The sequence below is a fragment of the Gellertiella hungarica genome (assembly GCF_014197145.1).
Classification (GTDB): Bacteria; Pseudomonadota; Alphaproteobacteria; order Rhizobiales; family Rhizobiaceae; genus Gellertiella; species Gellertiella hungarica.
In genome coordinates this window covers 57,672-110,435 of record NZ_JACIEZ010000012.1, presented here as the reverse complement: position 1 = coordinate 110,435, position 52,764 = coordinate 57,672, and the positions used below count along the sequence as shown (strand labels likewise).

Here is a 52,764-nt window from a genome sequence, read left to right as displayed (position 1 = left end):
TCCCAAAACAGTCAACACCATTTCGCAAAAAAACTATCACAAAATCATAAGTCGCTGTAATCACAAAGAAATTTGAAACACCGCAGTGGGAGGGGGCCTTTCGGTTCTTTTTACCGGACCTTAACCATGGCCCGGTGGCCGGGCTTCTACAAAGGAAGGTACCGGACCCCTCGCGCATTCAGCTGTGCCGGGTTAGATAGGGGCAACAGCCATCTTGTCAGGAGCCATCATGCTTATCCTCGATACCGATCAGACCCGCGCCGCCCTTCCCTGGGGCGACCTCATCCGAGCCGTCGAAGCGATGTTTGCGGGAGAGTGCGAGATGCCGGTCAGGCATCATCACGATGTCGACGTGCCCGGCGAGGCTCCGGCGACGCTGCTTCTGATGCCGGCATGGGTTCCCGGGCGCTATATCGGCGTCAAACTGGTTTCCGTGTTTCCCGACAATCACACCCGCGGACTTCCCGCCATCTTCGGCAGCTACCTCCTCTCCTCGGGCCAAACCGGCCAGATGCTGGCAGTCATGGATGGAGGCGAACTGACCGCGCGCCGGACAGCGGCGGCCTCTGCCGTTGCCTCTCGCCACCTTTCCGACGAGAACGCCGAGACAATGCTGATGGTGGGGACCGGCCGACTTTCGCTCAACCTCATGGAGGCACATGCCAGCGTCCGGCCGCTGCGCCACTTCCATATTTGGGGGCGCAACGCTGCCAATGCGGAAAAAACCGCAGAAGAGGCACGAGCGCTCGGGCTCAATGCCGTCGCCGTTGCCGATCTCGAGCGAGCCGCGCGCCAGGCGGACATCATTTCCTGCGCGACGCTCTCCTCCACGCCCCTCATCCGTGGGGAGTGGCTGAAGCCGGGCGCTCATCTCGACCTAGTCGGGGCGTTTAAACCCAGCATGCGTGAAAGCGACGACGAGGCCGTCCGCCGCGCCCGGGTCTTTGTGGACACCCGTGAGGGCGTTCTGAGCGAGGGAGGCGACATCGTACAGCCGATCCGGAGCGGCATCATCGGAGCGGACGCCATACAGGGCGAACTTTCGGAGCTGGCGCGCGGGACAGTCAGGGGGCGACAGGGTCCGAACGAGATCACGCTCTTCAAATCCGTCGGAGCCGCACTCGAAGATCTGGCGGGCGCGATCCTTGCCTATGAGAAACACCGCGGCTGAGCATCGTCAGGCCGGTCGGCTTCAACAGCACTGTTGACATTGCATAAGGGGAAAAAGAGAAAGATGGCGAGTCTGCCGACGCTGCCTGTAAGCGAGGTCCTGCAACCTTTGGGGAACGCATTGCGGGACAAGGGCATCGCCGTTCTGACGGCTCCGCCCGGCGCAGGCAAGACCACCCTGGTTCCGCTCTTCCTGCTGGACCAGCAATGGCTCGGCAACGACCGCATCATCCTGCTGGAACCGCGCCGGCTGGCGGCGCGGGCGGCAGCGGCACGCATGGCCTCCCTTCTGGGGGAATCGGTCGGCCAGACGGTCGGCCTCAGAATGCGCATGGAAACGAAGGTCTCCGGCCGCACGCGGATCGAGGTCGTCACGGAGGGTGTGTTTGCACGCATGGTCCTGGATGATCCAGCGCTCGAAGGAGTTGGTGCTGTTCTGTTCGACGAATTTCACGAACGCTCCCTGGATGCGGATTTTGGTCTCGCGCTGGCTCTGGACGTGAGGAACGGACTGCGGGAAGACCTGCGCATCCTCGTCATGTCCGCCACCCTGGACGTGGACAGGGTGCTCGCGATCCTGCCGGAAGCGCCGGTGATCAAAAGCGAAGGCAGGACCTTTCCGATCGCCTTGAGACATGAAGACCGCCCGCCGGGAGAGCGCATAGAAGACGCCATGGTGCGGGTGGTGCGGATGCTCCACGACACTGAGCCGGGATCGATGCTCGCATTTCTTCCGGGACAGGCGGAGATCGGGCGCGTGGCAGAGCGTCTGGAAACGGTTCTGCCGGCCACGACCCGCATCATGCCGCTTTACGGGAATCTCTCGCAGGCGGAGCAGAAGGCAGCCATCGAGCCCGTCAGGGATGGGGCACGGAAGGTTGTCCTTGCCACCTCGATCGCGGAGACCTCGATCACCATCGATGGCGTGCGTATCGTCATCGACAGCGGGCTGCAACGGATTCCGGTCTACGAGCCTTCAACCGGCATCACGCGGCTGGAGACGGTCCGGGTCTCCCGGGCATCGGCCGACCAGCGGGCCGGTCGTGCAGGGCGAACGGAACCCGGCATTGCAGTTCGGCTCTGGCATGCGGGGCAAACGGCCGCCCTGCCCGCCCATTCGCCACCACAGATCCTGTCCAGCGATCTATCCGGGCTGGCGCTGGATCTCGCCCATTGGGGAGTTCAGGACACCGGCCAGCTATCCTTCATCGATCATCCCCCCGGGCCGGCGCTGGCCGAGGCACGGGCGCTGCTGCGGCAGCTGGGAGCTCTCGACGGCGAGGGGCGGCTCACCCGCGCCGGGCAGACGATCCGCAACATGGCATTGCCTCCCCGGCTTGCGGCCATGGTCCTTGCCGCAGGCGAAACGGGTCATGCGGCGGATGCAGCAGCCCTCGCGGTCATCCTGACCGAACCGGGACTGGGGGGCAGCGATGTCGACCTCAACGAACGTCTGCGCCGTTTCCGGCAGGATCGGGGCGAGCGCGCAAGCCAGGCGCGAAAGCTGGCCGACAGACTGGCGGCGAGCGCAGGTGGCTCTTCTCAGGCAGTCGGCGCCGCGCTGGCGGGTGATCTTCTCGTCCATGCCTTTGCGGACAGGATTGCGCTGCGGCGGGGCGGACGGGGCCGGTTCGTGATGGCCAACGGACGGGGTGCGGAGCTGCCGGAAACGGAGCGGCTCGCCAATGCCTCGATGCTTGTCATTGCCGATCTCAGCGGAAAGGCGGCACAGGCACGCGTGCTGGCAGCAGCAGAAACCACGCGCCCTCGGGTGGAAGCAGCCCTGCCAGATGCGATCATCCGCGAGGAACAAAGCTACTTCGACCGCGACAGCCGGCAGCTCAGGGCGCGTCGGGTGACGCGCATCGGCGCGATCCTGCTGGAAGAGACCCCGCTTGCGCGCCCGACGGGAGACCTGGCAGCACGGGCGCTCGCCGAGGGGGTACGCGAGCTGGGGATCGAGGCCCTCCCCTTCAGCCGGGAAAGCGTGCATCTGCGCGAGCGGCTGGGCTTTCTGCATCGCGCTCTTGGTGCCCCCTGGCCGGATGTTTCCGACGATGCCCTTCTGGCACGGCTCGACGAGTGGTTCGTGCCGTACCAGGGCGATGTCCGGGGGCTCGCCGACATCAGCGCGTCGAGCCTCTCCGACGGGCTTCGGGGACTTGTGCCGCACGACCTGCGACGGGAACTGGATCGTCTTGCTCCGACGCATTTCGAGGCACCTACGGGGCAGCGCCATCCGATCCGCTACGAGGGAGAGGAACCGGTTCTCGCAATCCGGGTCCAGGAGCTTTTCGGCCTGAAGACCCATCCCTCGATCGGGGGCGGCAAATGGCCGCTTCTACTGGAATTGACCTCTCCGGCGCAGCGCCCCATTCAGACAACCCGGGATCTGCCTGGTTTCTGGGCCGGATCCTGGAAGGATGTCCGTTCGGAAATGCGGGGCCGGTATCCGAAACACCCCTGGCCCGACGATCCCGCGAACGCCGCGCCGACACATCGTGCAAAGCCGCGCGGTACCTGACCGCGCGGTTTTGCGGCGACAGGGGGCTCGGCCTATGACACTCTGCTTCAGGCGCGAAGCAGGACGGGTGCGCAAGGAGTAACTCGATGGATCTTGGTTCGCTCAGAGCAGACCCCCACTACAGCCGACGGCTGAGGCTCGAAACGCTTGTCCGGCTGCGCTGGCTTGCGGTTGGCGGTCAGGCGGTGACGGTCGCGGTGGTGAGACTTGTCTTCGGCTTCCCCATGATGCTTGGCCCGTGCCTCGTGCTGGTCGGGGTCCTTGCACTGGCGAACATCCTGCTGTCCGTCTTCTTCCGTCCGACGCTGCGTCTGCACCCGGCGGCCACATCCGCGCTGCTGGCGCTGGACCTGATCCAGCTCTCCGCGCTGCTTTTCATCACCGGTGGCCTTGCCAATCCCTTTTCGGTGCTGATCTGCGTGCCGGTCACCATCTCCTTCGCCTCGCAGCCGATCCGGCAAAGCCTGTTCCTGATCACGATCGCGCTCGTCAGCGTCACCGTTCTTGCCTTCTCGCCGTTTGCGCTTCCCTGGTATCCGGACCATCCGTTCATCATGGACAAGATCATGCGCCTCGGAATCTGGTGCGCAATCGTTTCGACCATGGGCTTTGCCGCATTCTACGCCTACCGCGTCTCGCTGGAGGCAACCCAGCTTGCAGATGCGCTTGCGGCGACCGAACTTGTTCTCCAGCGGCAGAAACACCTCAGCCAGCTGGACGGCCTGGCGGCCGCGGCCGCGCACGAGCTGGGCACTCCCCTGGCCACCATCAGCGTTGTGGCGAAGGAAATGGAGCGGGAACTCGGCAATGACCCCCATTTCGGCGAAGACGTGCTGTTGCTGCGCAGCCAGAGCGAGCGGTGCCGCGACATCCTGCGGCGGCTGACCACACTTTCGGCAGAAGAAGAAGCCCACATGCGGCGCCTTCCCCTGTCGTCGCTCATCGAGGAGGTGCTGGCACCCCACAGGCACCCCGGCATCACCATTCGCGTGGTTGACAAGTCCGGGCGCACCGGAGAACCGGTAGGCGTCAGAAATGCCGGTATCATCTACGGTCTCGGCAACCTCATCGAGAACGCGGTGGACTATGCGCGAAGCGAAGTAACCATCACGGTGGAACATACCTCCGACACCGTAAAGCTGGTGATCGAAGACGATGGCCCGGGCTATGCGCCGGATATTCTCAGCCGGATCGGCGAACCCTATGTCACGCACCGCCAGCGGGAAGACAGCGCCGGAGGCCTCGGCCTCGGCCTTTTCATTGCCAAGACACTGCTTGAACGTTCCGGCGCGAAAATTACCTTTAGCAACAGGAACAACCGTCAAAGCGGCGCTCAGATCGCCGTGACCTGGCGCCGGGACGTGATGGATGCGCTGAACTGACGCCTTTACCGGAGCGAACAGCGCCGTCATAGATAACAAAAGCCAGGTTTTCCTGGGGAGAAAAGCCGCCGATGATGACCAAGACCACAAGCACCGACGCCCATGGCACCCATGCGGGGATCGACCCTGCCGATCCTTCGCTTCTCATCGTGGATGACGACGGACCCTTTCTGCGCCGGCTGGCCCGGGCAATGGAGACCCGCGGCTTCCGGGTGGACATTGCCGAATCCGTTGCCGAGGGTGTCGCGAAAGCGAAGGCAAGCCCGCCAAAATACGCGGTGGTGGATCTGCGGCTTGGCGATGGCAACGGTCTGGATGTGATCGAGTCCATTCGCCAGAAGCGGGAAGACACCCACATCATCGTGCTGACCGGTTACGGAAACATCGCCACTGCCGTGACGGCGGTCAAGCTCGGCGCTATCGACTATCTGGCAAAGCCGGCCGATGCCGATGATGTCTATGCGGCACTCATCCGGCAGCCGGGCGAGCGCGCCGAGGTGCCGGAAAATCCGATGTCGGCGGATCGCGTCCGGTGGGAGCACATTCAGCGGGTGTATGAAATGTGCGAGCGGAATGTCTCGGAAACGGCTCGCCGCCTGAACATGCATCGGCGGACCCTGCAGCGCATCCTTGCCAAGCGGGCGCCAAAGTAGGGTTCCCGCGCGTCAACCCTCTTCAGGGCCGCCGCCGGGCAAGGGCCCCAGCATGCGCTCCGCATGGGTCAAGCGAGCCGCGGCAAGCCGGGCGACCCCGAGGGTGAGGGCCTTGCGCGTGGCCGGCGGCAGCTTGTGCTCCGGAGCGTCGCGCAGCAGATGGGCCCCATACCCGTCGCTGATGAAAAGCCCGGCTTCCTCCGGGAAGATATCCGCCGGAACGTCCGGATGGGTGGCAAAGAACAGGCGGTCACAATGAGCCCTGTAGTCCGGCCACTTGCGGTCGACACGAAAGTCCTCCACGGACGACTTGATCTCGATGATCCATATCTCGCCCTTTTCCGACAGGGAAAGCATGTCGGCGCGGCGACCGCTGGACAAAGGCACTTCGGGAAGGGCGACATGGCGCAGATCGGCCAGCAAGGCCTGCATTCCACGACGCACGAGAAGAGCTTTCTCCGACTGGCGACCATCGACCAGCGGATTGGTCGCATGAAGCGACAAAATAGTCATGGATATCCTGTTTTCCCGGCTGTGCCCTTGTTGCAAAAAAGCAATGGGGCAGTAATTTGCGCGCCCTGAAGAGATTGTTGCTCCGCAACAACTTGCGCACCCCGAATTAATAGAAAATAAACCATGTTCGAGGATGGTGCAAACCATCGCCGAATCTCCTCTGAAAATCAAGAGTCCCCCCATGCGCTTCCGCATCGCAATCACCACACTCGGCATGATGAGCCTTCTGGCCACCGCCGGGTGCTCGACAGTTTCTTCCTCGGCACCCGAGGCAACCAAGATTTCCAAGGCGGAAATCTTCGACAAGGCCTATGAGCCCGTTACCGATGCGGGCTTCGCCCTGCCGGCGATTCCGATCAATCGCGTGAAGCCGGAGTTTCGTCGCCAGATCGTTGCCTATAACGGTGACGAACGGCCGGGCACGATCGTGGTGAAGACGCGCGAGCGCCACCTTTATTACGTCCTGCCGGGCGGCAAGGCGGTGCGGTACGGCATCGGCGTCGGGAAGCAGGGGTTTGCGTGGGAAGGTGAAGCCTATATTGCCTGGAAGCAGGCATGGCCGACCTGGCACCCGCCGAAGGAAATGGCAGAGCGCAAGCCGGAAGTTGCGAAATACGTCGAGAAAGGCATGGAACCGGGCATTACCAATCCGCTCGGTGCACGCGCCATGTATCTCTTCAACGACAAGGGTCAGGACACCCTGTTCCGCCTTCACGGTACGCCGGAATGGTCGTCCATCGGTACTGCGGCCTCGTCCGGCTGCATTCGTCTGATGAACCAGGACATCATCGACCTGTACAATCGCGTGCGGCCCGGCAAGACGGCACGCGTGGTCGTCATTCAGTAACGGCAGCTTCTTCTTCGGACAGCATCAAAGGCCGCCTTCCCCCGGAAGGCGGCCTTGTTCATGTCGGCGCCCGCGGTCAGGCGCCAAAACGCGCCTTGGCTTCCAGGCGCCTGCGATGCAGTACGGGCTCCGTATAGCCGTTCGGCTGCTCTCGTCCCTTGAGGACCAGTTCCACCGCGGCCTGGAAGGCGACAGAGCCTTCGTAATCAGCCGCCATGGGTCGATAGAGCGGGTCGCCCTCGTTCTGGGCATCGACGATCTTGGCCATCCGCTTCATGGTTTCCAGAACCTGCGCCTCGGTGACCACGCCGTGATGCAGCCAGTTGGCCATATGCTGCGAGGAGATGCGCAGCGTTGCGCGATCTTCCATGAGGCCCACATTGTTGATGTCGGGAACCTTGGAGCAGCCCACGCCCTGGTCCACCCACCGCACGACGTATCCCAGTATCCCCTGGGCATTGTTGTCGAGTTCGCGCTGGATTTCTTCTGCGCTCCAGTTCGGACGGCTTGCCACCGGAATGGTCAGGATGTCGCGAAGCGGTGCCCGCGGACGGCTTCTCAGGCCGGCCTGAACTGCTGCGACATCCACCTTGTGGTAATGAACCGCATGGAGGGTTGCGCCGGTCGGCGACGGAACCCAGGCGGTATTCGCACCGGCCTTCGGGTGCGCGATCTTCTGCTCCAGCATGGCGGCCATCATGTCGGGCATGGCCCACATGCCCTTGCCGATCTGGGCGCGGCCCGAAAGTCCGCACAGCAGCCCGACGTCGACATTCGCGTTCTCGTAGGCATTGATCCAGGTGCTCTGCTTCATGTCGCCCTTGCGGATCATAGGGCCCGCTTCCATCGAAGTGTGGATCTCGTCGCCCGTGCGGTCGAGGAAGCCGGTATTGATGAAGACCACCCGGGAGGAAGCCGCGCGGATGCACTCCTTGAGGTTGACCGTCGTCCGGCGCTCCTCGTCCATGATCCCCATCTTGATGGTGTTGCGGGCAAGGCCGATAAGATCCTCCACGCGGGCGAATATCTCGGAAGCGAAGGCGACCTCTTCCGGTCCATGCATCTTGGGCTTCACCACGTAGAGGGAACCAGAACGGGAATTGGCACGGCGGCCCCCGGGGCCGATATCGTAGAGCGCGATGAGCCCGGTAACCACGCCATCCATGATCCCTTCCGGGATCTCGCGGCCTTCGGCATCCAGGATGGCCGGATTTGTCATCAGATGTCCGACGTTCCGCACCAGCATCAGGGCACGGCCCGGCAGGGTCAGCGCCGCGCCATCGGGCGCAGTGAAGACGAGATCCGGGTGAAGCCTGCGGGTGGTCGAGCGGCCATTCTTGGTGATTTCTTCCGCAAGGTCCCCCTTCATCAGGCCGAGCCAGTTGCGATAGACGAGCACCTTGTCCTCGGTATCCACGGCCGCGACGGAATCCTCGCAATCCATGATGGCCGTCAGGGCTGATTCGAGTATGACGTCGGATATGCCCGCCGGATCGAGAGCGCCTACCTGCGTGGCAGGATCGATGATCACCTGGATGTGAAGTCCGTGATTGCGGAAGAGGACGGTGAGAGGCTTGCCCGCATCTTTGCGATAGCCCGCGAACTGCGAGGCCGTCTTGAGGGATGCCGCACCGGAGGCTGTGCCGAGCAGGAGCTTTCCTGCTTCAACGCGAACAGACGTGATGTCGCGCCAGGATCCCGCCTCAAGCGGAAGGACATCGTCAAAGAAAGCCTTGACCCAGACCTCTGCCGCCTTGCAGCGAACGGGATTGAAGCCACCCCCTCGCTGGGCCCCGTCGGTGTCTGGAAGGGCATCCGTCCCATAGAGGGAGTCATAGAGAGATCCCCAGCGGGCATTGGCTGCATTCAGCGCATAGCGCGCATTCATGATGGGAACCACGAGCTGGGGACCTGCAAGCGTCGCGATCTCCGGATCGACATTCTCCGTCGTGACGGAAAAATCCGGACCCTCCGGGACGATGTAGCCGATGCGCCGCAGAAAGGCCTCGTAAGCCTCTGCGTCGCCCACCGTGCCATTTTGCCGATGCCAGGCGTCGATCTCGGCCTGCAGGGCGTCGCGCCGTGCCAGAAGAGCCCTATTTTTCGGAGCCAGTTCGTTGACGATGGCGCCGAAGCCCTTGAAGAAGGCATCTGCCGCCAGTCCCGTCCCCGGGAGAACCTCTTCCACCAGAAAATCGTACAGGGGCTTGTCGATCGACAGCCCATCGCGATCTATGCGCGTCATTATTCCACTCCACTCTGCGAACCGCTCGTGGAGGGATGGTGGCAGAGGCGGGAGGACCGGGCAATGCGGCTAAAGTGCTAAAGATTTGTTCTTCTCAGGAACAAATCACTCGGCAGCTATCCTGGGTCGGCCCGATGCGGTGGCAATGAAGCGGGCCTCGATGAGCTTGCGGCTTCCTTCGATCTCCGGGGCATCCACTTCTGCTCTCAGGTCGACCACCGGTTCATCCGCACCATTCAGCCGGGCCTGTTCGAGCGCCGCCTTTTCCGCGCGCGCCCGGGCAAGAGCAAAGCTCTCTTCCTGACTGGTCAGGCGAACGCTGACCCCGGCGCCGTTGACCACGAATATTCCCTCGTCGGGTGAGGTGACGAAGACCGTGACGGAAGCGCGCACCTGGCCGACGACGGCGCCGATGGCGTTGGCGACATCCGCATCGTCGGGGATGGCCGATGGAGCGGACAGCATGTCCGCAATGGCGGGATAGTAGACCGGGGCCGACGCGCCGAGACCCACCAGCGGGCGGTCGAGCGTTACGCCGAAGCGGACGATGCCGGCGGCACGCCGGAGCGCGCGATCGATCTCGGTTGATTCCCTTGCATCTACCCCGCTTACCCCGTCATCCATAAGGCAGGCACCGAGGATCACCTCACAAGACTGCCGCGTGAGCTGTGCCACGATCTTTTCGGCGAGTTCCTCGGGGCTTTGGGCAAGGACGCGACCGGCGCCGTCCTTTGCCCTGGCTGCAAGGGCAAGTCCCATGCGGGCCGCTTCCGCATCCCACTGCCCCTGCCGCCCAAGCACATGCATCGCATCCGACGGCGTGATGCCGGCGATATGGACGAGGCCGCGAGCCACCAACCGGTCGAGCGTGGCCTTCTGGGGTGTGGTGGAAAGCAGCTGGTCGAGCGGCACGGGTTCGTTGCCGATCCGGTCGAACAGCGCCTGTTCCTGAGGCTGCAGCCCGCTCGCCAGACGATCCGGCACACCCGTTCGAACCGCGAAACGCCCGTCGTGGCGCCCGACATGCGCCGTCCGGAGCTGACGCTCGAGCGCGGCGGTCACCACGTCGCCATGGGCCTTCGACAGCAGGCTGAGGGGCAGGAAGCGGCGGGGGCCCAGAGTGAACCTGGCTTCCAGTCCCCGGTCATTGATGCGCACCTCAGAGTCTCCGCCGAGGCCGAAAGTCCGCATCGCCACGGCCTCGACCATCGTCCGATAGCCGCCGACAACGGCTCCATCCGCATCAAGTCTTGGCCGCCCGTCCTCCAGAACGGCGACGTCCGTGGTCGTGCCGCCGATATCGGAGACGACCGCATTGTCGAGCCCGGTGAGATAGCGGGCACCGACCAGGCTTGCCGCCGGTCCCGACAATATGGTCTCGATCGGCCTTACCTTAGCCTCGGAAGCGGATATCAGCGCGCCATCGCCGCGCACTACCATCATCGGCGCGTGGATCCCACGGGTTTCGAGGAACCGTTCGCAGGATCCGACGAGCCGGTCGATCATGGAGACGAGACGAGAGTTGAGGAGCGTGGTCAGGGCGCGGCGCGGGCCACCGAGCTTCGAGGACAGCTCGTGGCTGCAGGTCACCGGCAGATGGGTATGCTGGCGGAGGAAATCTCTTACGCGGATCTCGTGCTCGGGGTTGCGAACGGCAAAATATCCCGCCACGGCGAAGGAAGAGACGGAAGTGCCTAGTTCCGGCAGGGCGGTGCGCAGGGGCTCCAGATCAAGCGGGTTTTCATGTCCATGGACATTGTGTCCCCCGGGCAGAAAGACGACCGGATCGGTTCCAAGGGCCGTTTCAAGTCCGTCCCGCTTCAGATCTTCCGGACCGAAGCCGATCATCACCAGGCCGGAGCGTCCACCCTGTCCCTCGACCAGGGCATTCGTGGCGAGAGTGGTCGAAAGGGAAACCAGGCTTATTGCGGAAACGGGAATGCCCGCCTTTTCGATCACCGCATCCACGGCGCCGGATATGCCGACGGCAAGGTCGTGCCGGGTTGTCAGCGCCTTGGCCTTTGCCACGACACCCTTGCCCTCATCGAAAAGCGCAGCGTCCGTGTAGGTCCCACCCGTATCAATGCCCAGTAGATAATGCGTCGCCACGATTTGATCGCTCCAGAAAAGATTGCACGGGACCATGCCAGAAACACATCCCGGAAGCTTGCTGACAAACGGCAAGTTTCGGGCGCGAAAAGACCGTTTCATGTGGGTGGTGTCAAGCCGCTCGCGGCGCGGGATGTCGGGGAACGACCCGCATCGGCAAGCCGCCGAGAGGCTGCGTCGTCAGCTTCTGGACCGGCCACACGGGCACGCCCTCTACCTTCTCGAAGCGGAAATCCCGCATCAGCACCGCCAGTGCGATGACGGCCTCCTGGAGCGCAAAGGTCGCTCCGATGCAGATGCGGGGACCGGCACCGAAGGGCAGGTACTGGAATCGTCCGATTTTCTCCCGCTCACCCGGCATGAAGCGTGACGGCATGAAATGGCGCGGATGTTCCCAATGCAGCTGGTGCCGGTGAAGCGTCCAGGGCATCACCAGAATCGTTGTGTCCGGCCTGATTTCCACCGTCTTTCCGTCCGCATCGGTCCAGCGATCGGGCTCGATGGCGGCACGATTGATCGATGGAGCGGGAGGGTAGAGGCGAAGCGCCTCCTCGAAGGCAGCGCGGACGTGAGGCATCCGGTCCAGCCATTCCACGGGAGGTGCGTCCTCGGCCAGGACCCGATCGATTTCCTGCTCCATCGCGTTTCGCCATTGGGGCAGATGAGCGACGCAATAGAGGGTCCAGGCAAGCGCGCGAGCCGTGGTTTCGTGCCCCGCACCGATGAAGGTAAGGATATTGTCTTCGATCTCGGCCATGGAAAGCCCACCGTCGGGGCCGCCGGCTTCAAGAAGCAGGGTCAGAAAATCGTCCGGTGCCGAGGCCCGGTCCGTCTCCAGCCTCTTTTGTCGCATGCGGATCGTGTCGGAGACGACCGCCCGGAACTTGCTAAGCACTCTCTGCCCCCCGATCCGCGTCAGCCGTGGCACCCAGGCCGGCGCACGCAGCAAGTCCATCGGATCGACCCGTCCCATCCGGTGCAGGAGCGATTCCACATCTCCGGCAAAATCATCCGTGGCGGTCGCGATATCGCCGGAGAAAAGGGTTTCGGAAAGAATTTCGAACGTCAGCTCGGTCATATGCACGGCCATGTCGCGAATTTCGCCATCCGATCCTATGGATCGGTAGCGGTCGACGAAGGCCTCGGAACTGGCCAGCATCTGACGGGCAAATCCTCTCGCATGCCGCGGCGTGAAGACGGGGGCCATGGCCTTGCGCGACCGTTTCCAGACATCGCCCTCGGCGGTCAGAAGCCCATCGCGCAGGATCGGGCGCAGGATGAGCTGACGGATCGTCGCCATCCGGTAGTTGGAGGCATTATCCACGAGCACGTGCCGGATCAGGCCCGGGTCATTCGCTATGAGGGTGCGCTCGCCAAAAAACGAGACGTCGATCCAGGGCAGCGTGTAGGAAGGTTCACCCCAAAGTTCCAGCGGGTTGTTGAGAACGGTACGGATGATCGTCAGCCGCGAAGGCGGCACCGTGCGCGGGATGGGGGCAGGCGCTTCGAAGGATTCGGCGGATTGGGTCATGTTTGTCCTGGCAGAACAGGTCCGCAGTTCGCAGACCTCCTGCCCGGATAAACTAGAACAGCGCCTTCAATTCTTCCAGCTTGTCGTTGATAAGCCAGCCGTAATAATTCTCCTCGGGGAGAGCGTTGCCGCCGCTCCGATTGCGTGCAGCGAGCGCCTGGGCACGCTGGAGCGTGTTTCCCAGATTGTAGAGCGTGGCCGTGATGCCGGGGTTGGACGAAATGTCCATGCCGGCAATCGACTTGTAGTCGTCGATGGACTGGCGAATGGCTGCCCCGACGAAGGCAAGCGACTTGTCCGGATCCATGATGGCATCATAGACGGCGGCCGCGTCATTGACGTCGAGCGGTTCGATACCGGAACGCTGGTGAACGAGGTCGGAGAGTTTCAGGGCTGTCAGGGGATTGACCTGACCGAGGCCGAAGGTCTGACCCGCAAAGAATGGCTGGAAGAAAACGGCGCTGAAGCGGTTGTTCGGATACTGCTTCCCGCCGACCGATTTTCCGCGGAACTCCGTATCCCAGACGGTTTCCCGGCACGTCCAGAGCCGGTAGGAATCGTGCAGGGACGCACAGCTCGAAAACTCGGGACGGGACACGAAGTCGTCCACCTTCTCGCCATCATACGCGAACTGGAAGCTGTTGCCCGCATAGGCCGCAGCCTTCACGTAGTAGGACTGAAGGCGGTCATAGGCGTCCACATTGTAGGTGTGCTCGCCGACAAGGGCGCCCGCGATATGGATGGGATCGATGCCATAGGCGCGGGCTGTTTCCCGGATCTTGGAGCGCAGCTGCTCGTCCGTTGCCAGAAGATCGCGGATCTTCTCGTACTTGTCGTCGAATGTCGTCTTGCCGGCACGCGTGCGCCGAACCGAAGCACCGGGGATGGGCGGCTGCTCGACGTGACGATTGCCCGGGGGCACTCGTGTCATGGCCGCTGCCGGCTCGAGGGAGCTGCAGAGGGTGGCCGTTGCTATGCTCAGGATGGCAAGAAAATACCGCACGGATGAGAACCTGTTCGCCAGAAGATATCGCCTCGCCTTCTGCGGCCGGAATTTGACCAGAAAACGTTACTGGCGACTATTTTTCGCACTCATGCATCCCTTTAGAAGGCGTCACGGCATCTGTCGAGTTGTGTGCAGCCGCCCCGGGGGACGGCTGCCGGGAATCGTTCGGGGCGATGCAAGCCGGTCACAGAATGAATCGGGAAAGATCCGTGTTGCCGGCAAGTTCTCCCACATGCTCCCTTACATAGGCGGAATCGATTGTCACCGAAGAGCCGCCCCTGTCTGGCGCGTTGAAGGATATTTCGTCCAGCACCCGCTCCATGACCGTCTGCAGACGGCGGGCTCCGATATTCTCGACGGACGAATTCAGCTGAACTGCAACATCGGCCAGGGCGTCGATCGCGTCCTCGGTGAAGTCGAGGTCAAGCTCTTCCGTTTCCATCAAGGCCTTGTACTGCCGGATAAGCGAGGCCTCGGGCTCGGTCAGGATGCGGCGGAAATCTTCCTTGGACAGCGGTTTCAATTCGACGCGGATCGGCAGGCGGCCCTGCAACTCCGGCAGAAGATCGGAAGGCTTCGACACGTGAAACGCGCCCGAGGCAATGAACAGCACGTGATCCGTCTTCACCGGCCCGTATTTGGTCGAAACCGTGGTGCCTTCCACCAGCGGCAGGAGATCGCGCTGCACGCCTTCGCGGGATACACCTGCACCCATGCCGCCGTCGCGCGCCGCAATCTTGTCGATCTCGTCCAGAAAGACGATGCCGTTGTTTTCTACCGCATGCACCGCTTCGCGCTGGATCTGCTCGTTGTCGATCAGCTTGTCGGATTCGTCCCGGATCAGTTCGGCATAGGACTGGCTGACGGTGGTCTTAATCTTCTTCGTCCGCTGGCCCATTGCCTTGCCGAACATGTCGGAGAGATTGAGCACGCCGATATTCGCCCCCGGCATGCCAGGGATCTCGAAACCGGGCATGCCGGAGCCGGTATCGGCCACGTCGATCTCGATCTCCTTGTCGTCGAGCTCGTTGTTGCGGAGCTTCTTGCGGAAGGATTCGCGGGTGGCGGGCGACGCGGTGGAGCCGACCAGCGCATCGAGCACCCTTTCCTCCGCGTTGAGGTGTGCGGCGGCCTGCACGTCGGCGCGCTTCTTCTCGCGGACGAGACCGATGCCGATCTCCACGAGATCGCGGATGATCTGCTCCACGTCGCGCCCGACATAGCCGACTTCGGTGAACTTGGTGGCCTCGACCTTGATGAAGGGCGCGCCCGCAAGTTTCGCCAGACGGCGGGAGATTTCCGTCTTCCCGACGCCGGTCGGTCCGATCATCAGGATGTTCTTGGGCATGACCTCATCCCGGAGATTGTCCGGGAGCTGCTGCCGACGCCAGCGATTGCGGAGCGCAATTGCCACCGCCCGCTTGGCCTCCTGCTGCCCGACGATGTGCCGGTCGAGCTCGGATACGATTTCACGGGGAGAAAAATTGGTCATCTTCTTTCTTCTCTTCAGAACTGGAATTGCATGATCAGCACATCCTCGCCGCTGCCCGGCACTCCGGGAACGGGACGGAAGCCGGCTTTTTCATAGGCGCGGACGGCGCGGGCATTCTCCGGGTCGGGGTCGATGACGATCGTGGTGTAGCCGGAATCGTACAATCGTCGTGCAAAGAGACGAAGGGCGCTCGAGCCGATGCCGCGGGCGAGAAGCCCCGGCTCTCCGATGGAGAGGTCGACCCCCACCGCATCGGCCGGAAAGGCCTGGAGCCAGGGGTGGTCCTCGAGCCACTCGGGGGTCTGGATCTCTCCGAGGAACCAGTACTGGATGTAGCCGACCGGCTGCCCGTCCAGCTGGATGAGAAATGGCCGGGTGCTGTCACGCCCTTCCACCATGTCCCGCACCATGGCCAGCTCCTCGTCGGGCTCGCCCCACCATTCCTGCATGTGCGGCTCCTTGAACCACTCGAGGAGCAGCGGCAGGTCGCCCCGTGTGACGGGCTTGAATTCGATCCGCTCGTCAATCGGTCTCAAGTTTTTCCACCACGATGTTGTGATTGGTATAGACGCAGATATCTGCAGCAATCTGCATCGCGCGACGCGCTATTTCTTCCGCCGACTTGTCGCTGTCCATCAGCGCGCGGGCAGCGGCATAGGCATAATGTCCACCCGAGCCGATGGCCATCGTGCCATGCTCAGGTTCCAGCACGTCGCCGTTGCCGGTTATGGCAAGCGTGACGGTCTTGTCGGCCACCAGCATCATCGCCTCGAGATTGCGCAGGTATTTGTCGGTGCGCCAGTCCTTGGCCAGTTCGACTGCGGCGCGCATCAGCTGGCCGGGATATTGGTCCAGCTTCTTTTCCAGCCGCTCCAGGAGGGTGAAGGCATCGGCGGTTGCACCGGCGAAGCCGGCTATTACCTCGCCTCCCTTGCCGATCCGGCGGACCTTGCGCGCATTTCCCTTCATGACCGTCTGACCCAGGCTGACCTGTCCGTCACCGGCAATCACGATCTGGCCGTCCTTGCGTACGGTAATGATCGTCGTGGCGTGCATGGTGCCGAATGGATTGTGTTCACTCATGCGTCTCGTCTTTCCGAATTCTGCGGCCCGGCCGGGCCGGATGAGGATTGTTGCTGAGGCTTATGTAAGCGTGCCGACGTCGATTGCAAACCGCGCCGGCTTCCGCCTTGAAACTTCCGGCATCTCAGACGAATTAAGGTCATGGAGCTTCTGGATATTTTGTGTTGCGCCTGTTAAGGAGCGCGCAGGATCCCCTGCAGCCGACAGGAAAGTGACATGGCAGAGCCCGCAGGCCGCACCGCCCAGGTGTCCCGCAGCACGAACGAGACGTCCATTTCCGTCTCCATCAACATCGATGGTAGCGGCAAGGCGAAGATCGCAACGGGCGTCGGCTTTTTCGATCACATGCTGGACCAGCTATGCCGGCATTCCCTGATCGACATGGAAATCACCGCGAACGGGGATCTCCACGTGGACGACCACCATACGGTCGAGGATACCGGCATCGCGCTCGGGCAGGCGCTCGCCAAGGCGCTGGGCGACCGCAAGGGCATCACCCGCTACGCCTCGCTCGATCTCGTGATGGACGAGACCATGACCAAGGCGGGCGTCGACCTTTCCGGTCGGCCGTTCCTCGTCTGGAACGTGAATTTCAGCGCGCCGAAGATCGGCACCTTCGATACGGAACTCGTCCGCGAGTTCTTTCAGGCGCTGTCGCAGCACGCCGGCATGACGCTGCATGTGATGAACCATTACGGTGCCAACAACCATCATATCGCGGAAACCTGCTTCAAGGCCGTGGCGCGGGTGCTGCGCACGGCAACGGAAATCGATCCGCGCCAGGCGGGCCGCGTGCCTTCCACCAAGGGCACCCTCGTCTGACACGGCACCGGGGCACCGAAAAGGTTTCCCGGCCCGGACTGCGTGAAACCTGAACGCGCCCAAGGCGCGGCCCGGAAATATCGGGAGCGAAAGATGGCAAGCTATCTCGTGATGATGCCGCCGGAAGGGGAAACCAATCCGGATTCCGCCCGCTTCATCCGGGACGGGTTTTCCCTGGCGGCCTTCGTGTTCCCGCTCCTCTGGCTGCTGTGGAACCGGCTTTGGCTCTACACGCTGGTTTATGTTCTGGTCGTGATCGGGCTCGGCGTGGCCGCGGAAGAATGGGCATCGTCTGACGCGCTGGTGGTGGCACAGTTGGCGCTTTCCCTGCTGATTGGCCTGGAAGGCGGGACGATCAGGGCCGGTCACCTGGTCTCGAAGGGATGGAAGATGGTTGCCGTCATTCCCGCCTCCAGCCTCGACGAGGCCGAAGAGATCTATTTTGCATCTGCCGACATGCCGAGCCCTGCAGGCCCGCAGTCCATGCCCCTCCCCTCGGGGCTGGCCAGGTCTCACGGAGCGCCGGTTCTTGGCCTTCTGGATTATGGTAAGGGGTACTGACCCATGCGTGTGGCAATCATCGATTACGGCTCGGGCAACCTGCGCTCGGCAGTCAAGGCTTTCGAACGGGCTGCAACCGACCATGGGATCCACGCAGAAATCCTGCTGACCGACAAGGCGGATGTGGTTGCGGAAGCCGATCGCGTCGTGCTTCCGGGTGTTGGTGCCTATGCCGATTGCAGGGCCGGTCTCAAGGCCGTGGACGGCATGGAGGAGGCACTTCGCGAGGTTGTCGAGAGAAAGGCCCTCCCCTTCATGGGCATCTGTGTGGGCATGCAGCTCATGTCTTCCCGTGGCCTCGAGAAGACCGTGACAGCAGGCTTCGGCTGGATACCGGGCGATGTTGTGGAGATGACTCCGTCGGACCCGCAGCTGAAAATCCCGCAGATCGGCTGGAACACCCTGACGCTCCAGAGGCCCCACCCACTTTTCGAGGGGATTCCGACTGGCCCGGACGGGCTGCATGCCTATTTCGTGCATTCCTATCATCTGGCGGCGGAAAACCCCGAGGACGTGATCGCGACGACCGACTATGGCGGGCCGGTCACGGCCTTTGTCGGCCGCGAGAACCGTGTGGGAGCGCAGTTCCATCCGGAAAAGAGCCAGACCCTCGGCCTCGCCCTCATCGCCAATTTCCTGCGCTGGAAGCCGTAAGGCTCGCGCCCCTGTTGAAGAATGGACAGAAGATGATCCTTTTTCCCGCAATCGATCTGAAGGACGGGCAGTGTGTGCGCCTCAAGCTGGGCGACATGGAACAGGCCACCGTCTACAATCCCGACCCCGCCGCTCAGGCACGCGCCTTCGAGGAGCAGGGTTTCGAATGGCTGCATGTGGTGGACCTGAACGGGGCCTTTGCCGGTGCAAGCGTCAACGGCGCTGCGGTCGAGGCCATCCTGAAGGCCACACGGAACCCGGTGCAGCTGGGAGGGGGCATCCGCAGCCTTGCCCATATCGAAGCCTGGCTGGACAAGGGCCTCTCGCGGGTCATTCTGGGGACGGTCGCGGTGCGTGATCCCGACCTCGTGAAGGAAGCCTGCCGGCTCTTTCCCGGCAAGGTGGCCGTGGGCATCGACGCCAAGGGCGGCAAGGTGGCCGTCGAGGGCTGGGCGGAAGCCTCCGAACTCGGCGTCATCGAGCTTGCGCAGCAGTTCGAAGGGGCCGGTGTTGCTGCCATCATCTACACCGATATCGACCGTGACGGCATTCTGACGGGCATCAACTGGGAATCGACTCTGGCCCTTGCCGATGCGGTGAGCATCCCCGTGATCGCCTCGGGCGGGCTGGCATCGATTGACGATGTGAAGCGGATGCTTGCCCCGGACGCCGGAAAGCTCGAAGGCGCGATTTCCGGCCGTGCACTATACGATGGACGGATCGATCCCTCGGAAGCACTTTCCCTCATCAAAGCCGCCCGAAAGGAGCGCGCATGACCCTCAAGGCCCGTGTCATTCCCTGCCTGGACGTCAAGGACGGCCGTGTGGTCAAGGGTGTCAATTTCGTCGACCTCATCGATGCAGGCGACCCCGTGGAGGCCGCCAAGGCCTATGATGCCGCCGGTGCGGACGAACTCTGCTTTCTCGACATCACCGCCTCTTCCGACAACCGCGAGACGATCTTCGACGTCGTCGCCCGCACCGTCGATCACTGCTTCATGCCGGTAACGGTCGGGGGCGGCGTGCGCAGCGTCGCAGACATCCGGAAGCTTCTGCTTTGCGGGGCCGACAAGGTTTCCATCAATTCGGCAGCCGTCAGCAATCCCGATTTCGTGACGGAGGCGGCAGACAAGTTCGGCAACCAGTGCATCGTCGTCTCCATCGATGCCAAGCGGGTATCGGGCGAAGGCGAAACGCCGCGCTGGGAGATCTTTACCCATGGCGGCCGCAAGCCGACAGGCATCGATGCGGTCGATTTTGCCGTTCGCATGGCGGAGCGCGGTGCAGGTGAACTGCTGGTGACGTCGATGGACCGGGACGGCACGAAGAGCGGCTACGACATCGGGCTGACCCGCACGATCGCGGATGCGGTGCGGGTACCGGTGATTGCCTCCGGCGGCGTCGGCACGCTCGACGATCTGGTTGCGGGCATCCGCGATGCACATGCCACTGCCGTACTGGCCGCCTCCATCTTTCACTTCGGCACCTACTCGATCGGCCAGGCCAAGCGCTACATGGCCGATCACGGCATCGCCATGCGGCTCGACTGAGGAGAGAGGGGAATGGGCGGATTTAGCCTTTCGGATCTGGAGACGATCGTGGCTCGGCGTGCCGCGGCAGCGCCTGACGAATCCTGGACGGCACGGCTGGTGGCCGCCGGTCAGGGGAAGGCGGCCAAGAAGCTGGGCGAGGAAGCCGTCGAGGCCGTCATGGCGGCGGTAACCCACGACCGGGAGAACCTGATCTATGAAAGTGCGGATCTGCTCTTTCACCTTCTCGTGGTGCTGAAGATCGCGGATATTCCCCTGGAAGAGGTCATGGCGGAACTTGAGCGCCGGACCAGACAAAGCGGGCTTGCCGAAAAGGCGAGCCGGAAAGATCCGTGATGCCGCACACGAAGGAGCTTTCCCGAAAGAACACCCGTGCGACGGAAGCCTCGATCGAGGGTCTGGGTCCATTCCAGCCGGATCTCTATTCTCCGTACCACGTCTTTACCTCCGAGGAATGGGCGCATTTCCGGGCAGATACGCCGCTGACCCTTTCCGCCGACGAGGTGAAGCGCCTTCGCTCCCTCGACGACCCCATCGATCTGGAGGAAGTCAGGCGCATCTATCTGTCGCTGTCCCGTCTACTCTCTGCCCACGTGGAATCCTCGCAGCTGCTCTTCAAGCAGCGCGACCGCTTTCTCAGCCTGACCGGCAGCAGCAAGACCCCCTTCGTGATCGGCATCGCGGGATCCGTGGCGGTGGGCAAATCCACCACTGCCCGTATCCTGAAGGAGCTCCTCGCCCGCTGGCCCTCCAGCCCGAAGGTCGACCTCGTGACGACGGATGGCTTTCTTTATCCCAACGCCATTCTTCAGCGGGAAAACCTCATGCAGCGCAAGGGTTTCCCGGAAAGCTACGATATCGGAGCGCTCCTGCGTTTTCTTTCCGAGATCAAGGCCGGCAGGCCCAATGTTCAGGCCCCGTGCTATTCCCACCTGACCTATGACGTGATCCCCGACCGCTTCACGACGATCGACCGGCCGGACATCCTGATTTTCGAGGGCATCAACGTGCTTCAGTCGCGGGATCTGCCCGCGGATGGCAAGGTGGTCCCCATGGTGTCGGATTTCTTCGATTTCTCGATCTACATCGATGCCGACGAAAAGCTGATCCACAAATGGTATGTGGACCGTTTCATGAAGCTCAGGGAAACCGCGTTCCGCGATCCCAGCTCCTATTTCAATCGATACGCCCAGGTAAGCACCGAAGATGCGCTGCAGATCGCCGAAGGACTGTGGGCGAACATCAACCTGAAGAATTTGCGGCAGAACATCCTGCCCACGCGGCCTCGCGCGGATCTGATCCTCCAGAAGGGGAACAACCACTTCATCGAGAAGGTGGCGCTGCGCAAGCTCTGATCAGGCCCGAACCCACGCCTGCCGGGTGTCCTGCCAGACGAGCCTGAAGTGCCATGCCGTGTAGGCCAGCGGCACCATGACGCTTGCTCCGATCCCCTGAAGATTGATGACGTGGACGAAAAGCGGGAAGAGCCAGACGATGGCGTGGACGATGAGGGGTATCCGCCTTTCGTGAAGAAAGCCCCAGGCGACGGCAGGAGCCAGGGCTACCGCATCGTAGGAATAGCCATAGGGTGTCGCGAAGATCACCAGCATCGCCGTCAGGACGATCCGCCGTGCGGGATCGATCTGCATTGCGGGACGCCAGAGCCAGAAGGCCGCACCCGCAGCCACGAGGCCGGCAATGATCTGGATCGCCTGTGCCACGCCGACGGATGCATCGAGCCACCGCGCCATGATGAAGACGGTCATGGCATTGGCGTGATAGGGTTGCGGATAGGGCGCCTCCATGATCCCGGCCATCAGGGGCAGCGTGACCGTGCGGAAATCGAACCAGACCTGCCATCCGAACAAGAGACCCGTGACGGCAACGAGGACGAGCGTCGTCAGCACTGCAGCGGCGATCGCGCGCCAGTGGCCGCCCGCGAGGAGCACGACGGGGATCAGAAAGCCGAGATGCGGCTTGATGGTCAGGATGCCGAAAAAAAGACCCGCGATCCACGGTTTCTTCCCCAGCGCCCAGAGCCCCCCGAGAAGCAGCGCCGCCGTCAGGGCGCCGTTCTGCCCGAGGAGAACATTGATCATGGCAGCCGGCGACAGGATGACGGCAAGCGTAACCGGCAGGGGGAAGCGAAAGGGCCGCAGGGCAAGGTAGAGGAGAAGGAGCGTACCCGCCGTCCAGAGGACATAGGCCGGAAGAACCGGGAGCCATCCAAGGGGAACGCCGAGCAGGAGGAGCGAGGGCGGATAACTCCACTCCTGATCCTGAAGAACCGGCGTGAACAACTGGCGAAGCGCCGCGCGATAGGCTTCGACGTCGAAGAGGGTGTGGACGCGGCCCTCGCCCGCGAGATGGCCGCCCGCCCAGAGATTGGAAAAGTCCCAATAGGGCAGTTTCTGGTTCAGCATGGAAATGCCGTCGGCATCCAGCGTCCAGAGGCTTCGGAAATAGGTGGCTGCGAGGATCAGCCCGAAGAGGAAAACGCAAGCTCCTGATATCCCGTGGATACCGCGCAAGCTCTTTTCCACGGTTGCCCCCTTCCGCTCTGCCCAAGCCCTCATGGCGTGGCTGGCGTCACCCGCCTCAGCGTCAGATTGATACGCCCGCCTTTCTTAAGAAGATCTGAGGTTTCCGGATAGATGCGATCGACACCGTGAAAATTCAGCCGGGACGGCCCTCCGAGGAGAACGATGTCCCCGCTGTCGAGACGGAAGGACTGGGTCCTGTCCTTGCGTTGCGGACCGCCGATGCGAAAGAGACAGCTGTTGCCGAGCGATATGGAAAGGACCGGAGCGGCGAGTTCCGCCTCGTCGCGGTCCTGATGGAGGCCCATCTTGGCTTCGTCGCTGTAGAAATTGACCAGGCAGGCTTCCGGGTCGTAGGCCAGTCTGGTCAGATGGCGCCAGAGCTCCAGAAGGCGGTGCGGCATCGGCGGCCAAGCAACCCCGGTTTCCGGATGGGTCGCCTGGTATCGATAGCCCTTTTCCTTGTCCGTTACCCAGCCCAGCGGCCCGCAATTGGTCATCCGGACGGACATCGGCTGACCGGTCCGCGGCATTTGCGGTATGAAGAGCGGTGCCGCGGCGACCACGTTCCGGATCTCGCCGACGAGGTCTTCCTGCTCGGCACGGCTGAGAAAGTGCGGCAGGTGCCTGATCCCATCCGGCAGTTGCAGCATTGCCCCCTCCCCTCAGTCCTGCGCCGGCTTGCCGCGCATTTTCTTGACGTCCGAACGGCCCGCCTTTTCCTTCAGGCGCCGCTCGATGGCACCCTTGCTCGGTTTTGTCTTCCGGCGCGGCGGTGGCGGGGGTGCTGCTGCCTCGAGGAGGAGCTCCTTCAACCGCTCGCGCGCATCTTCCCGGTTGCGCTCCTGGCTCCTGAAGCGGCTCGATTCGATCATCAGCACGCCTTCCTTCGACGCGCGACGGCCCGCGAGCTTCAGGGCGTTTTCCTTCACGCGGTCCGAGAGAGAAGGCGAATTGCGGATATCGAAGAACAGCTGGACAGCGGTCGAGACCTTGTTGACGTTCTGACCGCCCGGTCCCCCGGCCAGCACGAACTGCTCCGCGAGTTCCCAGCCGGCAATCGTGATCCTGCTGTTGATCTGAAGCGCTTCGCTCGCCATGACACGGTCCTTTCAGATGGCTCTATTCCATATCGGGCTCGTGTCGCCAAGGGCAAACGCAAAAACCCGGCCGGAGCCGGGTTTCACGTGAATCAGTGCTCAGCCGGATTACTCGGCAGCGGCCTTGAGCCCGGGAGCAGCATCGCGCACCTTGCCATCCACATGGTCCTCGAACTTCGCGAAATTCGCGATGAACATCGAGACCAGCTTCTCGGCCTGGCTGTCGTAAGCCTTGCCGTCGGCCCAGGTGGAGCGGGGATCGAGGATGCGGGTTTCCACACCCTCGACTGCGACGGGCACCTGGAAGCCGAAGTTCTGGTCACGCCGGAACTCGGCCTTCTTGAGGCTGCCGTTCAGGGCTGCCGTGAGGAGCGCGCGGGTCGCCTTGATCGGCATGCGGTTGCCGGTGCCGTAGGCACCACCGGTCCAGCCCGTGTTGACCAGCCAGCAATCGACGCCGTGACGGGCGATCAGATCGCGCAGCAGGTTGCCGTATTCCGCCGGGTGACGCGGCATGAAGGGAGCGCCGAAGCAGGTGGAGAAGGTGGCTTCCGGCTCGGTCACGCCCTTTTCAGTGCCGGCAACCTTGGCGGTATAGCCGGAGAGGAAGTGGTACATGGCCTGCTCGGGCGTCAGCTTCGCGATCGGCGGAAGCACGCCGAAGGCATCGGCCGTCAGCATGATGATCGTCTTCGGGTGGCCTGCCCGACCGGTTTCCGACGCATTCGGAATGAAATGCAGCGGATAGGCGCAGCGGGTGTTTTCCGTCAGCGAACCATCGTTGAAATCGGGACGACGGTTTTCGTCGAGAACGACGTTCTCGAGCACCGTCCCGAAGCGCCTGGTGGTTGCATAGATCTCCGGTTCGGCCTCGGCGGAAAGCCGGATGGTCTTGGCGTAGCAGCCGCCTTCGAAGTTGAAGATGCCATGCTCGCCCCAACCATGCTCGTCGTCGCCGATCAGCGTGCGGGTCGGATCGGCCGATAGGGTGGTCTTTCCCGTGCCCGAAAGACCGAAGAAGACGGCAGCGTCACCGTCCGGCCCGATATTGGCCGAGCAATGCATCGGCATGACGCCCTTTTCCGGCAGCAGGTAGTTGAGAACCGTGAAGACGGACTTCTTCATTTCGCCCGCATAGGAGGTACCGCCAATCAGGACGATTCCGTTGACCAGATCGCAGGCAATCACCGTTTCCGTGCGGCAGCCGTGGCGGGCCGGATCGGCGCGGAAGCTCGGCAGATCGATGATCGTCAGTTTCGGCTGGAAGCCGGCCAGTTTCGCACGCTCCGGGCGGATCAGCAGATTGCGGATGAAGAGCGAGTGCCAGGCAAATTCGCTGACGACGCGCGAAGGGAGCGCATTGTCCTCGTCGGCACCGCCGACAAGATCCTGCACGAAGAGGTCCCGGCCCTTCGCATGAGCCAGCATGTCGGCCTTCAGGACGGCGAAGTGCTCGGGGGTCATCGGCTTGTTGTTGTCCCACCAGATCTGGTTCTCGGTGGTGGCGTCGCGAACCACGAACTTGTCCTTGGCGGAACGGCCGGTGTGCTGCCCCGTGAGCGCGCGGAGCGCTCCGTCGGCGGTCAGCTGCGCCTCGCCGCGGCGGATCGCCTCTTCGTAAAGTTCCGCTTCCGAGAGATTGTAGTGGATGCGCCCTGCACCCGTCAGTCCGATGAGGTCCAGGCCAACAGCCGGATTGCGCATCCCGATTTCAACCATGATCCCGCTTTCCTCCGCTTAAGATCAAATTTTTCAAATCTGGCATTATAGTAATGAGGGTTTTTTAAAATGACAAGGAGGGGAATTTAAAATTACTTAGCAATATCAATATATTAATCGATTTAAAGGAATATTGTCCGTTTTAAATCGTTTAAATCCCGGTTGGAAAAAGGTCGTTAACGCTAAATTCTCCATCCTCTGCGCGACGCCAGGATCCCACCCCTTTGCCTTTGCCACATTTTGTTCCACCTTTACCCTCATAAGCGCGGCGAAGCTGAACCTGGGCTGGGAAATCCAGGAGAGCGCCGATGATCATGGAGACAAGCAACATGCAAACCATCGCACTGGTGGATGACGACCGGAATATCCTGACATCCGTGTCGATCGCGCTCGAGGCAGAAGGCTATAAGGTCGAGACCTATACGGACGGCGCTTCCGCACTCGACGGCCTTCTGGCCCGCCCTCCGCACCTTGCCATCTTCGACATCAAGATGCCCCGCATGGACGGGATGGAACTGCTGCGCCGCCTGCGCCAGAAATCCGACCTGCCGGTGATTTTCCTGACGTCCAAGGACGAAGAAATCGACGAACTCTTCGGCCTGAAGATGGGCGCTGACGATTTCATCACGAAACCGTTCTCGCAGCGCCTTCTCGTGGAACGCGTGAAGGCGATCCTGCGCCGTGCGGCCAGCCGCGAGGCAGGTCAGGCTGCACCCGCAAAGCCCGGAGCCGCGGCCCCGCAGGCCCGCTCGCTCGAACGGGGCCAGCTTGTCATGGACCAGGAGCGGCACACCTGCACCTGGAAGGGCGAACCGGTGACGCTGACGGTTACGGAATTCCTCATCCTGCATTCGCTTGCGCAGCGGCCGGGCGTGGTGAAGAGCCGCGATGCCCTCATGGACGCAGCCTATGACGAGCAGGTTTACGTGGACGATCGCACCATTGACAGCCACATCAAGCGGCTGCGAAAGAAGTTCAAGATGGTCGACGACGAGTTCGACATGATCGAAACGCTTTACGGCGTCGGCTACCGCTTCCGGGAAGCGGCCTGACGCGGACTTGAATGAGGCGGGGGTAAAGGCCCCCGCTCCCCGGAAAGAGGCCGTAATCGGGTGGCGACAGTACCCCTGGACAAAGATATGGAAGAGGCGGAAGGCACGGCTGCACGCCGCAAGCCGCGCCCTCTGCTGTCGCGTGTCTTTGTCCTGATCCGCCGGGTCTTCGGCAATGCCGTCTTCTCCAGCCTCACGCGGCGCATCCTGTTCTTCAACCTCGCCGCCCTGATCGTCCTCGTCGGCGGCATCATGTATCTGAACCAGTTTCGCGAGGGACTGATCGATGCACGGGTCGAAAGCCTGCTGACGCAGGGCGAGATCATCGCGGGTGCGATTGCCGCCTCGGCATCGGTGGACACCAATTCCATCACCATCGATCCGCAAAAGCTTCTGGAACTGCAGGCCGGGCAGAGCATCACGCCCCTGCCCTCGGACGAGGATCTCGAGTTCCCAATCGATCCGGAAAAGGTTGCGCCGGTGCTTCGGCGTCTGATTTCGCCAACCCGCACCCGCGCCCGCATCTTCGACGCAGATGCCAACCTTCTTCTGGACTCGCGTCATCTCTACGCGGGCGGCCAGGTATTGCGCTTCGATCTGCCTCCCGTGCAGAGCGAAAGCGACAGTCTCTGGGATCGCATGGGCATCTGGATCAACAAGATGCTGCAGCAGGGTGACTTGCCGCTTTACAAGGAAGTTCCCGGCGGGGACGGCTCGATCTATCCGGAGGTGATGAACGCCCTCACGGGTGTGCGCGGTGCGGTCGTGCGGGTGACGGACAAGGGCGAGATGATCGTGTCGGTCGCCGTTCCCGTACAGCGGTTCCGCGCCGTGCTCGGCGTGCTGCTTCTTTCCACCCAGGCAGGCGACATCGACAAGATCGTGCACGCGGAGCGCCTGGCGATCCTGCGCGTGTTCGGCGTTGCAACCCTCGTCAACGTGGTGCTCTCGATGCTCCTTTCCTCGACCATCGCCACGCCGCTCCGCCGTTTGTCGGCAGCGGCGATCCGGGTGCGGCGCGGCGCGAAGGAACGCGAGGAGATCCCCGACTTTTCTGCCCGTCAGGACGAGATCGGCAACCTCTCCGTTGCGCTGAGGGAAATGACAACGGCCCTCTACGACCGGATCGATGCCATCGAGCGTTTTGCCGCCGATGTCAGCCACGAACTGAAGAACCCCCTTACCTCCCTGCGCAGCGCGGTGGAGACGCTTCCGCTGGCCCGGACGGACGAATCCAAGGGCCGCCTTCTGGACATCATCCAGCACGACGTACGCCGTCTCGACCGCCTGATCAGCGACATTTCCGATGCATCCCGCCTGGATGCAGAACTCGCCCGTACGGATGCGAAGCCCGTGGATCTCGAGATCCTTCTGCGCGACCTCGTTCATGTGTCCCAGCAGGTGAGGGCCAGCAAAAAGGCCGTACGCATCGACTTCCGGGTTGAGAAGAAGCCCGGCACCAAGCCCGGTTTCACGATCAACGGTCACGACCTCCGGATCGGCCAGATCGTCACCAATCTGATCGAGAACGCCCGTTCCTTCGTCCCGCAGGAGGGCGGTGAAATCGTGGTGACCCTGACACGGACCCGCAGCCGCTGCGTCGTGCATGTGAACGACAACGGCCCCGGTATTCAGGCGGAGAATATCGACCGCATTTTCGAACGCTTCTATACCGACCGCCCCGAAAGCGAGGGTTTCGGGCAGAATTCCGGCCTTGGCCTTTCCATCAGCCGGCAGATTGCCGAAGCCCATGGCGGTACACTGAGAGCCGAGAATCTGACCGACCCGGACACCGGAGCCATTCGGGGCGCGTCCTTCATTCTCTCCCTCCCCGCAGCACAGCCTGCATGACGAAGCCGCCCGTGAACATTCACGGCACGGCGATCGTCATCGGGACGACGGGACTGCTTTTCACCGGAAGCTCCGGCAGCGGCAAGAGCAGCACGGCCCATGCCTGCCTGACGGCCGCAGACGGGCGGGGGCTGTTCGCGAGGCTCGTTGCCGACGATCAGGTCTTTGTCGAGATGCATCACAGACGGATCGTGGTATCGCGTCCGCCCGCGATCGCCGGGCTCATGGAGATTCGCGGAACGGGGCTTGCTGTCCTGCCAACCCTTCGACGCACCGTCCTGCATTACGAGATTGCCGTCGGCCTGTCTTCGGAGATGGAAAGGCTGCCTGAACCGGAAGAGCGACGGGACTTCTTCGGCGGCATCGGATTGCCGCTGATACGTCTCGCCCGCGAAACACCCGATCCGCTCGGCGTTCTCGCGCGTTTTATTCCTTTTTCGCCGTCACGGCGCTGAATTTGCGCCATTTGGAGGCTTCGGGGGCGGGTTTTTCGCCGAACCGGCCGCTTTTCGGCACATGAGGCATTCGTCGCGGTGGACGAATGTGCTGCGTTGCGATATTTGCCTAGCTGATCGCTGAGGCTTTAGGAGCATTTTTAAATGATCGGAGTTGTGCTTGTCACCCATGGCAAGCTGGCTGAAGAGTTTCGACATGCCGTTGAGCACGTTGTGGGCCCGCAGAAACTGATCGAGACCATTTCGATCGGGCCCGAGGACGATATGGACCAGCGGCGTCAGGATATCCTGGAAGCCGTCATGCGCGCCAACGAAGGCCATGGCGTGATCATCCTCACAGACATGTTCGGCGGCACACCGTCCAACATGGCGATTTCCGTCATGCAGGCCGGCCATGTGGAAGTGATCGCAGGCATGAATCTCCCCATGCTCATCAAGCTCGCAGGCGTGCGCGGCGAGAACAACATGGAAAAGGCGCTCGCCGAGGCCTCCGAGGCAGGGCGCAAGTATATCAACGTCGCCAGCCGCGTTCTCAGCGGCAAGTAGCATCCGATGGAACCGACCATGGCCGAAACGCTTTCCCGTGAATTGCTGATCATCAACAAGCGGGGACTGCACGCGCGGGCATCGGCCAAGTTCGTGCAGGTCGTGGACGGCTTTCAGGCCTCGATTACCGTCAGCCGCGACGGCATGACGGTGGGCGGAACCTCCATCATGGGTCTGATGATGCTTGCCGCAAGCCCGGGCTGCACCATCGTCGTCACGGCAGAAGGCCCGCAGGCCCAGGAAGCGCTGGACGCCCTCGAGGCTCTGATTGCCGACAAGTTCGGCGAAGAGATCTAGCGCGAAAGAAGATATAAAGACTTCTTTATATCGTTATTGCCACGAATTCCAAATGCTGATACATCGGCTGCAGCGATGGCATGCGCATCCTGCGATGCCTCACTGCGCGCCATTAGCTGCCCGGATTGCAGCATGAACGCTCCCGGGCCCTTCGCCAGCTTGGAGAGATTCATGAGCAACGGAAAAGACTACATCGTCGCGGATATCGGCCTTGCCGATTTCGGACGCAAGGAAATCAGCATTGCCGAAACCGAAATGCCGGGCCTGATGGCCTGCCGTTCCGAATTCGGTGACAGGAAGCCTCTGAAGGGTGCGCGCATCTCCGGTTCGCTGCACATGACGATTCAGACCGCCGTGCTCATCGAGACGCTGGTCGCGCTCGGCGCCGATGTCCGCTGGGCCTCGTGCAACATCTTTTCGACGCAGGATCACGCCGCCGCTGCGATTGCCGCTTCGGGCGTTCCGGTCTTTGCGGTCAAGGGCGAGAGCCTCGAGGAATACTGGGAATATACCGACAAGATCTTCCAGTGGGCCGATGGTGGCTTTTCCAACATGATCCTCGACGATGGTGGCGATGCCACCATGTACATCCTGCTCGGTGCCCGCGCCGAAGCCGGTGAAGACGTGCTGAGCGCCCCGGGCTCCGAAGAGGAGGAAATCCTGTTCGCGCAGATCAAGAAGCGGCTGAAGGCCTCCCCCGGCTGGTTCACCAAGCAGCGCGACGCCATCAAGGGCGTGACGGAAGAAACCACGACCGGTGTCCATCGCCTGTATCAGCTGGCGGAGAAGAAGCTCCTGCCCTTCCCCGCCATCAACGTCAACGACTCGGTCACCAAGTCGAAGTTCGACAACAAGTACGGCTGCAAGGAATCTCTGGTCGACGGCATTCGCCGCGGCACCGACGTGATGATGGCAGGCAAGGTTGCCGTCGTCTGCGGCTACGGCGACGTGGGCAAGGGCTCGGCTGCCTCGCTCCGCGGCGCGGGCGCCCGGGTGAAGGTCACGGAAATCGATCCGATCTGCGCCCTTCAGGCCGCCATGGACGGCTTCGAGGTGGTTCGTCTGGAAGACGTGGTGTCGACTGCCGACATCTTCATCACCACGACCGGCAACCGCGACGTCATCCGCATCGAGCACATGCGCGAGATGAAGGACATGGCCATCGTCGGCAATATCGGGCACTTCGATAACGAGATCCAGGTGGCGTCGCTCCGGAACCTCAAGTGGACCAACATCAAGCCGCAGGTCGACATGATCGAGTTCCCGAAGGGCAACCGCATGATCCTCCTGTCGGAAGGCCGCCTGCTGAACCTCGGCAACGCGACGGGCCACCCCTCCTTCGTCATGTCGGCGTCCTTCACGAACCAGGTTCTGGCGCAGATCGAGCTCTTCACGAAGCAGGGCGAGTACAAGAACGACGTCTATGTTCTGCCCAAGCACCTCGACGAGAAGGTTGCCCGCCTGCACCTCGAAAAGCTTGGCGCAAGGCTCACGGAGCTTTCGCAGGACCAGGCCGCCTATATCGGCGTCGAAACAAGCGGTCCTTTCAAGCCGGAACACTACCGCTATTAACCATAGCAACAGTTTCCACAACATCTTGTGGCCGTCGCCTTGACAAAAGGCGACGGCTTCTTTTTTGCCCCGGACTCTTTCCGGCGAATCCCTTCCACAGTATCTTTTTAGGACTTGATTCGGAGTGGTAACGGCTCCCCGCTACCCTTCGGAAATGGGATGTCTTGTCGAGATGCGGCACCAGGGACGGAGACAGACCGGAATGTCGGATAGGGATCACAGCCTGCTTAGGCAGGCAGGGCCCGGCGCATGCCAGGAGTTCACCACTCATGCGACGGCCAACAGGAATTTGAGCGGCGAAACCGAACAGGCCCGCAGTAGGCGCGGGCTGCGCCATCGCCTCTGGCAGGTCTGGATTTCGGGGACCGTACTGGCGGGTTTTGCGGCGCCGGTGGTGGCGAACCAGCCCGCCCCGGTCGAAGCGCATCTGTTCACGTCATTTGAAACGGTGGCGTCGTCCCTCGTTCTCGGGGTAATCTCGGCTGCCCTGTTCTCGGCGGTCTGGCTGATCCGCCAGAAGGGCACGATCGAAAGCGAGAGCCGCGAGATGCGCTCGGCGCTCTCGGACGCCCAGCAGCGGATTTCGCGCTATCAGGCCCTGATTGCCGACAAGAACCGCCGGATCGTGATCTGGGATGATCATGTCAGCCAGCCCGAGATCCTCGGCCACCTTCCTCCCGAAACGGGCGCACCCCAGCAGGGCCAGGAATTCCTGGCCTTCGGACGCTGGCTGAAGAGCAAGTCCGCCGCAGAGATCGACCGCGCTATCGATGGTTTGCGTACCCATGCCCAGACATTCGACCTGGTGGTGGAAACGCACCGCGACGAAATACTCGAGGTTCAGGGGCGCGTCTCGGGCGGGCGGGCTTTCGTCCGTTTCGTCGCGCTCAACAACCTGCGTGCCGAACTGGCCGAACTCAAGATCGAGCGGGAAAGGCTCGCAAGCTCCATCACGCTTTTCCAGAAGCTGCTCGATTCCATCGACATGCCGGTATGGCAACGGGACCGGGACGGAAACCTGTCCTGGGTCAACGAAGCCTATGGGGAAGCGGTGGAAGCGGATTCCCCGGCCCAGGCCGTTCGCGAGGGACGCGAAATCCTCGGGACCGTGGCCCGCGAAAAGATCAAGGCGACGGCAACCGTCGATTCGCCCTTCCACGACAAGCTTTCGACCGTGGTGAAGGGCGCCCGGACCTTCTATGACGTGGTCGACATCCGCTCGCCCCAGGGAACGGCTGGCATGGCCGTCGACGTGACGGAAACCGAAAGCGTGCGGGAGGAACTCAGGCGGACCATCCAGGCCCATGCGGAGACCCTCAATCACCTGGCGACGCCGGTGGCGATCTTCGATGGCAGCCGACGCCTGCAGTTCTACAATCAGGCCTTCGTCCGGCTGTGGGAGCTGGACATCGCCTTCCTGGAATCCTCGCCCGACAACAGCGAGCTTCTCGACCGACTCCGTTCGGCAAACAAGCTTCCGGAGCAGCTGAACTGGAAGAGCTGGAAGGAGAACGCGCTGTCCGTCTACCAGGCTCTCGATACGCAGACCGATGTCTGGCATCTGCCGAACGGACAGATCCTGCGCGTCTTCGCTACCGCCCATCCGCAGGGCGGCGCGACCTGGGTCTTTGAGAACATGACCGAGCAGGTCGATCTCGAGACGCGCTACAACACGCTGCAGCAGGTGCAGGGCGAGACGATCGATCATCTGGCCGAAGGCGTTGCGGTGTTCGGCCCGGATGGCCGCATCAAGCTGTCGAACCCGGCCTTCCGCGCGCTTTGGGCGGTAACCGAGGCGCAAACGGCGCCCGGCACCCACATCCGCGCCATCGAGGATGCGTGCCGCCAGAGCTACGACCAGCCGGACGGCTGGCGCCAGTTCGGAAAGATGATCACCAGCTTCGACGACGAACGCCCCTCGCTTCAGGGCACGCTGGAGCTCAAATCGGGCCTCGTCCTCGACTACGCCGTCATTCCGCTGCCGAATGCCCAGACCATGCTGACCTTCGTCAACATGACCGACAGCGTCCGCGCCGAGCGTGCGCTGACCGAGAAGAACGAGGCACTGCGCAAGGCGGATGACCTGAAGAACGACTTCGTGCAGCATGTTTCCTACGAACTGCGCTCGCCGCTGACGAACATCATCGGCTTCACCGATCTGCTCAAGACCCCGGCTGCCGGTACCCTGACCCCGCGCCAGGCGGAGTATGTGGACTATATTTCCACGTCCTCGGCCGTGCTCCTCACGCTGGTCAACGACATTCTGGATCTCGCCACGGTCGACGCCGGGATCATGAAGCTGAATTACACCGACGTCTCCATCGATGACCTGCTGGATGACGTGGCGATCCATATCGCCGACCGGCTGCAGGAGAGTGGCGTGATGCTGGAGATCGTCGCGCCCGCCACCCTCGGCACCATTTCTGCCGACCAGCAGCGCTTGAAGCAGCTCCTGCTGAAGCTTCTGAACAACGCCGCCAATTTTGCACCCGAACGGTCGACCATAACCCTGCGCTGCCTGCGCGACGGCGAGGATTTCGTCTTCTCCGTTTCCGATACCGGCCCCGGCATCCCGCCGGAGATGCTGAAGTCGGTTTTCGACCGTTTCGAAACCAACGGACGCGGCGGCAAGCGAAGCGGTACCGGCCTTGGCCTGTCCATCGTGGAAAGCTTCGTGCATCTGCACAACGGCTCGGTTTACATCGAAAGCCCGCCGGGCGGCGGGACGACCGTAACCTGCCGCATTCCCTCCGGCGAGGCGGCCCGGGCCGTGGCTGCGGAATAAGATGCAGGTCAGCCTGTCCCTGAAGGATGACGCAGCGACGATCCGGTTGGGCGGGGACCTCGCGCTCGCCCTGCGCAGGGGCGATGTGCTTGCCCTTTCGGGCGATCTGGGCGCTGGAAAATCCACGCTCGCCCGCGCCCTGTTGCGCACGCTGGCCGATGATGCGGATTTGGAGGTTCCGAGCCCGACCTTCACGCTGGTGCAAAGCTACGATCTGCGCATTCCGGCTGCCCATTTCGACTTCTATCGGCTTGCCGACAGTTCCGAGCTGGATGAGCTCGGGTTCGACGAGGCGATCCGCGACGGCATCGCCATCATCGAATGGCCCGAACGCATGCCGGACGCGATCCCGGCCAACCGGATCGAAATCCGCATCACTCACGAGGGCGATGGCCGGCGTGCAGACATCAGCGCCGAAGGGGAAGCCGGCAAAAGGATCGAACGCAGTCTGGCGATCCGCGGCTTCCTCGAGCGTGCGGGCTTCGGCAGCGCGCCGCGCCGCTTTCTGACCGGGGACGCATCCGTGCGGGCCTACGAATATCTCCCGGGCGAGAAGGGCGAACGCCTGATCCTCATGGATTGGCCGAAACCGCCGGAAGGTCCTCCGGTATTCGAGGGCAAACCCTATGCAAAGGTCGCCCATATCGCGCAGGATGCCTGGCCCTTCATTGCAATCGCGCAAGGACTGGCAGAGCGAGGGTTCGCGGTGCCGGAGGTTCTCTGCGCCGACTGCGAGCAGGGGTTCCTGCTGCTCGACGATCTGGGCACGGATGGCGTGCTTGACGCGCAAGGCCAACCGATCGAAGAACGCTATGCAGCCTCTGTCAGCGCCCTTGCCGCCCTTCACGGCCGGCCCTTTACCGCTGAAATTCATGTCAAGCGGAACGATTGCGGGGCGCACGTCCACCGGGTCCCGGTATTCGACAGGGTGCCGATGGCCATGGAGACACGGCTGCTGCTCGACTGGTACGTGCCGTGGAAAACCGGCCGCGAGGCCTCCCCTGCCGAACGGCAGTCCTATCTCGACATCTGGAACGGGTTGATCGACCGCCTGGTCGACAGCGAAACGAATCTGCTGCTGCGCGACTTTCATTCGCCGAACATCATCTGGCGGGGAGAGAGGCAGGGGCTGGACCGCATCGGCATACTGGATTTCCAGGATTCCATGATCGGTCCGACCGCCTACGACGTCGCCTCGATCCTGCAGGATGCGCGCGTGACGATCCCTCCCGACATGGCCGACCGCCTGCTGGAGGTCTATCTCTCCGCGAGACGGTCTGACCCGCCCTTTCACGAGGCCCGGTTCCGGCAGGATCTCGCCCTGATGGAAGCCCAGCGCAACTGCAAGCTTGCCGGGCTTTGGGTCCGGCTGTGGAAGCGCGACGGAAAACCCGGCTACATGAAGCACATGCCCCGCACGCTCGCCTATCTGTCCCGTGCGCTGGAACACGACGCTCTCGCACCCTTGCGCAACTGGTTTGCAGAGGCTCAAATCGGCCCCAGCGAATCATGACGGGGTCAGCATGCCCGACGGACACTCTCCCATAAGCCAGGCCATGGTGCTGGCGGCCGGCCTCGGCACGCGCCTCCGGCCGATCACCGAGCGCATGCCCAAGCCGCTCGTGCCGGTGGCCGGAAGACCGATGATCGATTATGTGCTGGACCTTCTGGTGGAGGCCGGCGTCAGGAAGGCTGCCGTCAACATTCATCATTTCGCCGACCAGATGGAAGCGCATCTGGCCAGGGAAAGGCGCCTGGCCATCCTGCTTTCCGACGAACGGCAAGAGCTGTTGAATTCCGGCGGCGGACTGGTCAGGGGCCTGAAGCTTCTCGACTGCGAACCCACGCTCGTCATGAATGCCGATCTCTTCTGGGTGAATGAAACGGCGACACCTCCTGCCCTCAAGCGTCTGGCACAGGGTTTCGATCCAGAGCGGATGGACATGCTCCTGCTTTGCGTTCCGCTGGATCGCACAACCGGACATAACGGCAAGAAGGACTTCAGCCTCGGCAGCGATGGCCAGCTGGCCCGCTTTCGGGAGGGACTGCCGGCACCGGTGGTCTATGCTGGCGCCATGGCGGTTCATCCGCGCCTGTTTTCCGATGCACCGGATGGCCCCTTCAACCTGAACATCTATTTCGACAGGGCCATCGCCTCGGGCCGGCTGCATGGCATTCTGCTCGATGCGGACTGGATTACCGTCGGCACGCCGGAAGCCATTGCGGAAGCAGAGACGGTGCTGGGCCGCAAGGCAGGCTGACATGGCACGCGCATCCAAAAGGGTCCTGACCATTGCACCCGGATTGCCCTTTCTTCCAACCCTGGCGCGCGCCATCTGTGCCGGTGAGGTCGTTCCAGGTTTCCGTCTCGATGGCGAGAATCCCGAGCGGCTGGCCGCGCTGACCATCTACGTTCCCACGCGCCGAGCCGTCCGCGTCCTGAGGTCGGAATTCGTCACGTTGCTGGGAGGACAATCCGCCATCCTGCCGCTGATCCGGCCCCTCGGCGAAACGGATGACGATTCGGGCTATTTCGATCTGGAGCCGCCGGAGATCCTGGATCTCGCAGAGCCCCTGCCCTCCACGGCGCGGCTCCTGGAACTGGCGCGCCTCATTCTTGCCTGGAGAAACCGGCTTCCCGAAGCGGTTGCCCGCATGCATCCCGATTCGCCCCTGGCCGCCCCGGCGAGCCCTGCGGATGCGGTTTGGCTTGCCCGCGACCTTTCCGATCTCATCGATTCCATCGAGACCGAGGAGCGGGACTGGGACGACCTGCGCCGGCTGGATACCGACGCCTATTCCGCCTGGTGGCAGCTGACAGCGGAATTCTTAAAGATTGCGAGCCATTTCTGGCCCGCCCGGCTGGAGGAGCTGAAGGCATCCTCATCCGCGCGTCACCGCAATGCCCTGCTGCGCGTCGAGGCCCGGCGGCTGGCACAGCTCGACGGAAAGGCCGACCCGGTGATCGTTGCCGGCTCCACCGGTTCGGTGCCTGCAACCGCCGAACTGATCGGCGTCGTTGCGGGATTGCAGCAAGGGGCTGTCGTGCTGCCCGGGCTCGACCAATGGATGGATGACGAGGACTGGAAGGAAGTGGCTCCGCTCGATGCGGAAGGACTGCTCACCGATCCTGCGCGCCGTTCCCATCCGCAATATGGTCTGGCAGTCCTGTTGCGAAAGCTCGGCCTCGAAAGGGACGATGTCAGGCCTCTCGGACAGCCGGATGCCGATCTTACCATGCGCCAGCGCATCCTTTCTGCAGCTCTTGCGCCTGCGGATGCGACAAGCCGCTGGAGCGATTGGCGCAGGGGTCTGGAACCGGACGCCTTCGAGCGGGCATTCTCCGATGTCGGGCTCATCGAGGCAGCCAACGAAAGAGAAGAGGCCGCGGCCATCGCCGTGGCCCTTCGCCTGGCGCTCGACCGGCCGGGGCGGCACGGCCTTTCGCAGGCAGCCCTCATAACGCCCGACCGCGGCCTTGCCCGGCGGGTGAAGGCAGAACTCGCACGCTTCGGCATCGAGGCGGACGACACCGCCGGCACGCCGCTGATGGCGACGCCACAGGGCACGCTCACGCGACTTGTGCTCGAATGCACCCTGCGGCCGGGCGATCCGGTCGCCCTGATCTCGCTGCTCAAGCATCCGCTTGCGCGTTTCGGCATGAATGCAGAAGCGCTGCCGGAGGCGGCCTGCGCGCTGGAGCTCCTTGCGCTGCGTGGCGGTGTCGGCTCGGTCGATATCGCCGGCGTCGATTCCCTGCTCGATGCCATGCTCGCCGAACAGGCAGAAGCCTATCATGTGCCGGAGTGGAGGAAATCCATACCGCCCGAAGCACTGGAGCCCGCACGCGCTCTGGCCGTTGCCATACGCAACAGCACCGCGCCGCTCACCGGTACGCTCTTTGCCGGCGACCTAAGGCAGGGCCTCCGGCAGCAGCGGCCCCTTTCCGAATGGGCGGAACTGACGGGGCGGGTACTCGAGGCAGTCGCCTGTTGTCCTGCGAAGGGCTTTGGTCCGCTCTGGTCGGACGAGGCCGGAGCCGCCCTTGCCGATCTTCTCGCCTCCATCATGGAAACCGACGGCATCATAGAGGCCGATGGCCCTCAATGGGCCGACATCATGGAGGCCTTCCTTTCCGGGGAGCAGGTCAAGCCGAGGGCCATGAGCCATCCTCGCGTCTTCATTTTCGGCACGCTGGAGGCGCGCCTGCAGAGCGTGGATACGCTCGTCCTCGGCGGCCTCAACGAAGGTGTCTGGCCAGCGTCCACCAGTGGAAATCCATTCCTCTCCCGCATGATGAAAACCGGCATCGGCCTCGAGCCGCCGGAGCGCAGGACGGGACAGCACGCCCACGATTTCGAGATGGCGAACGGCACCCGGCACCTGATCTACTCCCGTTCCGCCAGGATCGGCACGGCACCGGCCGTTGCCTCCCGCTGGCTGCAGCGATTGCTGGCGCTCGGCGGCAAGGATTTCGCCGAGGGCCTGCGCCGGCGGGCTTCCGGCTACTGCCACTGGGCCGGTCTTCTGGATGCCGGCGAAAGACAGGAGCCGGCAACACGCCCGGATCCGCGGCCGCCGGCCGCGCTCCAGCCGAAGAGCTACTCGTTCAGCGAGGTGGGGCGCCTGCGTCGGGACCCCTATGCGATCTATGCGCGGCGCATCCTTCGTCTCGATCCGCTCGACGGATACAATACCGATCCCGGGGCTGCGGAACGCGGTACGCTCTATCACCGGATCGTGGACCGCTTCGTGCGGGAGGGTCACAGGGCCGGCTATCCGGAAGCCTCGGCAGCCATGGGGCGCATCATCGAGGAGGAGTTTGACCGCGAGAGGCTTCCCGCGCACGTCGATGCCGTGTGGCGCCCGCGCTTTGCAGAGGTTGCCGCTTCCTTCCTCGAGTGGCAGGCGGAGCGGGATCGCATCGTCGAAAAGAGCATCACCGAGGTCCGCGCCCGCTTCGATCTTCCCGCCCTCGGGATCAGCGTGACGGGCGTTGCCGATCGCATCGACATCAAGCCGGGTGGCGTCGCCGACATCATCGACTACAAGACCGGCTCCAGTCCCTCCACGGCACAGGCTAGAAGCCTCCTCGATCCCCAGCTTCCCCTGGAAGCCGCGGCGCTGATGGGTGGTGCGTTCCGGCAGGCAGGCGTGCGCCAGCCCGATGACCTTCTTTACGTGCGGCTGAGACCGGGCACGCGGTTCAAGGCGGAAGTGGTGAACAACGAGAAGGGCAAGGTAACGGCCTCCACGCAAGTGAAGTCCGCTCCCCATCTGGCCGCCGAATCGCTGAACGAGCTTTCCCGTTTCGTGAGCGTTCTCCAGACGGGACAGCGAGGCTTCATGTCCCGGCTCATTCCGGCAAGTGCGCAGGATTACGGGGGTGAATACGATCACCTCGCCCGCGTCGCCGAATGGGCAACGGCCGAAGGCGAGGAGGAAGCCGGCGATGAGTGATTTCGAGCCGCTGCCCCAGCTGACAGAGCCTGGCGAATGGATAAGCTGGACCACCCGCCAGCAGGGCATAGCATCCGATCCGGAACGGTCCGCCTGGGTATCGGCCAATGCCGGCTCCGGCAAGACGCATGTGCTCACGCAGAGGGTGATGCGGCTTCTGCTCTCGGGCGCCCGTCCCTCCGCCATCCTGTGCCTGACCTACACCAAGGCTGCGGCTTCGGAAATGTCGAACCGCGTGTTCCAGCGGCTGTCGGAGTGGGCGACCATCGACGACGAGACGCTGCGCCAGAGATTGCGGGAGATCGAAGGCCGTGAGCCGGATTCCATCCGGCTTGCGGAAGCGCGCCGGCTTTTTGCAAGGGCGCTCGAAACGCCGGGCGGTCTCAAGATCCAGACGATCCATGCCTTCTGCGAGGCGCTGCTCCACCAGTTCCCTCTGGAGGCGAATGTCGCGGGTCATTTTGCCGTTCTCGACGATCGTTCCGCAGCGACGCTCCTCGGCGACGCACGGCGCAGCCTTTTGACCGCGACCTCGACCGAGGACGATCCCGATCTTGCAGCCGCCTTTGCCCATGTGCTCTCCCTTGCGGACGACACGGGGCTCGAGGCGCTTCTGGAGAGCATCATTGCCAATCGAAACGCTATTCGGCGCTTCCTCAGGGAGGCGGAGCGATCGGACGGAGCTGAGGCTGTTCTCCGCAGGGCCCTGCAACTTCCCGCCGGAGAAACACGCCACGGCCTGCTGTCCTCCGCCTGGCCGCTGCCCGGCCTCTCTGGCGCCCGGTTGAAGGACTATCTGGACAGTGCCCGCAGCATCGGCGGCAAGAAGGCGGGCGAAGTGGCATCCGAGCTCGAGGCAGCCGGTCGCGAGGAGGATCCGGACCGGCGCTTCGAACGGCTGAAGTCGGTCTTCATGACGGCGAAGGAAGAACCCAAATCCGCCTCGGGACTGATCACGACGAAAATGTCTGCAGCCGACCCCGGCCTGGAAGATGCGGTTCTGGGGGCACGCGATCACATCTGCGCGCTTGCCGACCGGCTCAAGGTGCATGCCATGCTCGAAGCGACGCTCGCGGCACTGACGCTGGCGGAGAGGCTCGAAGGCGACTACGAGGATCTGAAGCGGCGCCGGTGCTATCTGGATTTCGAGGATCTGATCGTACGCACCGCAGACCTTTTGACTCGCTCCGATGCCGGCCCCTGGGTGCATTACAAGCTGGATCAGGGGATCGACCATATTCTGGTCGACGAGGCCCAGGATACGAGCCCCGATCAATGGCGGATCATTCGCGCCTTGTCGGACGACTTTTTCTCCGGGCAGACGGCACGGCCGGGACGCCGGACGCTTTTTGCCGTGGGTGACGAAAAGCAGTCGATCTACTCGTTTCAGGGGGCACGGCCCGAACGCTTTTCGCAGGAACGGCAGGAGGTCAGCCGCAAGGCTTCCGCCTATGGCGCGTTTTCGCCGATCCGCCTGCCCTTGTCCTTCCGCTCGACGGAAGCCGTCCTTTCGGCGGTCGACCAGGTGTTTGCGCTTCCCGAGAACGCCAGGGGCCTCAGCGCCGGAGGTGAACCGGTGCAGCACAGCTCTTCCCGGGTTGGCCACCCCGGTACCGTCGAGCTGTGGGACATGATTGCCGCAGAACCTTCGCCGCCCGACGAGGACTGGACGGCCCCGTTCGACTCCACCCCGGAAAGCGCGCCCGCCGCCGTTCTCGCCCGCCGCATCGCGCACCGGATCGGCGAGATGATTCAGGGGACGTACATCATCGACAAGGGCAAGCGGCGTCCTGTCGAACCTGGCGATGTACTGGTGCTCGTTCGCAAGCGCGATGCCTTCGTCAACGCCCTCAATCGCGCGCTGAAGCGCCACGGCAACATTCCGGTTGCGGGTGCGGACCGGCTGAGGCTCACAAGCCACATAGCCGTTCAGGATCTGATGGCGCTCGGCCGTTTTCTGTCACAGGAAGGCGACGATCTCTCGCTGGCCGCGGTCCTCAAGAGCCCGCTCTTCGATCTGGCGGAAAACGAACTCTTCGCGCTTGCGGCCCTGCGGCCGGAGGGGGTCAGCCTTTGGCGCCATCTGCGGGATCTGGGTGCGGAAGACGCCGGGCTGGCGCGGCTGAAGGACAGTCTCGACCAGCTTCGGGCCCTTGCCCGTCATCTTCCCGTCCATGACTTTTATGCCCGCGTGCTCGGTCCCTTCGGTGGCCGGAGGCGCTTCCTGGCGCGGCTCGGCAATGAGGTCAGCGACATTCTGGACGAGTTCCTCGCCTTTGCCCTGGATCACGAAACGACGGGCTTGCCCGGGTTGTCCTCCTTCCTCGCGACGCTCGAAACCGAATCCCCCGAGGTCAAGCGGGAGCAGGACAAGGGACGCGGCGAGGTGCGGGTGATGACCGTGCACGCGGCCAAGGGGCTGGAAGCGCCGGTGGTGTTTCTGGTCGATGGTGGCTCGAAGCCGTTCGATACACGTCATCTGCCGAAATTGCGCCTGCTGGAAATGCCCGATGGCCCGCTGCCCGTCTGGATCCCGAACCGGTCCGTCGAGAACAGCTTCGTTGCAACAGACGCACATCGCCTGCGCCTGGCGGGCGAGGAGGAATACCGGCGCCTTCTGTACGTGGGAATGACGCGGGCGGCCGACCATCTGGTGATCTGCGGTTATCGGGGCAGCCGGCAGGTTGGCGACACGTGGCACAGCCTGGTCAGAACCGCCCTCGGTGCCCGGGAAGAACAGATGCGACCGGCAACCTTCCGCGGCCCGGAGGGCGAGTGGGAAGGGCTCCGCTGGTTCAGTCCGGTTCGGGAACGGGATTTCGAAACGATGATGCCGGTGGAGAAGCAGGAGGAAATGCCCTCTCTTCCATCCGCGCTCATGGCGCCGCTTCCCCAGCAGCCTTTCCTGCCCCGTCCGCTCAGCCCGTCGGAAGCCGGCACTGTCGTGGACAACGAAGAGGGAGATGTCCTAGTGATGTCTCCGCTCTTCGGCGACAAGGCTGCCCCGAACAGGGCGGCCCAGCGCGGCAAGCTTACGCACCGTCTGATGCAGGTGCTCCCCGAGATTGCGCCCGAAGAACGCAAGGATGCCGCACTGCGCTATCTGGAGCGTGCTGCCCGTTTCTGGCATCCGGAGGAGCGTGCAGGGCTGGTCCGGGCGATAACCGCGCTGATGGACGACGAGAGGCTTGAAGGCCTTTTCGCTCACGGATCCCGCGCCGAAGTGGCGATCATGGGCACCTTGCGCCTCGGCGGGCGCGACTACGCCATTTCCGGCCGGCTCGACCGCCTCTCGGTGCTCGACGACCGCGTCTTGCTGGCAGATTTCAAGACGAACCGGCACCCGCCCGAAACAGCGGCCGGGGTCCCTCTTTCCCACCGGGCACAGCTGGCGATCTACCGGGAAATCCTCAAGCCGCTCTACCGGGATCGACCGATCCAGTGTCTGCTGGTCTATACCGAAACCGCCCGGGTCATTCCGCTGGACGACCCGCTGCTGGAAAGCAGTCTTGCTGAAATCACACCAAAGTGAGATAGGTCTCGTTGAAAAACGGGCGGCGCACGCTCACATGTCATTCAAACGAAATTCTTCCCAAGGAGTGCTTCCATGGCAACCGTAAAAGTCGACAATGCCAACTTCCAGGCCGAGGTCCTCAATTCTGCCGAGCCGGTGGTCGTGGATTTCTGGGCCGAGTGGTGCGGTCCCTGCAAGATGATCGGCCCGAGCCTCGAGGAACTGTCGAACGAGTTTGCCGGCAAGGTCAAGATCGCGAAGATCAATGTCGACGAAAACCCGGAGCTCGCCGCCCGTTTCGGCGTACGCTCCATTCCGATGCTCGCCATGTTCAAGGGCGGCGAAGTGGCTGACGTGAAGGTCGGCGCTTCCCCGAAGAATGCCCTGAGCGCCTGGATCTCCAGCGCAGCGTGAGCGTGCACAAAGCCTGATGCGGAAAACCCGGCCTTCGAGCCGGGTTTTTTCATGGGTTCAGCGCGGCGGCGTGCCGTTGTCGGCGAGAACGTCTCCGGCGAGATAGAGCGACCCGCCGATCAGGATCCGGGGGGCAGGATCTCCGGGCTTCAGCTGCTGCCGGATGGCGTCGAGCGCTTCGCTGACCGTCGAGACAGCGGAAGCGGAGAGGCCGGCCTCGGCCGCGGACACCGCAAGCGCCAGAGGATCGATGGCGGCATCCGAATTGCGGATCGGCACCGTGAAGACCTTGCGCGCGATATCCTTGAAGGCCCTGAAATAACCCACCGGTTCCTTGGTGTTGATCATGCCGATGACGAGGTAGAGCGGGCGGGACTGGCGCTCCTCGAAATTCGCCATGGCTTCGGCAATCACTTCGCCAGCGCCGGGATTGTGCCCCCCGTCGAGCCAGATTTCCGAACCGGCCGGAGCGCGCGCCACGAGGGCGCCGTCGCTCAGCCGCTGCAGGCGCCCGGCCCATTCCACGGAGACCATGGCCTTTTCGATCACGGCTTCGGTGAGCTCGAAGCCGGCAGCGCGCACCGCCCGGATCGCGGCAGCGGCGTTTGCATATTGATGTCTGCCCGGCAAGCGGGGGAGCGGAATGTCGGAAAGACCCTCGTCGTCCTGATAGATAAGACGCCCCATTTCCTCATGCGCGGAGAAATCCTGGCCATAGACGAAGCAGGGGCAACCGAGCCGCTCGGCCGTATCCACCAGCACGTCGCGCGCTGCCTCGTATTCCTGATGTCCGATCACGACTGGAACGCCGCGCTTCATGATGCCGGCCTTTTCCGCGGCAATCAGCTCCACGCGATCTCCCAGATAGGCCTGATGATCGAGCGAGATGGGCATCACCACCGAAACTGCGGGCTTCGGAATGACATTGGTGGCATCGAAGCGGCCGCCGAGACCGACCTCGACGATTGCAACATCCGCCGGCTGTTCGGAAAAGAGCACGAAGGTGACGGCCGTGAGAATCTCGAAAACGGTGATCTTCTCGCCGGCATTGGCTTCCGCAACGCGCCGCAGCGCATCGGCAAACATCGCGTCCTCGACCAGGCTGCCCGGCCCGCCCTTGACGCCGATCCGGTAGCGTTCGTGCCAGTGAACGAGATGGGGGGAGATGTGGACATGAACGGACAGGCCAGCCGCTTCCAGAAGCGCGCGGGAAAAGGCCACGACCGACCCCTTGCCATTGGTGCCGGCGACGTGAATGACCGGCGGCAGTTTCAGATGCGGGTTACCCAGACGCTCGAGAAGCCGGGTGATCCGGTCGAGGGAAAGGTCGAAACCCTTCGGATGGAGCTCCATCAACTGGTCGATGATGCGGGCAGCTTCGCTGGTGGTCGGTGCGGTCATGGCGGGTTCCCGTTCGGCAGTCTGTCTGCGGAGACAGGCTGCAAGGCCTTCTCCATAAGCAAAGGGCCGGAACAGGCGGCAAAGGCCACCCGTTCCGGCCCCCATCTTTCTCCGATCAACCGGCGGCAGCTATCGGCTGAACGGCATTTGCTGTCTGGTTTGCAGGCTTTTTCATCAGGATGCGGAGCGTGCGGGCAAGCGTCGAGGGAATGTCGTGACGCTTCACGACCATGTCCACCATGCCGTGCTCCAGAAGATATTCCGAGGTCTGGAAACCCTCCGGCAGCTTTTCCCGGATCGTCTGCTCGATCACGCGCTTGCCGGCAAAGCAGATTTCCGCGCCGGGTTCGGCCATGTGAATGTCGCCCAGCATGGCATAGGAGGCCGTCACGCCACCCGTCGTCGGGTTGGTGAGCACGACGATATAGGGCAGGCCGGCTTCCTTCAGCATATTGACGGCGACAGTGGTGCGGGGCAGCTGCATGAGCGACAGGATGCCCTCCTGCATGCGCGCGCCCCCGGAGGCCGGGAACATCACGAGCGGGCATTTTTCCGCAATGGCGCGCTCGAAGGCCTTCACGATCGCCTCGCCTGCGGCTATCCCCAGCGAACCGCCCATGAAGTTGAATTCATGCACGACGGCGACGAGCTTGAGGCCGTCCACCTTGCCGAGGCCGGCCAGGATGGTGTCTTCCTGCTCGGTCTTGGCACGGCTGTCCTTCAGGCGGTCGGTATATTTCTTGGAATCGCGGAACTTGAGCGGATCCTGCGCCACCTTCGGCTGAGCGAGCGGCTCGTAGATGCCGCCGTCGAACAGGTCCTTCAGCCGGGCCTTCGCCGGCATCTTCATGTGATAGCCGGAAGCCGGGATGACCCACTTGTTTTCTTCCAGGTCCTTGTGAAAGACCATTTCGCCCGTTTCGGGGCACTTGATCCAGAGGTTTTCCGGTACATCGCGGCGGCCGAGCATGGAGTTGATGCGCGGGCGGACGTAGTTGGTGATCCAGTTCACGAGATACTCCTCATAGTCCGGCGCGCTGCCGCGCGCCCATGAATTTCCGAAAGGCCCGTCCTTACTCGGCGGCAACCGGCCGGGCGGCACGGACACCGTCTGCCAGTTCCCGCACAAGGCTGGTCACGGCCTCGATGGTGGAAGCACTGGCCTTGCCATCCGGCGTCAGGCTTCCGGCCACGCGATTGACGATCGCCGTACCGACGACCACACCGTCCGCCGACGCGCCGATGAGACGGGCGTGCTCCGCCGTCTTTACACCGAAACCGACGCAAACCGGCAGGCTCGTATGGCCCTTGATGCGCTGAACGGCACCGCCCACCACCGACGGATCCGGCAGGGCCGAGCCCGTGATGCCGTTCATCGAGATGTAGTAGACGAAACCTGAGGTATTTTTAAGGACGGTCGGCAGGCGGCGGTCATCCGTCGTGGGCGTTGCCAGCCGGATGAAGTTGAGGCCGGCCTTGACGGCAGGCAGGCAGAGCTCGTCGTCCATCTCTGGCGGGAGGTCGACGACGATCAGGCCATCGACGCCGGCAGCCAGCGCATCGGCGACGAAACGGTCGACGCCATAAATGTAGATCGGATTGTAGTAGCCCATCATCACGATCGGCGTGTCCTGATCGGTCTCGCGGAAGGCCCGGGCCATGGCCAGCGTCCTGACGAGCGTCTGCCCGGCATTGAGGGCGCGCAGGCCGGCGGCTTGGATTGCCGGTCCGTCTGCCATGGGATCCGAAAACGGCATGCCCAGCTCGATGACGTCGGAGCCGGCGCCGGGGAGCGCCTTCATGATCTCGAGGGATGTTTCGTAATCGGGATCGCCGCCCATGAAATAGGTGACGAGCGCGGGGCGTCCTTCCTTCTTCAGCGCCTCGAAGCGCCTGTCCATGCGTGCAGTCATAATCTTAGAGCCCCATTCCGAGAATCTTGCCGACGGTGAAGATGTCCTTGTCGCCGCGGCCACAGAGATTCATCACGATGATCTGGTCCTTCCCCATCTTCGGGGCGCGCTTGATGACTTCTGCCAAAGCATGGGACGGCTCGAGCGCGGGAATGATGCCTTCGAGCTTGGTCAGAAGCTGGAAGGCAGCCAGCGCCTCGTCGTCCATGATCGGCACATATTCGGCGCGGCCGATCTGGTGGAGCCAGCTGTGCTCCGGGCCGATGCCCGGATAATCGAGACCTGCCGAAATGGAATGGCCTTCCTTGATCTGGCCGTCCGGCGTCTGGAGCAGGTAAGTGCGGTTGCCATGGAGCACGCCCGGGGTACCGGCGGTCAGGGAGGCGCAATGCTCCTCTCCATCGAGACCCTTGCCACCCGCCTCCACGCCGACGATCTGTACGGATTCGTCATCGAGGAACGGATGGAAAAGACCGATGGCGTTGGAGCCGCCGCCCACGGCGGCAATCACCATGTCCGGCAGCCGGCCTTCGACCGCCATGATCTGTTCGCGGGTTTCCTTGCCGATCACGGACTGGAATTCGCGCACCAGCTCCGGATAGGGATGCGGGCCTGCGGCCGTGCCGATGATGTAATAGGTGTCCTCGACATTGGTCACCCAGTCGCGCAGCGCCTCGTTCATCGCATCCTTGAGGGTGCCGTGTCCCGATGTCACCGGCCGCACTTCCGCGCCGAGAAGCTTCATGCGGAAGACGTTGGGAGCCTGGCGCTCGACGTCGGTCGCGCCCATGTAGACGATGCAGGGAAAGCCGAAGCGCGCAGCGACGGTGGCCGAGGCTACGCCATGCTGGCCGGCTCCGGTTTCCGCGATGATGCGGGTCTTGCCCATGCGCTTGGCAAGCAGGATCTGGCCAAGGCAGTTGTTGATCTTGTGGCTGCCCGTGTGGTTGAGCTCGTCACGCTTGAAGTAGATCTTGGCACCGCCGAGATGGGCCGTCAGGCGCTCCGCGAAATAGAGCGGGCTCGGGCGGCCGGTATAATGGGTGTTGAGATGCTGGAGTTCGGCCTGGAACTCTGGGTCCGTCTTCGCCTTGTTCCATTCGCGTTCCAGATCGAGGATCAGCGGCATCAGCGTTTCGGCGACGAAGCGCCCGCCGAAAATGCCGAAGCGGCCGTTTTCATCCGGCCCCGCACGGAAGGAATTGGGTTTCAAAGGCTGGTTCACGCTCTCACTCCTCGGCTTCAAGCAGGCATTCAATCAGGTACGGCGACTCGCATCGCGGACGGCATCGAAGAAGGCATCGATCATGCCCAGATCCTTGACGCCGGGAGCGCTTTCCACGCCGGAGGAAACATCGAGCCCCGGAGCACGCGTCACCGCCAGCGCTTCTGCCACATTATCTTTGTTCAATCCCCCGGAAAGCATGTAATTCACGCCCTCGTCAAGCGATTGCATGAGCGACCAGTCGAAGGACACGCCGTTGCCGCCCGGCAGCTCCGACCCCTTTGGCGGCTTCGCGTCGAAGAGGAAGCGGTCCACGATACCCACATAGGGATCGATCTTTTCGAGATCGGAAGCCTCGCGGATCGCGAAGGCCTTGATGACGGGAAGGCCGTAGAGCGCCTTGACCGTCAGGACCCGGTCCGGGCTTTCGGAACCGTGAAGCTGCAGGATGTCCGGCTTCAGGAGATCGACGATCTCGTCCAGATCGTCGTTGTCGGCATCGACGGTGACCGCCACCACCTTCACCCTGCCTCTGACAGGATCGGCCAGGCGTCCGGCCAGATCCGGTTCGATGTTGCGCGGGCTCTTCGGGAAAAAGATGAAGCCGATATGGGTCGCGCCCTTTTCGACGGCGCGCGTCACAGCCTCGGCGGTCTTCAATCCGCAAATCTTGATATCCGGTTTCATGGTTTGGGACGTGGCATGAAATGAAGGAAGAGTCGAGACAAAAGGTGCTCGGAACAGGGTTTCGCGGTGTCGCAGGTCAGCCGAAATCGATGGCATGCAGGGCGCTGCCATGACGCTTCAGCCAGGCCTTGGATTCGTCCATGTGCGGGCAAAGCCGCTTGCACAGGGCCCAGAATTTCGGACCGTGATTCATCTCCGTGAGATGGGCGACTTCATGGGCCGCGAGGTAATCGATGACCTCCGGCGGCGCCATGGCGATGCGCCAGGAGAAATTCAGGTTGCCTGCGGAGGAGCAGGAACCCCAGCGGCTGCGCGTATCCTTTAGCGTCACGTCGCGGAAGGATTTTCCGGACTGGGCGGCATGATGGGCGACGAGACGATCGAGCTCCCTGCGCGCGAGCTTCTTCAGGTGGTCGGCGATGCGCCGGCCTGCGTGATCCTCAAGACCGCTGATGCGGATCACTGCCTCGCCCCCTTCCATGCCGGTCTCCGTCAGGCCGCGCAGCTTGCCCGAGTGAACGATCCGGTGCGGGACGCCGAGGATCGGCACCGTTGCGCCCGGAAGAAGCCGTGTGTCGTCGGGATAGTCGAAAAGTTTCGTCTCGAGCCAGCCCTGGTGTCTCCGGAGAAAGGCAGAGAGGTCCTTTTCCGGCAGACCATAGGGCACCGTCATCTTCAGGGCGCGGCCACCGGGCTCGATCCGGAGCGTGATGCGTGTTGCCCGTTCCAGATGGCGGATGACGAGCGGCACCGGCCGGCCATGGACGGGCAGCACGCGCTCCTCCTTGAGCGGGCGCTTCGGCGGGCTGCGACGGGCCGGTTTCTTCTTGGCGAGGCGGGCAAACATGGTCCGGACTTTAACCGATTCGCGGTCGGTAACGAGAACAGCGAAGGGAAGGCTCACAAAAAACCGGCACCCATGGGGATGCCGGTCGAACTTCGCGTGTGGGAGAGCCGATCAGCTCTGGTAAAAGCCCTGGCTGTCGTCTGCCGGGCGATCTTCGCTGCGGTTCGAACGTTCCCGCATGAAGCGGTCGAATTCTTCCCGATCCTTGGCGCGGCGGAGTTCCGCCGCGTAGCGGTCGAATTCGGCGCGCATCTCGTCGAGCTTGCGGCGTTCGGCCTCCAGCCGGTCCAGTTCGGTCCGGCGCCATTCGTCAAATGCAGTGTTGCCCGTTTCGTGAAACCGGGTACGGCAGGAGCCGCGGCCCCACTCCCCGCGCCAGCGGCGGAACGGTGCGGCATCCATTTTGCGGTTCGCCTCCCGCTTGAAGTCCTGGAGGCGATCTCCGTAGAGGATATAGGCCAGCATGGCCAATCCCAGCGGCCAGAAGACCACGAAGCCAAGCACCATCAGGGCGACGGTGGCCGGGGTCCAGTCCGGACGTATGTAGGAAGACTGGTTCATTGCGCTTAACCTTCTTTCGCATCGGCCGGCGGAATGCCGCGCCGATGATCTCGATGTGGTTAAGCCCGGGGTACGCTTCAAGAACGTACCTTGCCGGTTTCGGTGAAGCCCTTGAAGCCAAAGGACAAAATCGGTGTCAGCCGGCCTTGCCGCCCTTGATCACCCGCTTGACGGAGGGTTTCCCCGCCCGGGCATGCTCATGCATGAAGGCGACGATGCGCGGCGCGATCTCGCGGCGGAAGCGGGACCCGTTGAACACGCCGTAGTGACCGACATCGGGCTGGAGATAGTGCTGGCGCAGGTTGTCCGGCAGCGACGAGCAGATCGTCTGGGCAGCCTTTGTCTGGCCGGGGCCGGAAATGTCGTCGTTTTCCCCCTCGACGGTGAAGAGCGCCACGCGCTTGATGGCAGAGGGGTCCACCGGGGTGGAACGGTGCATCATTTCCCCCTTCGGAAGGGCGTGACGGATGAAGACCGTATCCACGGTCTGCAGATAGAATTCCGCCGTCAGATCCATGACGGCGAGATACTCGTCATAGAATTCCCGATGCTTCTCAGCCGTTTCCCCGTCGTTCTTGACGAGGTTCATGTAGAATTCCTTGTGCGCGGTAAGATGCCGGTCGAGATTCATCGACATGAAGCCCGAGAGCTGCAGGAAGCCGGGATAGACAGGGCGCATGAAGCCCGGCATCGGCCAGGGGACGTTCATGATCACGTTGTCGCGGAACCATTCGAGCGGCTTGTCCTGGGCAAGCTGGTTCACCGCCGTGGGATTGATCCGGGTGTCGATGGGCCCGCCCATCAGCGTCATGGAGGACGGCGCGAGGGGATCGCCCGCGGCTTCCATGACGGAAACGGCGGCCAGCACGGGTACGGAAGGCTGACAGACCGCCATCACATGGGTGTCCGGCCCGAGATGGTGGAGCATCTCGATCACATAGTCGATGTAGTCGTCGAGATCGAAGGTTCCGTCCGACAGCGGCACCATGCGCGCGTCGATCCAGTCGGTGATGTAGACTTCCGCATGGGGCAGCATGGCCTCCACCGTGCCGCGAAGGAGCGTCGCATAGTGGCCGGACATCGGCGCGACGATCAGCAGCTTCGGGTCCTGCGGATGCCGGGCGGGAAGCACCCGCTCGAAATGGAGAAGATTGCAGAAGGGCTTCGACCAGACGACCTTTTCGTAGACGGCCACCGGCTTGCCGTTGATGGTGGTTTCCGGCAGGCCGAATTCGGGCTTGGCATAGCGTCGGGTCGCACGCTCGAAGACTTCCAGGCCCGCCGACATGGAACGCCCGTAGAGGGTGTGGGTCCATGGGTTCAGCGGGTTCTTCAACGCCAGCCTCATCACCTCCGCCGCGGCACGCACGGGCGTGAGTGCGGCGTGGTTCATCTCGTAGAGCTCATAGAACATGAATGCTTGCCCTTTCTGCGGCCATCGGGCAGCCCCCGTCCGGACATCCCCGCGGCGCTCCGGAAAACGGAGCAGGGGCGGAGACTAGCATGTTTTTGCTGCAGGGCAATAAAGTTGAAGCCTGCAACAATTGCACGGACGGAGCAGCCCGGATCATTCATGATGACCGCTGCGCTTAACGCTTGAGCCACCTCCTGAGGTTCCCCGAAAATCGGAACTCCGCCATGCCCGTCTTGTCCGGGACTGGAATTCCGCTTCCCTGACCAAGGATCGCACTCAAGTGTTAAGAGCTTGTATGCAAAGGCCTTAAAGATCGGCCGCAAAGACCTGCCGCTGGGTTCCGAGCCCCTCGATCCCAAGCTCCACGACATCTCCGGGCTTCAGGTAGCGAGGCGGTTTCATGCCCATCCCGACGCCTGGCGGCGTGCCTGTGGAGATGATGTCGCCGGGATGGAGCGACATGAACTGGCTGAGATAGGAGACGAGGAAGGCCACACCATAGACCATAGTCTGAGACGATCCGTTCTGCATCTGCTCACCATTGACCTTCAGCCACATGGAAAGCGCCTGGGGATCGGGAATTTCGTCCCTGGTGACCAGCCAGGGTCCGACCGGGCCGAAGGTGTCGCAGGACTTGCCCTTGGTCCACTGCCCTGCCCGCTCCGTCTGGAACGCCCTTTCGGACACGTCGTGCGAGACGCAGTAACCGGCCACGTAATCCAGGGCTTCCGCTTCGCTCACATATTTGGCGGTCTTGCCGATGACCACGCCAAGCTCCACTTCCCAGTCCGTCTTCTCCGAGCCGCGCGGGATGTAAACCGTATCGTTGGGTCCGCAGATGGCAGATGTCGCCTTCATGAAGACGACCGGCTCCGGCGGCACCGCCATGCCGGATTCGGCAGCATGATCCGAATAGTTGAGACCGATGCAGATGAACTTCCCGGTTCCGGCAACGCAGGGACCGATGCGATCGGCCGCGATTTCCGGCAGCGAGGCAGGATCCAGGGCTGCGATCCGGGCAAGTCCTTCCGGGGAAAGATGCGCCCCACCGATATCGGCCACGTGAGCGGACAGGTCGCGGACCTTTCCGTCGCGGTCGAGAAGAGCCGGCTTTTCGGCTCCCGGCTGCCCTATGCGCATCAGCTTCATGACGATTCTCCTCCAGAGACCACCTTCATCAAATATGAAGGGAATATTTATACGCGTCGAAGGCTGCGGTCAAATCGGCTGATCGGCAAATTCCGAAAGCACCGCATGGGCCATCTCGGCA

The 52,764-nt window shown here is 62.9% G+C and carries 46 protein-coding genes (1 of these 46 cut by a window edge); 24 read left to right on the top strand and 22 right to left on the bottom strand.

Features of this window, described 5'->3' with window-relative positions; translation table 11 throughout:
• The first annotated feature begins 229 nt into the window (after positions 1 to 229).
• From lhpI to GGR23_RS20345, 4 genes are all read left to right on the top strand, one after another.
• Positions 230 to 1,171 (top strand): bifunctional Delta(1)-pyrroline-2-carboxylate/Delta(1)-piperideine-2-carboxylate reductase, encoded by a 942-nt coding sequence (gene lhpI, locus GGR23_RS20360; RefSeq protein ID WP_183368188.1) that lies wholly within the window; start codon positions 230 to 232, stop codon positions 1,169 to 1,171.
• 63 nt (positions 1,172 to 1,234) lie between these two features.
• Positions 1,235 to 3,694, top strand: coding sequence for an ATP-dependent helicase HrpB (gene hrpB, locus GGR23_RS20355; protein ID WP_183368187.1), 2,460 nt, complete (start codon positions 1,235 to 1,237; stop codon positions 3,692 to 3,694).
• Positions 3,695 to 3,780: 86 nt separating this feature from the next.
• Positions 3,781 to 5,076 (top strand): ActS/PrrB/RegB family redox-sensitive histidine kinase, encoded by a 1,296-nt coding sequence (locus tag GGR23_RS20350; RefSeq protein WP_183368186.1) that lies wholly within the window; start codon positions 3,781 to 3,783, stop codon positions 5,074 to 5,076.
• Between the two features lie 71 nt (positions 5,077 to 5,147).
• Entirely contained in the window at positions 5,148 to 5,729 is a 582-nt protein-coding gene (locus GGR23_RS20345) for an ActR/PrrA/RegA family redox response regulator transcription factor (protein WP_382341378.1), read from the top strand.
• Positions 5,730 to 5,741: 12 nt separating this feature from the next.
• On the opposite strand, the gene GGR23_RS20340 is transcribed toward GGR23_RS20345, so the two are convergent.
• A complete protein-coding gene (locus GGR23_RS20340) occupies positions 5,742 to 6,242 on the bottom strand; it encodes an MmcB family DNA repair protein (RefSeq protein ID WP_183368185.1) in 501 nt (166 codons plus the stop codon).
• Positions 6,243 to 6,423: 181 nt separating this feature from the next.
• Between GGR23_RS20340 and GGR23_RS20335 the strand changes: the two genes are divergently transcribed.
• Complete coding sequence (locus tag GGR23_RS20335; protein ID WP_183368184.1) at positions 6,424 to 7,089, top strand: L,D-transpeptidase; 666 nt, start codon at positions 6,424 to 6,426, stop codon at positions 7,087 to 7,089.
• A gap of 76 nt (positions 7,090 to 7,165) precedes the next feature.
• On the opposite strand, the gene GGR23_RS20330 is transcribed toward GGR23_RS20335, so the two are convergent.
• From GGR23_RS20330 to hslV, 7 genes are all read right to left on the bottom strand, one after another.
• Positions 7,166 to 9,334, bottom strand: a complete 2,169-nt coding sequence (locus GGR23_RS20330; RefSeq protein WP_183368183.1) for a malate synthase G — start codon at positions 9,332 to 9,334, stop codon at positions 7,166 to 7,168.
• 105 nt (positions 9,335 to 9,439) lie between these two features.
• A complete protein-coding gene (locus GGR23_RS20325) occupies positions 9,440 to 11,443 on the bottom strand; it encodes a hydantoinase/oxoprolinase N-terminal domain-containing protein (protein WP_183368182.1) in 2,004 nt (667 codons plus the stop codon).
• A gap of 112 nt (positions 11,444 to 11,555) precedes the next feature.
• A complete protein-coding gene (locus GGR23_RS20320; RefSeq protein ID WP_183368181.1) occupies positions 11,556 to 12,974 on the bottom strand; it encodes a cytochrome P450 in 1,419 nt (472 codons plus the stop codon).
• Between the two features lie 52 nt (positions 12,975 to 13,026).
• Positions 13,027 to 13,977, bottom strand: a complete 951-nt coding sequence (locus tag GGR23_RS20315) for a DUF1402 family protein (protein WP_382341385.1) — start codon at positions 13,975 to 13,977, stop codon at positions 13,027 to 13,029.
• A gap of 187 nt (positions 13,978 to 14,164) precedes the next feature.
• Entirely contained in the window at positions 14,165 to 15,472 is a 1,308-nt protein-coding gene (hslU, locus tag GGR23_RS20310) for an ATP-dependent protease ATPase subunit HslU (protein WP_183368179.1), read from the bottom strand.
• A 14-nt stretch (positions 15,473 to 15,486) separates the two neighbouring features.
• Positions 15,487 to 16,008 (bottom strand): GNAT family N-acetyltransferase, encoded by a 522-nt coding sequence (locus tag GGR23_RS20305; protein ID WP_183368178.1) that lies wholly within the window; start codon positions 16,006 to 16,008, stop codon positions 15,487 to 15,489.
• The gene (gene hslV / locus GGR23_RS20300) at positions 15,995 to 16,555 is read right to left on the bottom strand and encodes an ATP-dependent protease subunit HslV (RefSeq protein ID WP_183368177.1); all 561 of its coding nucleotides are present in this window, start codon (positions 16,553 to 16,555) and stop codon (positions 15,995 to 15,997) included. Before hslV ends, GGR23_RS20305 begins: the two co-directional genes overlap by 14 nt.
• 216 nt (positions 16,556 to 16,771) lie before the next feature.
• On the opposite strand from hslV, the gene hisB reads away from it, so the two are divergent.
• From hisB to coaA, 7 genes are all read left to right on the top strand, one after another.
• On the top strand, positions 16,772 to 17,377 hold the full coding sequence (hisB, locus tag GGR23_RS20295) for an imidazoleglycerol-phosphate dehydratase HisB (protein WP_183368176.1): 606 nt from the start codon (positions 16,772 to 16,774) through the stop codon (positions 17,375 to 17,377).
• 93 nt (positions 17,378 to 17,470) lie between these two features.
• Positions 17,471 to 17,938, top strand: coding sequence for a DUF2628 domain-containing protein (locus tag GGR23_RS20290; protein ID WP_183368175.1), 468 nt, complete (start codon positions 17,471 to 17,473; stop codon positions 17,936 to 17,938).
• A 3-nt stretch (positions 17,939 to 17,941) separates the two neighbouring features.
• Positions 17,942 to 18,592 (top strand): imidazole glycerol phosphate synthase subunit HisH, encoded by a 651-nt coding sequence (gene hisH, locus GGR23_RS20285; RefSeq protein WP_183368174.1) that lies wholly within the window; start codon positions 17,942 to 17,944, stop codon positions 18,590 to 18,592.
• Between the two features lie 32 nt (positions 18,593 to 18,624).
• Positions 18,625 to 19,368 (top strand): 1-(5-phosphoribosyl)-5-[(5-phosphoribosylamino)methylideneamino]imidazole-4-carboxamide isomerase, encoded by a 744-nt coding sequence (gene hisA / locus GGR23_RS20280; protein ID WP_183368173.1) that lies wholly within the window; start codon positions 18,625 to 18,627, stop codon positions 19,366 to 19,368.
• The gene (gene hisF / locus GGR23_RS20275; protein WP_183368172.1) at positions 19,365 to 20,141 is read left to right on the top strand and encodes an imidazole glycerol phosphate synthase subunit HisF; all 777 of its coding nucleotides are present in this window, start codon (positions 19,365 to 19,367) and stop codon (positions 20,139 to 20,141) included. The genes hisA and hisF overlap by 4 nt, the downstream gene beginning before the upstream one ends.
• 12 nt (positions 20,142 to 20,153) lie before the next feature.
• Positions 20,154 to 20,477 carry a phosphoribosyl-ATP diphosphatase gene (locus GGR23_RS20270; RefSeq protein ID WP_183368171.1) on the top strand — a complete coding sequence of 108 codons (324 nt, stop codon included), beginning with the start codon at positions 20,154 to 20,156 and terminating at the stop codon, positions 20,475 to 20,477.
• Entirely contained in the window at positions 20,477 to 21,496 is a 1,020-nt protein-coding gene (coaA, locus tag GGR23_RS20265; protein ID WP_183368170.1) for a type I pantothenate kinase, read from the top strand. Before GGR23_RS20270 ends, coaA begins: the two co-directional genes overlap by 1 nt.
• Here the strand turns inward: coaA and GGR23_RS20260 are convergent, their stop codons facing one another.
• The 4 genes from GGR23_RS20260 to GGR23_RS20245 form a co-directional block, all read right to left on the bottom strand.
• On the bottom strand, positions 21,497 to 22,684 hold the full coding sequence (locus GGR23_RS20260) for a glycosyltransferase 87 family protein (RefSeq protein ID WP_183368169.1): 1,188 nt from the start codon (positions 22,682 to 22,684) through the stop codon (positions 21,497 to 21,499). It abuts the gene before it with no gap.
• A gap of 29 nt (positions 22,685 to 22,713) precedes the next feature.
• On the bottom strand, positions 22,714 to 23,334 hold the full coding sequence (locus GGR23_RS20255) for an alpha-ketoglutarate-dependent dioxygenase AlkB family protein (protein ID WP_183368168.1): 621 nt from the start codon (positions 23,332 to 23,334) through the stop codon (positions 22,714 to 22,716).
• 12 nt (positions 23,335 to 23,346) lie between these two features.
• Positions 23,347 to 23,781, bottom strand: coding sequence for an alternative ribosome rescue aminoacyl-tRNA hydrolase ArfB (arfB, locus tag GGR23_RS20250; protein WP_183368167.1), 435 nt, complete (start codon positions 23,779 to 23,781; stop codon positions 23,347 to 23,349).
• A 108-nt stretch (positions 23,782 to 23,889) separates the two neighbouring features.
• The gene (locus GGR23_RS20245; protein WP_183368166.1) at positions 23,890 to 25,500 is read right to left on the bottom strand and encodes a phosphoenolpyruvate carboxykinase; all 1,611 of its coding nucleotides are present in this window, start codon (positions 25,498 to 25,500) and stop codon (positions 23,890 to 23,892) included.
• A gap of 329 nt (positions 25,501 to 25,829) precedes the next feature.
• Here GGR23_RS20245 and GGR23_RS20240 point away from each other — a divergent pair, with 329 nt between their 5' ends.
• The 12 genes from GGR23_RS20240 (at position 25,830) to trxA (ending at position 43,446) form a co-directional block, all read left to right on the top strand.
• Positions 25,830 to 26,552, top strand: a complete 723-nt coding sequence (locus tag GGR23_RS20240; RefSeq protein ID WP_210297036.1) for a response regulator transcription factor — start codon at positions 25,830 to 25,832, stop codon at positions 26,550 to 26,552.
• Positions 26,553 to 26,639: 87 nt separating this feature from the next.
• Entirely contained in the window at positions 26,640 to 28,403 is a 1,764-nt protein-coding gene (locus tag GGR23_RS20235) for a stimulus-sensing domain-containing protein (RefSeq protein ID WP_210297035.1), read from the top strand.
• Complete coding sequence (locus GGR23_RS20230; protein ID WP_183368164.1) at positions 28,400 to 28,858, top strand: HPr kinase/phosphorylase; 459 nt, start codon at positions 28,400 to 28,402, stop codon at positions 28,856 to 28,858. Before GGR23_RS20235 ends, GGR23_RS20230 begins: the two co-directional genes overlap by 4 nt.
• Positions 28,859 to 29,002: 144 nt before the next feature.
• Positions 29,003 to 29,404, top strand: a complete 402-nt coding sequence (locus GGR23_RS20225) for a PTS sugar transporter subunit IIA (protein ID WP_183368163.1) — start codon at positions 29,003 to 29,005, stop codon at positions 29,402 to 29,404.
• A gap of 18 nt (positions 29,405 to 29,422) precedes the next feature.
• On the top strand, positions 29,423 to 29,701 hold the full coding sequence (locus GGR23_RS20220) for an HPr family phosphocarrier protein (protein WP_183368162.1): 279 nt from the start codon (positions 29,423 to 29,425) through the stop codon (positions 29,699 to 29,701).
• Between the two features lie 171 nt (positions 29,702 to 29,872).
• Entirely contained in the window at positions 29,873 to 31,273 is a 1,401-nt protein-coding gene (gene ahcY, locus GGR23_RS20215; protein WP_183368161.1) for an adenosylhomocysteinase, read from the top strand.
• Between the two features lie 202 nt (positions 31,274 to 31,475).
• Positions 31,476 to 34,058 (top strand): PAS domain-containing sensor histidine kinase, encoded by a 2,583-nt coding sequence (locus GGR23_RS20210; protein WP_183368160.1) that lies wholly within the window; start codon positions 31,476 to 31,478, stop codon positions 34,056 to 34,058.
• 1 nt (position 34,059) lies between these two features.
• A complete protein-coding gene (gene tsaE, locus GGR23_RS20205; protein ID WP_183368159.1) occupies positions 34,060 to 35,571 on the top strand; it encodes a tRNA (adenosine(37)-N6)-threonylcarbamoyltransferase complex ATPase subunit type 1 TsaE in 1,512 nt (503 codons plus the stop codon).
• Positions 35,572 to 35,581: 10 nt separating this feature from the next.
• Entirely contained in the window at positions 35,582 to 36,319 is a 738-nt protein-coding gene (locus GGR23_RS20200; protein WP_183368158.1) for a nucleotidyltransferase family protein, read from the top strand.
• Between the two features lies 1 nt (position 36,320).
• Entirely contained in the window at positions 36,321 to 39,518 is a 3,198-nt protein-coding gene (addB, locus tag GGR23_RS20195; protein ID WP_183368157.1) for a double-strand break repair protein AddB, read from the top strand.
• A complete protein-coding gene (addA, locus tag GGR23_RS20190; RefSeq protein WP_183368156.1) occupies positions 39,511 to 43,050 on the top strand; it encodes a double-strand break repair helicase AddA in 3,540 nt (1,179 codons plus the stop codon). Before addB ends, addA begins: the two co-directional genes overlap by 8 nt.
• 75 nt (positions 43,051 to 43,125) lie before the next feature.
• Positions 43,126 to 43,446: a thioredoxin gene (trxA, locus tag GGR23_RS20185; protein ID WP_183368155.1), complete on the top strand. Its 321-nt coding sequence runs from the start codon at positions 43,126 to 43,128 to the stop codon at positions 43,444 to 43,446.
• 57 nt (positions 43,447 to 43,503) lie between these two features.
• On the opposite strand, the gene GGR23_RS20180 is transcribed toward trxA, so the two are convergent.
• From GGR23_RS20180 to GGR23_RS20135, 10 genes are all read right to left on the bottom strand, one after another.
• Positions 43,504 to 44,847 (bottom strand): bifunctional folylpolyglutamate synthase/dihydrofolate synthase, encoded by a 1,344-nt coding sequence (locus GGR23_RS20180; protein ID WP_183368154.1) that lies wholly within the window; start codon positions 44,845 to 44,847, stop codon positions 43,504 to 43,506.
• A gap of 115 nt (positions 44,848 to 44,962) precedes the next feature.
• Complete coding sequence (gene accD, locus GGR23_RS20175; protein ID WP_183368153.1) at positions 44,963 to 45,859, bottom strand: acetyl-CoA carboxylase, carboxyltransferase subunit beta; 897 nt, start codon at positions 45,857 to 45,859, stop codon at positions 44,963 to 44,965.
• 61 nt (positions 45,860 to 45,920) lie between these two features.
• A complete protein-coding gene (gene trpA / locus GGR23_RS20170; protein ID WP_183368152.1) occupies positions 45,921 to 46,760 on the bottom strand; it encodes a tryptophan synthase subunit alpha in 840 nt (279 codons plus the stop codon).
• 4 nt (positions 46,761 to 46,764) lie between these two features.
• Complete coding sequence (gene trpB, locus GGR23_RS20165; protein ID WP_183368151.1) at positions 46,765 to 47,985, bottom strand: tryptophan synthase subunit beta; 1,221 nt, start codon at positions 47,983 to 47,985, stop codon at positions 46,765 to 46,767.
• Positions 47,986 to 48,018: 33 nt separating this feature from the next.
• On the bottom strand, positions 48,019 to 48,672 hold the full coding sequence (locus GGR23_RS20160) for a phosphoribosylanthranilate isomerase (RefSeq protein ID WP_183368150.1): 654 nt from the start codon (positions 48,670 to 48,672) through the stop codon (positions 48,019 to 48,021).
• A gap of 76 nt (positions 48,673 to 48,748) precedes the next feature.
• On the bottom strand, positions 48,749 to 49,519 hold the full coding sequence (locus GGR23_RS20155) for a M48 family metallopeptidase (protein ID WP_183368149.1): 771 nt from the start codon (positions 49,517 to 49,519) through the stop codon (positions 48,749 to 48,751).
• Positions 49,520 to 49,630: 111 nt separating this feature from the next.
• The gene (locus GGR23_RS20150; protein ID WP_183368148.1) at positions 49,631 to 50,080 is read right to left on the bottom strand and encodes a DUF2852 domain-containing protein; all 450 of its coding nucleotides are present in this window, start codon (positions 50,078 to 50,080) and stop codon (positions 49,631 to 49,633) included.
• Positions 50,081 to 50,216: 136 nt separating this feature from the next.
• Positions 50,217 to 51,494, bottom strand: coding sequence for a polyhydroxyalkanoate depolymerase (locus tag GGR23_RS20145; RefSeq protein WP_183368146.1), 1,278 nt, complete (start codon positions 51,492 to 51,494; stop codon positions 50,217 to 50,219).
• Positions 51,495 to 51,800: 306 nt separating this feature from the next.
• Positions 51,801 to 52,643: a fumarylacetoacetate hydrolase family protein gene (locus GGR23_RS20140; RefSeq protein ID WP_183368144.1), complete on the bottom strand. Its 843-nt coding sequence runs from the start codon at positions 52,641 to 52,643 to the stop codon at positions 51,801 to 51,803.
• A 69-nt stretch (positions 52,644 to 52,712) separates the two neighbouring features.
• Positions 52,713 to 52,764, bottom strand: the 3' portion of a protein-coding gene (locus GGR23_RS20135; protein ID WP_183368142.1) for a pyridoxal-dependent decarboxylase. The gene runs 1,361 nt beyond the window's last position; 52 of the gene's 1,413 nt are visible here — the last part of the coding sequence; its start codon lies off the right edge, out of view; its stop codon occupies positions 52,713 to 52,715.

What these genes read in the sequence shown, in the direction of transcription:
- GGR23_RS20320 (WP_183368181.1), bottom strand. Translation starts at nt 12,974, where the DNA reads ATGACCCAATCCGCCGAATCCTTCGAAGCGCCTGCCCCCATCCCGCGC.
- GGR23_RS20240 (WP_210297036.1), top strand. Translation starts at nt 25,830, where the DNA reads ATGCAAACCATCGCACTGGTGGATGACGACCGGAATATCCTGACATCC.
- GGR23_RS20155 (WP_183368149.1), bottom strand. Translation starts at nt 49,519, where the DNA reads ATGTTTGCCCGCCTCGCCAAGAAGAAACCGGCCCGTCGCAGCCCGCCG.
- GGR23_RS20150 (WP_183368148.1), bottom strand. Translation starts at nt 50,080, where the DNA reads ATGAACCAGTCTTCCTACATACGTCCGGACTGGACCCCGGCCACCGTC.
- hrpB (WP_183368187.1), top strand. Translation starts at nt 1,235, where the DNA reads ATGGCGAGTCTGCCGACGCTGCCTGTAAGCGAGGTCCTGCAACCTTTG.
- hisH (WP_183368174.1), top strand. Translation starts at nt 17,942, where the DNA reads ATGCGTGTGGCAATCATCGATTACGGCTCGGGCAACCTGCGCTCGGCA.
- GGR23_RS20235 (WP_210297035.1), top strand. Translation starts at nt 26,640, where the DNA reads ATGGAAGAGGCGGAAGGCACGGCTGCACGCCGCAAGCCGCGCCCTCTG.
- GGR23_RS20160 (WP_183368150.1), bottom strand. Translation starts at nt 48,672, where the DNA reads ATGAAACCGGATATCAAGATTTGCGGATTGAAGACCGCCGAGGCTGTG.
- trpA (WP_183368152.1), bottom strand. Translation starts at nt 46,760, where the DNA reads ATGACTGCACGCATGGACAGGCGCTTCGAGGCGCTGAAGAAGGAAGGA.
- GGR23_RS20220 (WP_183368162.1), top strand. Translation starts at nt 29,423, where the DNA reads ATGGCCGAAACGCTTTCCCGTGAATTGCTGATCATCAACAAGCGGGGA.
- ahcY (WP_183368161.1), top strand. Translation starts at nt 29,873, where the DNA reads ATGAGCAACGGAAAAGACTACATCGTCGCGGATATCGGCCTTGCCGAT.
- addB (WP_183368157.1), top strand. Translation starts at nt 36,321, where the DNA reads ATGGCACGCGCATCCAAAAGGGTCCTGACCATTGCACCCGGATTGCCC.
- GGR23_RS20180 (WP_183368154.1), bottom strand. Translation starts at nt 44,847, where the DNA reads ATGACCGCACCGACCACCAGCGAAGCTGCCCGCATCATCGACCAGTTG.
- GGR23_RS20270 (WP_183368171.1), top strand. Translation starts at nt 20,154, where the DNA reads ATGGGCGGATTTAGCCTTTCGGATCTGGAGACGATCGTGGCTCGGCGT.
- trxA (WP_183368155.1), top strand. Translation starts at nt 43,126, where the DNA reads ATGGCAACCGTAAAAGTCGACAATGCCAACTTCCAGGCCGAGGTCCTC.
- GGR23_RS20230 (WP_183368164.1), top strand. Translation starts at nt 28,400, where the DNA reads ATGACGAAGCCGCCCGTGAACATTCACGGCACGGCGATCGTCATCGGG.
- GGR23_RS20140 (WP_183368144.1), bottom strand. Translation starts at nt 52,643, where the DNA reads ATGAAGCTGATGCGCATAGGGCAGCCGGGAGCCGAAAAGCCGGCTCTT.
- GGR23_RS20350 (WP_183368186.1), top strand. Translation starts at nt 3,781, where the DNA reads ATGGATCTTGGTTCGCTCAGAGCAGACCCCCACTACAGCCGACGGCTG.
- hslU (WP_183368179.1), bottom strand. Translation starts at nt 15,472, where the DNA reads ATGACCAATTTTTCTCCCCGTGAAATCGTATCCGAGCTCGACCGGCAC.
- arfB (WP_183368167.1), bottom strand. Translation starts at nt 23,781, where the DNA reads ATGGCGAGCGAAGCGCTTCAGATCAACAGCAGGATCACGATTGCCGGC.
- hisA (WP_183368173.1), top strand. Translation starts at nt 18,625, where the DNA reads ATGATCCTTTTTCCCGCAATCGATCTGAAGGACGGGCAGTGTGTGCGC.
- hslV (WP_183368177.1), bottom strand. Translation starts at nt 16,555, where the DNA reads ATGAGTGAACACAATCCATTCGGCACCATGCACGCCACGACGATCATT.
- addA (WP_183368156.1), top strand. Translation starts at nt 39,511, where the DNA reads ATGAGTGATTTCGAGCCGCTGCCCCAGCTGACAGAGCCTGGCGAATGG.
- GGR23_RS20245 (WP_183368166.1), bottom strand. Translation starts at nt 25,500, where the DNA reads ATGGTTGAAATCGGGATGCGCAATCCGGCTGTTGGCCTGGACCTCATC.
- hisB (WP_183368176.1), top strand. Translation starts at nt 16,772, where the DNA reads ATGGCAGAGCCCGCAGGCCGCACCGCCCAGGTGTCCCGCAGCACGAAC.
- hisF (WP_183368172.1), top strand. Translation starts at nt 19,365, where the DNA reads ATGACCCTCAAGGCCCGTGTCATTCCCTGCCTGGACGTCAAGGACGGC.
- tsaE (WP_183368159.1), top strand. Translation starts at nt 34,060, where the DNA reads ATGCAGGTCAGCCTGTCCCTGAAGGATGACGCAGCGACGATCCGGTTG.
- GGR23_RS20290 (WP_183368175.1), top strand. Translation starts at nt 17,471, where the DNA reads ATGGCAAGCTATCTCGTGATGATGCCGCCGGAAGGGGAAACCAATCCG.
- GGR23_RS20345 (WP_382341378.1), top strand. Translation starts at nt 5,148, where the DNA reads ATGATGACCAAGACCACAAGCACCGACGCCCATGGCACCCATGCGGGG.
- GGR23_RS20225 (WP_183368163.1), top strand. Translation starts at nt 29,003, where the DNA reads ATGATCGGAGTTGTGCTTGTCACCCATGGCAAGCTGGCTGAAGAGTTT.
- GGR23_RS20340 (WP_183368185.1), bottom strand. Translation starts at nt 6,242, where the DNA reads ATGACTATTTTGTCGCTTCATGCGACCAATCCGCTGGTCGATGGTCGC.
- GGR23_RS20145 (WP_183368146.1), bottom strand. Translation starts at nt 51,494, where the DNA reads ATGTTCTATGAGCTCTACGAGATGAACCACGCCGCACTCACGCCCGTG.
- GGR23_RS20255 (WP_183368168.1), bottom strand. Translation starts at nt 23,334, where the DNA reads ATGCTGCAACTGCCGGATGGGATCAGGCACCTGCCGCACTTTCTCAGC.
- GGR23_RS20200 (WP_183368158.1), top strand. Translation starts at nt 35,582, where the DNA reads ATGCCCGACGGACACTCTCCCATAAGCCAGGCCATGGTGCTGGCGGCC.
- GGR23_RS20335 (WP_183368184.1), top strand. Translation starts at nt 6,424, where the DNA reads ATGCGCTTCCGCATCGCAATCACCACACTCGGCATGATGAGCCTTCTG.
- GGR23_RS20330 (WP_183368183.1), bottom strand. Translation starts at nt 9,334, where the DNA reads ATGACGCGCATAGATCGCGATGGGCTGTCGATCGACAAGCCCCTGTAC.
- lhpI (WP_183368188.1), top strand. Translation starts at nt 230, where the DNA reads ATGCTTATCCTCGATACCGATCAGACCCGCGCCGCCCTTCCCTGGGGC.
- GGR23_RS20210 (WP_183368160.1), top strand. Translation starts at nt 31,476, where the DNA reads ATGTCGGATAGGGATCACAGCCTGCTTAGGCAGGCAGGGCCCGGCGCA.
- coaA (WP_183368170.1), top strand. Translation starts at nt 20,477, where the DNA reads ATGCCGCACACGAAGGAGCTTTCCCGAAAGAACACCCGTGCGACGGAA.